The sequence below is a fragment of the Lentzea alba genome, assembly GCF_011067745.1.
Classification (GTDB): Bacteria; Actinomycetota; Actinomycetes; order Mycobacteriales; family Pseudonocardiaceae; genus Lentzea; species Lentzea alba.
In genome coordinates, this window is record NZ_JAAMPJ010000001.1 from 771,186 (window position 1) to 828,856 (window position 57,671).

Sequence of the window (57,671 nt, forward strand, 5' to 3'; positions counted from 1 at the left end):
GTCCTCGCTCTCCGGTCTGCGCCAGCACGACCTCGTGTCCCATGTCCTGGAGGTGGCGCGCCAGCAGACCGAGGATGTCCTGATCGTCCTCGATCACCAACACCTTCGAGACCACGGGACACCTCCGGTCACTCTGCTCACACCTGCCGGAACCGCCCGGGAATCCGATGCTGACACAGGGTTCGTGCGGCGGGGCCGCTCAATACCGCAAACTGGTGACCGTCCACTGTGGTCACGCGCTGCGCAGGCCGATCAGCCCGCGGTCCAGGGCCGTCATCAACGCCTGCGCGCGGCTGGAGGCACCGAGCTTCTCGTAGAGCCGCGCCACGTAGGTCTTGGCCGTCGACGTGCTCATGTGCAGCGCCCGAGCCACGCCTGGCACGGACAGCCCGTCCTGCAGCAGCCGCAACACCTCGGCCTCACGCGGGCTCAGCGGGGAACGCGCACGCGACTCCCGCAGCCGGGTGAACGCGTCGGCCAGTCCCGTGGCGGTGAAGGACGAGGCCGCGACAGCGGCGTGCCTGATCGCGCCGACGATCTCTACCAAGGTCGAGGTCTTCGGCACGAAAGCCGACACACCGGTTTCCATCGCGCGGAACAGCACGTCGTCCTCGCCGTTGGAGGTGAGCACGACGATGCCGAGCGACTGCCAGCGGTCCCGCAGCTCGCGGGCGAGCGTCAGCCCGTTGCCGTCGGGAAGCGTCACGTCGACGGTCACCACGTCCGGCTTCGTGGTGGCGATCAGACCGAGTGCCTCGGCCGCCGTGGTGGCCTCGCCGACGATCTCCACGTCCGTCTCACCCTCGATCAGCCGGGTGAGCCCGAACCGGGCGAGGGGCTGACCGTCCACGACCACGAGTCGAATCGACATGACGTCCTCTGCTTCCCGCTGACAACCGTGTGCCTCAATGAAGCGGCACTTCTGGTGTCACGCCGGGTGCCGGACGGTTGCCGTTCGGTTGCGGTCAACCGGCGACCAGACTGTCGTAGATCTCGATGCCCGCCGGTCCGACGATGATGATGAACAACGCCGGGAAGATGCACAGGAGCAGTGGAAACAGGATCTTCACCGGCACCTTCTGAGCCTTCTCCTCGGCCGCCTGACGACGCTTGACGCGGATCTCACCGGCTTGTTCGTGCAGCACCCGTGCGGTCGGGATGCCGAGTTCGGACGCCTGGATCAGCGACGAGGCGAACGTGTGCACCGCGTCGACGGTGGTGCGGCCGGACAGCGCCCGCAGCGCCTCCACCCTGGACTTGCCCAGTTGCATCTCCTGCAACACGCGGGAGAACTCCACCGACAGCGGGCCGGAGGTGTTGCGGGCGACCTGGGACACCGCCGCGTCGAAGCCCAGCCCGGCCTCGACGCACACCGTGAGCATGTCCAGCACGTCCGCGAGTTCCCTGCCGATGAGCGCCTGCCGCTTGGTCGCCGCGTTGTGCACCAGCAGGTCCGGCAGGAAGAAGCCGACCGCGGCACCCACCAGGGCGTAGGCGACGAGGGTCAGCGTGGACCCGAGCCCGTACAGGGCACCGATCGGCGCCAGCGCCAGCAGACCGATGCCCTTGAAGGCCATCACCCGTTCGGCGGTCCACCGGGACGGGTTGCCCGCCAGGTCGAGCCGGTGTTCCAGCGACGCGATGGTGGCGCCGGGTGAGAGCCGGGCGGCCAGCGCGCGCAACCGTTCCAGGGCGGGGGGCAGCACTCCCTCGTCCGAGGCGGCGGCGTCGGTGGCGCCCTGGCCGTAGGTGGCCTCGATCTGGGCGAGCCCGCGTGACACGCGCGCCGTGCTCGTGGCGGCCGCGGCGAGCTGGACACCCGCCAGCGCCAGCGCACCGGCGATGGCACCGACGCCGGTCAGGAGCAGGAGCGTTCCGTCCACCTCAGACCTCCACCTTGATCATCTTCTTCATCCAGAACCAGCCGACGCAGAGGCAGACAGCCGTCGCACCGAGCATCATCCAGCCAGCCGGGCGGGTGTAGAGCGGTTCGATGTAGTCCCGACGGCTGGTGAACAGCCACAGGCCGAGCCCGATCGGCAGCGAGATCAGCACGTACGCCGACATCCGGCCCTCGGCGGTGAGCGCCTTGATCTGCCTGCGCACGGTCGCCCGCTCCCGCATGGTGTTGACGGTGGTCAGCAGCAGCTCGGCGAGGTTTCCGCCGACCTCGCGCTGGATCCGGATCGCCATGACCACCCAGGAGAGGTCCTGGCACCGCATCCGGTCAGCGGCCTTGCCGAGCGCGTCCTCCACCGAGACGCCGAGCCTGGTGCGAGCCAGTGACCGGGCGATCTCGCCCGCAATGGGCTGGGTGCCCTCACGCACCATGCTGTCGAGTGCCTGCGCCAGCGAGAAACCGGACCGCAGGGCCCCCGCGACCAGCTGGAGCGTGTCCGGGAGCTGCTCTCCGAACAACGTGCGCCGCCTGCTGATCCGGAACTTCAGGAAGAAGCGTCCGCCGAACCATCCGAGCAGAACCGCGAGCGGTCCACAAACCATCGGGGCACCGATGACCGCCGTGAGGACCACCCCGAGCACGACGGCGATGCCGAACCGGACGAGCAACCACTCCGCGGGGCGCAGCCGGATGCCCGCCAGGTCGAGGTCGAACTCCATGCGCGCACGCAGGCCGCGGCCGTCGATGATCCGTTCACTGAGCGTCAGCAACAGGCGCATCGGCCGCGACGGCTCCTGCACGGCGCCTGTCTCCGGCTCCGCACCGTCGCGCACCCGGTAGCGCCGCACCTCGGCCAGCCGGCTGGGCCGCGCACGCCGGACGACGCGACGGCGGCCGAACCAGAGCCAGCCCATTCCGGAGAAGACGGTGAAGATCACGCCGAGCACCGCACCGAACATCCAGGCCGGTACGGCGGGCATGACGGCGCCGCGCCGGTCCGGCGCGTGCACGCCGGTCTGCGCGACGAGTTCCCCGACCCGGACCGTCAACCGCACCTGCCTGCCGGAGAACTCGTCGGGCACGACAGCGCTGACCTCGACCCGTTGGGGAGCGGCCGGGGTGAACAACGCCGCGCCCGCACGCGCGTCGCCGACCGCGACCAGGTGACCGCCGCTGCCCTGCGCGAGCCGGTCCCGACCTGCGGCCGCCCCCGCTGTCGCGAGGTCGAGCGTCACCACATCGGCGGTGACGCCTGTTTCGGACAGCACCTTCAACGTGGCGTCGAGCGACGCACCACCGTCGGCGTCCTCACCATCGGACAGCACGAGCACCCTGCGTGCGCCGGGCACTCCCGCCAGGCTGCGGGCGGCCAGCGTCACCGCGTCGTTGAGCGCGCTGGTCCCGCCCGCGCTCACCCCGGCGAGCGCGGCCGTCACCTGCCGCCGATCCGCGGTGAGCGGCACCGTCAGCGCGGACCGGTCCGAGAAGGTGACCAGTCCGGTGTGGACGTTCGCGGGCAACGCCGACAGGTAGTCGGAGATCACGCCGCGTGCCGTTGCCATCGGAACACCGTTCATCGTCCCGGTCGTGTCGAGCACGACGAACGCCGCCCGCGCCGGCTGCGGCTCGCCGAGCATCTTCGCGGTGGCGGGCACCGGCGTGCCGTCGACCTCGACCCGCACTCGGTCCAGGTCGAGCGGGGCGGGTACGTCGCGTGCGGTGAGCGTGACGTGTGCCTGCCCGTCCTCGACCGACACCTCGCCGAGCTCCACGACGGGGTCCGCGCTCGCCGGGAGGATCGACACTCCACAGAGGACCAAGGTGACCCAGATCAGCCTGATGGTCATCGGCCTCACCTGTCGAAGGAGAAGAGGCCGGCGGGCAGCGGGATACCGTGCTCCGCCAACCTGTCCGCGAAGGTCGGACGCAGACCTGTCGAACGCAGAGTGCCGCGGAACTTCCCGTTCTCGTCCACCCCCGCCGCGAAGTCGAACACGAAGAGGTCCTGGAGCGTGATCACGTCACCCTCCATGCCGACCACCTCGGTGATGTGCGTGATCCGCCGGGTGCCGTCCTTCAGCCTGGCCTGCTGGATGATCAGGTCGAGCGCGGAGTTGACCTGGTCGCGGATGGCGCGGCTGGGCAGGTCGACGCCCGCCATGAGCACCATCGTCTCCAGCCTCGACAGCGCGTCGCGCGGCGTGTTGGCGTGTGCCGTCGTCAGCGACCCGTCGTGCCCGGTGTTCATCGCCTGCAGCATGTCCAGCGCGGCGCCGTCACGGACCTCACCGACGACGATCCGGTCCGGCCGCATCCGCAGCGAGTTGCGGACGAGCTCGCGGATGCTCACCTGGCCGCGGTTCTCGACGTTCGCCGGGCGGGACTCCATGCGCAGCACGTGGTCCTGCCGCAGTTGCAGCTCGGCCGCGTCCTCGATGGTGACGATGCGCTCGTCTTCCGGGATGAACGACGACAGCACGTTGAGCGTCGTCGTCTTGCCCGAACCGGTGCCGCCACTGACCAGGATGTTCAGCCGCCCGCGCACGCACGCCGACAACAGCTCGGCGACCGCGGGGCTGATCGTGCCGAACCTGATCAGGTCCTCGACCTGGAGCGGGTCCGTGGCGAACTTGCGGATCGTCAGCGACGAGCCGTCCAGTGCGATGGGCGGCACGACGGCGTTGACCCGGCTGCCGTCCGGCAGCCTGGCGTCCACCATGGGGCTCGCCTCGTCCACCCGCCTGCCGACCCGCGACACGATCTTGTCGATGATCCGGCGCAGGTGGCTCTCGTCGGTGAAGGCGGCATCCACCAGTTGGAGCTTCCCCTTGCGCTCCACGTAGATGCGGTTCGGCCCGTTGACCATGACCTCGCTGACGTCCGGGTCCCGCAACAGCGGTTCCAGCGGACCGTGGCCGAGGATCTCGTCGGCGACCTCGGCGGCCATCCGGCCGCGGTCGGCCAGGGTCATCGGGGTCTCGTCCTGTTCGAGCACGGTCTGCAGCGAATTGCGGACCCGCAGTTCGAGCTCGTGCTCGTCGAGGCGCTCGTCGTAGAGCTTGGGTCCCAGGGTGTCCAGCAACGCCCCGTGCACCCGTTGTTTGACCGCGGCGAAGTGGTCGGGAGTGCGCTCCCTGCGCGTCTCGGGCACCGCGGTGGACGTCACCACCGGTTCGCCCTCGGTCCTGACAGGCGCGGTCAGCTGGACCAACCGGTCGCTCAACCTCACCCGGACCGCCTCCTCAACCCGAACAACCCGCGCCGGGCGGCGGCCGGCTCGTGCTTCGCGCCCGCGAGGATCCGCGTGGCGATCTCCCGGAACCCGGCGCTCACCGGGTGGTCGGGCCGCTCGACGGTGATCGGCACACCCCGGTTGATCGAAGCGGGCACCGCGAGGCTTGCCGGAACGCGCACGGCGACGCTGGTCTTCACGACACTCTCGACGTCGGACACGGTGAGCCCGACCCGCGAGTCCTCCCGGTTCAGCACGATCACGCGCCGGTCGCGCGGGTAGGACAGCATGTCGAGCATGTCGATGGTCAGTCGCAGGTTCTTGAGCGTCGGCACGTCGGGCGTGGTGAGCAGGACGTGGTGGTCCGCCTCGTCCAGCACTGCCAGCACGTGCTCGTTGAACTGCGGCGGCGTGTCGATGACGACGTAGTCGAACATGCGCCGCAGCAGCCGGAGCACATCCGTGATGAGAGAGGCGGGAATCTGCTCGGAGTCGCCCGGCTCCACCGGCGCCAGCACGCAGTCCAGACCCGGCCGGTAGCGCGTGAGCAGTCCGGACACGCCGGTCTCGTCCAGCTGACCGTCCATCGCCATCGCGTCCACCAGGGTGCGGAGCGGGGTGAGCTGCAGCGAGATCGCCACGTCACCGAAAGCCAGATCCAGGTCCACCAGGCAGACCCGATTGGCGCCGCCCGCGTGCAACGTGACGGCCAGGTTGGTGGCCGTGGTCGTCTTGCCGCACCCGCCCTTGGTGGCGAACACGACCGCGACCTTGCCCTCGGTCGACTGCTGAGCGGGAATCGTGACACCGACGGGGGTCACCCGCGACAGATCCCGCGAACGCAGGCAGGACTGGGCGACCAGATCGAGGTCGGATTCGGGCACCACCTCGCGGACCCCGGCGCGGATGGCGAGGGCCAGCACGGCCACCTCGAGCCGCTCGCGCAGCAGGACGACGCCCAGCACGGGCCGCGCGAGTCGTTGGGCGGCGGTGAATTCGAGCGCCTCCGCCAGGTCCACGTCGGACCCGATGACCACCAGCGTCTCGAGCGGGTCGGACGCGAGCAGACGTTCAGCCGCGGCGAGGTCGTCCACCTGGGACACCTCACCTCCCATCGCTCCCGCCAGCGGTGGTACCACCGCTTTCGTGTTGGTGCACAGGATTGCCATGGTCTTTCCACTCCTACGTGGCCGGGTCGAAGACGGACTTGCTGTTCGTGCCGTTGCCCTGGCTGATCTGGGAACTGTCGGTGAGCAGTGCGAAGTGCAAGGTGCCGAACTGGGCGCGCTGGATCAGGCGCTCGGCTTCGGCCTGGGTCGCCGCGACCGTGACCAGCACGCCTGTCTGGCCCGCGCCGTCACCCGACTTCGCGTTCGGGACCGGGGGCGCGCCGAGCGCGAGCACCTCGACCTTCGGCAGCAGCAACCGGGTGACCTGCGTGCTCTCGTGCTGCTTCTCCAGCCCGGCACCGGACGGTGTGCCCGACTTCTCGTCCATGACGGTGTACGTGTCGAACACCGCGATCTGCGAGCCGGCCTTGACGTAGCCGGCCACTCGTTGCGGCGCGCCCAGCTCGATGCTGACGGCGACCTTCCCCTCGGGGATGGGCAGGCCGGACGACGTGGGTTTGGCGGCCGCGAACATGGGCTTCAGCACGAGCTGGCCCGCTTGGACGTCGGCGGTGGCCACCAGCTTGGCCAGGTCCGCGCCGATTTCTCCCAGCGCGTTCTCCGGCACGGTCTCGGCAGGCATTTTCTCCAGCCGCAGCAAGCCGTTCCGCAGGGCGGCACCGGCACTCGTGCCCGCGGGCACGCGCTTCTCCGCGACGACCACGGGGACGGCGCGTTTGCCCGCCAGGGCCCGAGCGTCGGCGCTGCGCACGTAGAGCAGCACCGAGATGGTGCCCACCGCGGCGAGCAGCAGCGTGAGGCCGATGGTGAGCAGGCGTCGTTTCATGATCCCTCTCCGGTGTCAGCCGAGCATGTGGACGGTGGTCACGCCCATCTCCGGACCACCGAGCACGGCGTCGGCGGGCAACAAGGCGGTCGTGAAGTAGCCGTAGACGCACTTTTCGTCGCCCTTGCAGTGGGACTGGGAAGTCAGCCGCGATGCGATCTTCAGGCTCGGCAGGTTGTAGCCGGTGATCACGAAGGAGGCGAAGCCCTTCAGGTGGAAGTACCCTTCGTGCCCGGTTCCGCCCGCGCCGTCGTACACCGGCACCAGCAGGGTCGTGTTGCGAGTCCTGGCGTCGGCGAGTTCCTCCTTGCACGCGCTGGACGCGCTGACGCCGGTGTCGCCGCGGTAGACGCCGTCGAGGTCGACATAGGCCTGGCAGTCGCCCGTCGCGTCGGCCAGCCAGCCGAAGCCACCGGGCAGTACCCAGCCGGCCGGGTTGCCGGAACAGCTCGTGCCCGAGGTGGTGTGCAGCTTCAGCACGCGTTCGAAGCTCGCGGGGACCGTTCCGGACTCCGGCGCGAACGTCGTGCCACCGGCGGTCGCGGTCATCCACTCGCACAGCGAGATCGTCACGCCGAAGCCGTAGGTCGCCCTGGGACCGCCCCACGCCACGCGAGTGCAGGAGGCCACGCCCCTTCCTTCGTAGGCGGAGCCGAGCAGAACCTGCCCGAACGTCGCGGGCAGCAAGGTGGAACCGTCCGTCTGCCGGGTGCTCGTGCGGACCTCGACGAAATTCCCTTCCGCGGGCCGGTCGCCGAGACAGCCGGCCGCCTCTCCGTCGTCATCCCCCAGGCAGGGGTCGAGCAGTCCTCTCGCGTCGGCACCGCAGACCAGGTCCACTGTGGACGTTCCGTCGCCGGAGTTCGCGTTGGCGTAGTTCAGCGCGGTGCCGTCGGCACAACCCGTGCCCCCGGCACATGCCTGGGCGAGCGCCAGCGCCGCCGCGTCGGACGCGTTCTGCAACTGGGCGCGCTCGTTGTACAGCCGGCCGACGTCGATGACGAGCGCACCACAGCCCAGCAACAGCCCTCCACCCAGCAGTAGCGCTACCAGCACGGTGGCCGCACCGCGGTCGTCACGCCGCGGTCGTGACATCAGCCGAGACATCGCATGACTCCTCTCCCGGTGAGGGTGATCGGGCCGACATCGGCACCGAACGTGTCGGTCATGGCCCCGATCGGTGTGACGAAGATGAACTCGTGGGTGACCGTCACGACGGCGTCCGCCGGCGCGAGGTTCGCGGGGCAGGCCGTGACTTGGACGTCCACTCCGGACAGTGCTCCAGCGGCACCGAGGGTGCGGGTGACCACGTCCGGTTCACCCAGCGCCGCGAGCCGGGCACCCTCCCTGGCCGCCTGCGTCAGCACGACCTGTGCGTGCAGCGCCCGGCCGAAGTCGACGATGCCGCACATCAGCATCAGCAGGATCGGCAGCACGAGCGCGAATTCCACCGCCGCCGCACCACGATCGGGCTTCGCCCTGAGAGCCGATCCGTCGTGACCGGCTCCGAGCGGCGGCCTCATCGCGATCAGGCTCCAGCGGGCGCGGCAGGCAGCTGGTCGCTGACACCGTCGAACAGGCCTTCGAGCTGACCGCCGAGCGTCATGACGACACCGATGACAGCGACGGCGATCAAGCCGACCATCAGTCCGTACTCGACGGCGGTAGCACCACGCTCCCGCTCGTCGAACCGGGCGCTGATCCAGAGCTGCACGTAAGCGATCGCTGCGAACATCTTGTTCTCCTCTTGGGGTTTGGGCGATCCGTCACCGCCCGACGTGGACAACTGTGCGGCACGGGCAACCCCCGCGGACAGCGGGCGATTGGTCAGAAGAATTCGCGAAACACCCGATGGAGACGACGCCTTGTCGTGCGAATGGAGGACAAAACGCCGTCCCGTGTGGACGTTGACCTAACGTCTCGGGCGTGCATCTCACGACGGCCGTGGCCGGAACGGCGGCAGGTCTGCTGACCGGGCCGTGGATCCGCGCCGCGGTCTTCCGGCTCTCCGTACCACCGGACACACCCGACCGGACCGCGTGCCCGCGCTGCGGCCGCCGGCTGCGTCCCGCGAGCGCCGACCGCTGCCCGTCCTGCCACGAGCGCGTGGCTTTGCCTTGCGGCGTAACGGAAATCGCGTCCGCGACAATGCTCGGCACCATCGCGGGCGCGGTGGGGCCACGCCCCGAGCTGATCGCCTTTGCGTGGCTTGCCGTTCTGTGCGTCGCGCTCGCGACGATCGACCTGATCGTGTACCGGCTGCCGGACCGGCTCACTCTCCCCGCCTACCCGGCGCTCGCCGCTCTGCTGGCGGGCGCGGCGCTGCTGAACTCCGAGCCCGGCAAGTTCCTTCGCGCTGTGCTGGCGGGCGCGGTGCTCGCAGCCGGCTATCTGCTGCTGGCGCTGATCAGGCCGGGGGATCTGGGGCTGGGCGACGTCAAGCTGGCCGGACCGCTCGGCATGGTGCTGGGATGGGTTGGATGGCCGTCAGTACTGTTCGCGACTGCTCTTTCCTTCGTCCTGTGTGGACTCGTCGGCGTGGTCCTGCTGGCAGTGCGACGTGCGGACGCTCGCACGGCCCTGCCGCTCGGGCCGTTCATGGTCTATGCCACGTTCGTGGTCCTACTGGTCACACCAGGCCAATAATCCGCATTCCCTATCACTACGCCGGCCACTCGTTCGTGTGACAAATGCGCCACTCTGGAGGCCCACCACGCGAAATCGTCACCATGTGAACAGGGGTCAGTCACGGACGGGTGACGAGAAGGTGATCTTTCTGCTGCGCACATACGTTGATCGTGAGTGAAGCACCAGGAGGGACCATGCCACGTGTACTCGTAGTCGAGGACGATCCGGACATCGCCCGGATCGTGGCCCTGCTCCTGGCCAGGAACAACTATCAGGTGGACCGCGCGTCCGAGGGCAGGGCCGGGTTGCGGGCGGTGTACGACTCCAAGCCGGACCTCGTCGTCCTCGACATCGGACTGCCCGGCATGGACGGGCTGAGCGTGCTCGAACGCGTCCGTGATCTCAGTGATGTACCGGTCCTGCTGCTCAGCGCACGCGACCAGGAGTCGGACAAGATCCGCGGCCTACGCGCCGGCGCTGACGACTACCTGACCAAACCCTTCACCACCGGCGAACTGCTCGCCAGGGTCGAGGCGCTGTTGCGCAGGGCGCGCCCCGCGCAGTGGTCGGAGCGCGTCTACGACGACGGCTCACTGAAGATCGATCCTTTGTCCCGGCTCGTCCACGTGGACGACCGCGAGGTTTCCCTCACCCCGATCGAGTTCCGGTTGCTGAGCATGTTGACCCGCAACGCGGGCGCCACGCTGTCCACCGGCCAACTCCTCGCCGAGGCGTGGGAGGACCCGACCGGCATCGGGGCGGAGCGGGTGAAGTTCACCGTGCTCAGGCTCCGCCGCAAGCTCGGCTGGGACGACTCGGCGACCTCGCCGATCGAGTCGGTTCGCGGTGTCGGGTACCGCTACCGGCCTCCGCTGCGCACGCGTCCGCGTGTCGAGAGCGGGATCAGCGGCCGCCCCGGCCGTTGACCAACACGTTGAGCGCACAGGAGGTTGGGCATGGCCAGCATCAACGGGCAGACTTCGGCGACCGGCCTCGACAAGCGCCGCGCCAAGATCGTTCTGTCGGCGGTCTACGGGCTGTTGAGCGCCGTCAATCTGGTCATGATGATCACGGAACCCACCGCGTGGCAAGGAGTTTTCGCGGCGGTTCTGCTCGGCGTCGCACTGTGGATGTGGTTCAGCACGCACCCGAGCACGACACCATGAGCAATCGGGATTTCTGACCGACCTCGAGGCCCACCGGACCTCACCACGACCCGGTCCCGGTGCCGACAGACAGATCCGCGCCCCCTGTCGGCACCGGGGCCTGCCACGTCGTTGTGGAGACAGCGGTCCGGCACGCAGGACGACGGCGCCGGGGAACCCTCTCCACCGTCGGCCACGTCAATTCCCTGATGCAACCTTCGCCCAGTCGACCGATCCGATGCCGTCGACCTCAAGGGCAGCGCGCCGCGCCTCGACCACTTTTACGCAAAAGAGATCGGCGCGCAATTGCCGAAGCGAGCCGGATCCGGCACCCCGGCCGCAATGATCCCCAATTTTGGGTATTATGTTCATCACGCCGGCCGCCGATGACACATACTGCGTGGTGTGATCAATCCAAAAACGCCCGCCTCGCCAGAAGTGCCGCCCATCTGGGCGCCCGGCATCATCGGCGCTCCAACACCCAAACCCGCCCGAGTTCGCGACTACTGGTTGGGCGGCTCACATCACTCCGCAGCAGACCGGCGACTGGCGGAACAGTTCACCCTGTGCGCGCCCCAACTGCCGTACCTGGTGCGCACGCATCGAGATTTCCTGCGCCGCGTGGTCACCCGGCTCGTGCGTGACGGAGTTCGCCAGTTCGTCGATCTGGGCTCCGGAATGCCGACCGTCGGCAACGTGCACGAGGTGGTGCAGCGCCTCGCTCCCGAGTGTCGCGTGGTCTACACCGACGTCGACCCCGTCGTGGTGGCGGAGTCGCGTGAGCTGCTGGCGGGCGACGACCGCACCGTCTACCTCCACGCCGACCTGCTCCGGCCCGAGGAGATTCTGGACTCGCCGGACCTGCGCGGCCTGCTCGACCTCGACGAGCCCGTGGCTCTGCTCGCCATCGACGTGCTGCACCACGTTCCCGACTCCGCCGAGCCGGCGGAGCTGCTGACCACCTACGCGAACGTGCTGGGTCCGGCGTGCCAGGTCGCCCTCTCTCACACCTGCCGCGACGAGCAGTTGCTCGACGCCATCAGGCTCTACAGCGACATCTACCACGAGGCGCTGCCCGAATGCGCCTTCCGCAGCGCGGCGGAGGTCGGCGACCTCCTGAGGGGATTCGAGCTCACCGAGCCGGGCCTGGTGCCCATCCCGCTCTGGCTCCCGGACGCCGACACCGAACCTGACCAGAACCCCGAGTACTTCAGCGGCTGCGCCGCACTCACACGCAGGCGGTGAAGCTCCGCGCGGACAAGCCCCCGCCGTGACCTGAGGCCGGCACCCAGCACGGACGAAGCGGCGACGGAGAGCTGCGAGCACCACCCGTCACCGCCTGTCCGCGGACACGCAGCGCACCGAGGAACGCACGGCCGCGGCGATGTCCCGTCGATGCCGGCGCCGACCTGACCGTGAAACAGCCAGAGTGCGCCAGGACGCCATTCAAAAATGAAACCACCATTTTTCGCGAGATTTGTGACTCTGCGCGAATGGAATTTGGTTTTCACCACACGTCTGAGCGGCGAACGAACCGCGACGGACCCCGATGCACACCGGCACGCGTTATGGCTTCACCCTTTTTCGCGACACCACACCCCCCAGTGCGCGACGTAACCTTGACGAACAGACCCGCTCGAGTTCGGAGCTCCGATGTCAAGTGCACTGGAATCGGTTTACCCAACAGGCGTTCCGCTTTACGATCTCACGCTCGTCGGTATCTTCTTCCTCGCCTGCGGAACCGTTTTGAGGCTGGCTGCACGACCAAAGCCCCGGCCCATCACGCGAAAGCGGAAGCCGGCCGTGCCGGAGCACGTCGAAGTGCCGAGACAGCGCACGCGGACAGCGCTCACTCGGGTTTGGGAGGCGGTTCGAGGAGACCATCACACTGCTGCATGATGTCGTCCGGAGAACTTTCGTGCGCGGCCTTGAAAGCCGCGATCAGCGCATTCGGGACACGACCTCGGCCGCACACGCCGACGCCCTGTTCCTGTGCCCACGCACGAATGCGGGCCATGAGGTCGTCGTGGCTGGAGTAGTAGGAGGTACAGGCGCTCCACTCCACCCGGCGTGCTGCCGGGAGGTACGGCGCCAGTGCGGCGCGGAGCCGTTCCTGGTGAGCCGCGTTCAGGTCGATCTCGTAGTGAACCCCGTCCACGCCGAAGGAGACCGTGTCCACGTCTTCACTGCTGACCCCGTCCAGATCGTCCGTCTTGTTGATGATGATCCTCACCACCATTGCGTTCACCTCGCCGACGACATGTGGCAGCACCTGACACGGGTGCGGGGAGCATGAAGCCCACCGCACCCGCTCGACCGGCAACTCACGACCGGTGCCCAGGCGCAGATCAGACCGCGATGGCCGATCCGGTCGGGATGCCGGCGGCGTCCGCCGGGCAGGTGTTCGCAGCGTCCGCATCCGTGCCCGGCCACTCGCTCATGGCGTCGGCCGAGACATCCACATCCGCGACGGCGACCGCCTCGGCGTCGACTGCCACACCCAGGCCGAGGGCGAGGGCCAGGTCGACGTCGAGACCGACCTGAGCGGCCACGTCCAGCCCGATGCCCAACCCGACGCCCGCGGCGACGTCCACATCGGCGGCGGCGGCAACGCCGACGCCCACCGCGACATCGGCGTCCGCGTTCGCGACGACCACCACACCACCGTCCGCATCCGCGGACGCCGTGTCGGCATCCGCATCCGCGCCGGCGCTGGTGCCGTCGCAGTCGGCCTCCGCGACGTCGGCCGCGTCCACGTCGTCGCCAGCGCAGGCGGCATCCACGCCGGTGCTCGTGCTGGATGCGGCGTTCGCGTCGACACCGACGCCCACACCCACGCCCACGCCGGCGTCAACGCCCAGACCCAACCCGACACCGACACCGACACCGGCATCAACGCCCACTCCCACACCGACCCCCGCGGCCAGGGCGAGGTCGGCATCGACGGCGGCGGCGACCGCGAGGTCGACATCAGCGGCGGCGGCGACCGCGAGGTCGACATCAGCGGCAGCAGCGACGGCAACGTCGATGCCGGCGTCCGTGCCGGCCGCGTTCACGATCATGTCGTCGCAGACCGACTCCGCCTCCACCGTGCAGGTCGGCTCGTCATCAGGAGTCGAGGCGGTCGTCACGACATCGTCATCGGGGGTGTCTTCGGGAGTGCCCGTCATCGTCGCGTCAGGATTCTGCGGCGTCTCCGCGATCACCGGCGCTTCCTGCGGAGCGGGCGCCATGTGGTTTTCCTGCACCTGCGCGTTGGCAGTCCCGAACCCGTTCGCGAGAACCGCGGCACCTGCCGCGGCGACCGCGATGAGGCCCTTGTACAGCTTCTTCTGCATTCCGTTTCCCTTGTTTCACATTCTCGGAACGAGGTCGACAGCCTCGTGATTCGACGGAAGATGCGCGCAACGCCGCAGTGAAAAATTCACGTCAGAACCTCGGCAGCGGCGCGCAGGAGAACACTAGCCACGAAGAAAGGCGGAAACCAAGCCAGATCACCAATTATGGGGATGCGTGAGCCCGCTTTTGGGGATGCCCGACCCGAATCAGCCTGCTGACGGAAGGGGGTTCGCTACGCACGAAAAGAATCGACCAACCGCGGGTTCGGAATCTCGGGCACCGCGAGGGTCAACGGTGCCGACCGGCGCAGCTGCGTCAACAGCTCGGAGACCTCATGGGCCGCGCTGGTGCATCGGCTGCACGTGGCGATGTGCCGCTGGACGCGGACCCGCAGTCCCTGTCCGAGCCGGCCGCACAGCCACGCGGCGAGGTTGCTCGCGGACAGCTTGCACTCCGCCGCCCCCGTCGACTTGACGTGCATCTGCACGTAGGCGACCCGGAGCCCCTCACGTGCCCGGAAGGCGAGGGCCGCCAGCGCGTTCGGATGAATGCCGAGCACGCCTGCCACCGCCGAGGTCGGCTTCTTCTCGATCTCCAACTGGACCAGCACGGTCCGCCACCGGTCCGGCAGGCTTTCCAACGCCCGCAGCGCGAGGTCCGCGTCCAGCCTTTCGATCAGGAGATCCCGGTCGACGACCGGCATCACCTGCTCGGAGAGATCAGCCTGACGATCGACCAGGCGATCGACCGCGAGTTGCTTGTAGAAGGTGGTGCGCACCGTGGTCAGCAGGTAGGCGCGGAACAACGTGGCCGGCCCACCACCGGACACGATCCGGTTGAGCACCTTGGTGAAGGCCTCCGCGACGAGGTCGTCCGCTCCCTGCGACGTGCCCAGCAGCCGGCACGCGAAACTGTGCGCACAGGCGTGGTACCTGCGGTACAACTCACCGAAAGCATCCCGGTCGCCGGCCCGGACGGCGTGCAGGAGAGACGAGTCCGAACTGCAGGCGTTCTGCTCGTCGCGGCCGTCGAGGTCCTCGATCATCTCACCTGCCCCTTGTTCTGCGATCCTGACTGACAATGCGCAAGGCAAAACTACAACCAGACCCAACGGAACGCAGCACGCGAGCCTTCGCCTGGTGGCAAATTCCCCTCGGTCGGCGTGCCGCGGTAACGCAGCCGGACGAAGTAGGCAGACCTCTCATGAGCAACAGCCCCAATGGGATGATAATAGAAACTCAATGTTGTGCATTGACTTCACGATCGGGCACGGACTTTCATCTCTGGTCATTCATCACGAACATCGACGACGTCGGGCGGAGCAATCTCGGCGCCATCGGGTGATCGGGATCCGGCAACGCGAGCAGCTCGTCGATGGCGTCGCTCAACGTGCCGGTGTACTCCCAGAGGACACCAGGCACCGACGAGTACCGCGGCCCGCGGCAGTCGTCGTTCCGCAAGCGGGCCACTGTCACGTCGTCCATCGCGCGCACGGTGATCGTCTCAGTGACGGTCCGCCGCTCGCGAGTGCCGCCGATGCAGTGGACACCGGCGATGACCACCGGCAGGAAGGTCCAACCGGTACCCGTCCGCGCCATCATTGCCAGCTTCGCCAAGGCGGGGTGGAGGTCAACCGCTTCAAGGTACTCAGGACTGATCACTGCGACACCGCTTCCCTGTCATCGATGACTGTTGCCGTGGCCCCTGGACACCAGGTATCGGCCCCGCGACGTCCGGCCGGCCGACACCGAAACGCCGTGCAGCGTCTCGACCACGTAGGCAGCCAGGTGGCAGCGGCACCAGCCGGCCAAATGACCGGCGAGCCTCGCCGGCGTCGGATCACCCACCAGCAGATCGTTGAGGTGACGACCTTCCAGCTCGCTCACGACATAACGCCGCAGCGGCTCGAGGGCCGCGGTCTCGGCCGGCGCGTCGGTGGGCAGCAGACCGGCCGAGTGCAGGACGACCTCCACCGACCACTGATGCATGTGCACACCGTGGCAGGGATGAGTCGGACGCAGGCCTGAAATCTCGTGCGTGGCAACGAAGTTGTAGTGCTCGACGATCTCGTACATGTCCCACTTCACGAGCGTCGCGCGAACGGGTCCGCCGCGGCGTACAGCCGACTTCCATCGCCGGCCAACTGGGTGGCGGCATCCTTGAGCGCCGCACGCATGCGACCTACCTGCAGCGGTGACAGGTAGACGGGACCGAAGGACGCTCCCTCGACCGCGACGCAGCCGCGGCCGAGCCGGACCACCACGTTCGCCTGACGCCGCTCGTCGATCCCTGCCCTGGAGGTGGATGACACCGAACGTCGGCACCGACCCAGCCTCATCAACATCGACAACCGTGGCCACTTTCGAAAGTGGTGCCTCATCAACAGCTCCTCGTCGGTCCGACCGGGAACGCGCACAGAGGAGCCGTGGTGGCGAGGAAGGAGAGGAACTCGCCACCACGGCCCCGGGGGAGCGACGGTGTGACGACCGGTGAACCCCGAAGGGACCGGCCGCAACGGGGGCATCCGTCGCGTGAATGTGGACCTCGGGGCCACGACCTCATTACGGCCCCGCCAGCTGCGTCACCCGGAGGGGTTTTCGCTTCAGCGGGACAGCAAGGACATCTCGAAGGCCTTCGCGACGGCGTGTGCCCGGTCGCGTGCCTCGAGCTTGCGCAGCACGTGGTTCACGTGCGTCCGGACGGTCTCCGTGCCGATGCCGAGACAGTCGGCGATCTCCGCGGCGGTCCGTCCCTTCGCAACGTGGTGCAGCACTTCGAGCTCCCGACGCGACAACGGCTTGCCGCCCCACACGACCGCGGACAGTCGCACGGGAGCGAAACAGCCGCGCAGCTGCGGATCGACGAAGTCGCCGAGATCGACACCTAGCCTGATCGCTGTCACCAGGCGGTCGGAGTCCGCCTCGATCGGCACCAGCGACCGTGCACCGTGCAGACGTGCACGAGCCATCGCCTCGGCGCCTCTCGCCTCCGGACCGATGAGCACCACGACGATCATGCCGTTGAACAGACGCGTCAGCAGTTCGCAGAGCTTCCAACCGGGATCGCTGACGGACGTGATCAGGACCGCGTCCGGCGCTCCTCTGTCGCACATCTCGACAGCGGCCGGCGCGCCGCTCACCGCGCCGATCCAGGTGAGACTCGGGTTCGCGGCGACGACAGCCTGGACACCGCTGCGGAGCAACGGCACCGAGTCGACGAGTGCGACGCGGAGCGGTCTGTCCCGGTTCCGCTGGCAGGTGTCCAGCCTGGTCGCGGCCAATGACTGCGTCATCTTCACCCGCAACGCATCGATCGGCCGGGGCGGGATTCCTCGTCCCCGTCCCGATTCTCCCCTGAGCGTCCAGGTAGGACGTTCACCGACATGCTGGCAGCCGGCGGTTCCTTCGATGCGTGCGATCCAGTGTCACGTGCCGCGACGCAAGGCTCGGCAGGCAATGCCTCACTGATCGTCCGCTGCGGCGCGGCGACCGCTGTCTGTTCGGTGGACGAGGCTGTGACGGCCGGGTCCGGTGCGGCCGCTGCGGCCGGTGCGGACGAGGACCACTCCGGACGCGTCGGAATCGCCACCGTCGTCGTCACGATCACGGTGTGCGACTCGTCGGCGCCGACGCTCTCGATCACCTTGGCGACCGCGTCGGGCGCCTGGGTGACGGAGTCGAACAACGCCCCGGCCAGTATCGCGAGCGGCACGAGAAGAGCACCTACGAGCCCCCTCTTCGTACAGTCACCGCACCTGGAGCGCACCTCCTTCTTCGGTCGCACCAATCGATGTTTGCCCGCTGCCTTCCGGCGCGACATGCCGACTCCTTCACCACGTTGCTCACCGCGCGTTGATCGACGCACAACGTTTGATGACCTTGGTGAGCGAGCCCCTTACGCGGCCCGACCGGAGTTCACCGAAGCGGGCGAACTTCGGCGGACACGCATAAGCGAGTCGCAAAGCCGGTGTCTACCAACGTCGTTGCGGCGTGTGGCCGCGGCAGGAGGAGACCAGTCGTGATCAGTACCATCCCGGCTCGCGTGTTGCGCGTCGCCGTGATCAGCCCCGCGTCGTCGCTGGAGCGAGGCGTCGCCCCGATCATCCGGGAGAGCCGGGAGCTGATGTGGATCGGCTCGGCCTCCGACAGCGACGCCGCGATCCACCTGTGTCAGACGGACGAACCCGACGTGTTGCTGCTCGATTCGGCGAGCGACCCGCGCTGGGACCTGTCGCTGCTGCTGACCTCGATGTTCCCGGACGTGGTGATCGTGGCGCTGTTGCGCAGGAACACCCGCAACTCCGTGGCCGCGGCGTGGGCCCGGCTGCACGGTGTCCGCGGCCTCGTCGGGCTCAACGCGGACGGCCCGGCGCTGCTCACCACGATCCGCACGACTGTCGAGATCGGACGGTTCGTGCACCCGGACGCCATCCGCTCCAGCTGACGCACCGTGCGTCACTCGGTTTCGCGACGGCGAGCGGCGAACACCAGCAAGCTTCCCGCGAGGAGCAACGCGAAGCCGACACCGCAGATCGACCTGAGGTCCATGCCGGTCGCGGCGAGTTCGTCGACGGGAAGCGGCGCACAGGCCTCGGTGGTCAGCGCGGTCCCGTTGGCGGTCACCGTCGCCTCGTCCCACAGGCCACTGTCGTCCTCTCCCGGATCCGGTGCGCAGTTCGGTGCATCGCCGTCCACCTCATCGGGCACGACACGCGCGGTGACCACGTAGCTGTGGCCGAAGCCCGACGCGAGATGCACGCCGCGAGCGATCCAGAAGTCGGAGCGGCCGTTCCAGCTCGGGTTCGTGGGAGCCACGTCAGGACTCATCCGCACCACCAGGTCCGTCACCTCCGTCCCGTTCCTGAGATGGAGCCGGTCATCCAGGTCGTAGGTGATGTCGGCAGCGCCACCGTTCACCACGGTGATCCGGTAGTCCACGACGAGGTCACCATCGGGTCCGACCTTCGGCGAGCCGGGCAGCACCTCCTTGGTGATCGTCACTCCGGGGAACGGGGCGCACGCACTGGCCGACTTCACGACGCCGTCGACCACCACCGCCGCGGTGTTCAACGCACCGGTGCCCTCCTCGTCGGGGTCGAGCACGCAGTCGAACGACTCGGCACGAGCGTTCGAGGGAGGCGCCGCGACGACCTTCACGTCGTAAACATGCCGTTCTCCCGCCGTCAGCGGAACGTCGGTGCGCACGACGGGCTGGAGAGCGCCGTTCCACTCCGGCGCGCCGTCGATCACGGCGGAGCGGACCGCGGTGCCCACGCCGTACCTCAACGTGTCGTGGAGACTGTAGGTGGCCGATGCCGCGCCCTCGTTGGCGACGGTGATCCGGTAGCTGATCTCCTGGTAGCCGTCGCCGAGCGGAGTCGTGCGGACGACGTCCTCCGCCACCGAGACCCCGGCGATCGAACGACACCCGACCGCCTGCTCCGTGACGCCGTTGGTGAACATCGTCGCGACGTTGCGGAGACCGGTTGTGCTCTCCTCCGGATCCACGACGCAGTCCGCGGCCTTGCCCGTGGCCTCCGATGTGAGCGTGACCGTGACGCGGTACACATGGGTGTCACCGCCATCGATCCGCGCGCCTGAAACCAGCCAGCCGGCACCGCGCCACCCGCTGTCCGGGACCGGAGCGTCGTCGATCGCGCTCGCCGCGGCCTTGACGACTTCGATGCCGGATCCGAACCGAAGTTCGTCGGACAGGTCGTAGTGGCCCGATCCGGCACCGAGGTTGATCACGGCGATCTCGTACACCGCGGTGTGGGAACCGTTCTCGTGCGGAGTGAGCCCCACCATCGTGTGATTGATCGACAAGACGGGGGCCTCAGCGCACGCCAAAGCCTTGTGGGACATGCCGAGGCCCGTCGCGGTGGCGCGGCCGGCGAACCCGGATCCGGTCTCCCCGTCATCGATCAGGCAGTCTGTGGTGGTGCTCGTCGCGTACACGACGTTGACCACGTACACGACCGTCAGCAGGTAGGTGTCACGCTCCCCTGCGCCGATGGCGACGCCGTTCGCGATCTTCTGCTCATCGGCGCCGTTCCAGTCGGGATTCGCCTCCGTGGCCGCCGAGACGACCTCGATTCCCTTGCCGGGCAGGAGTTCTTCGGTCAGGTCGTAGGTCGTCGGCGCGGCGCCGGAGTTTCGCACGTCGATCTGGTAGGCGACGGTGAACGTGGCGTCGCCGTTCGCCTTCGGTGAACCGGGCAGCACCGTCTCCGTGATCGAGAGATGTGCCAAGGCGGCACACGCGGTGGCGCCCTTCACGACACCGTTGCTCGTCACCCTGGCGGTGTTCCGCGTGCCGGTTCCGCTTTCGCCCGAGTCCAGCGAGCAGTCCAGTGCGCCAGGAGCCGGGTCGTCCGGTGGCGCGGCGACCACGGTCATCGTGTAGGCGTGGCTCGAGTTGCCTTCAATGGTCACGTTCCTCGCGACAAGGGCGTCGTTCGTGCCGTCCCACCCCGTGCTCGGACCCGCGACGAGCGGGGTGGCGACATCCGCGCTGACCAGTTCCACGCCGGCGCCGTACTCCAGGGAGTCCGTCAGGTCGTAGTGGTCGGCACCCGCGCCGTTGTTCGTCACCACGATCTCGTACGCGATCGTGTAGGTGCCGTCGCCGTTCGGCACGGTGGCCGTCACACCCTTGGTGACCGAGATCGCTGATGGCGCGGTGCACGCGACTGCCTGCTGTGCCCGGCCGTTGTGCGACAGGGTGGCGATGGCTCGGAAGCCCGTGCCCGTCTCACCGGGATCGAGGTCGCAGTTCGCGGCCGCGCCGGTGGTGGCGTCCGGATCGGGAGTGACCACCACGGTGACGCGGTAGACGTGCGTGGTGCCGCCACTGATCGCGACCGCGCTCGCGAGCACGGCGTCCGCCCCTCCGTCCCACGAGGGGTTGACCGGCAGAGAACCCGGCGTGGTGTTCACCGCCGCGGCGGACTCGACGACGACCCCCTTGCCGAACCACAGCTGGTCGGCGAGACCGTAGACGGCCGGACCCGCACCGCGGTTGCCGACGGTGATGTCGTAGGTCTGCGTGAAGGTGCCGTCCTCGCCAGGGACGGGAGTCCCGACGGACTGCTTGCCGACGACGAGGTCCGGCGCCTCGACACACCCGTCCACCTGCTGAGCCTGGCCGTCGCGGACCAGCGTCGCGACGCCGGAGAAAGCGGTCCCGCTGTCGCCTGCCGCGACCGGGCAGTCCGTCGGCGCGCGTCCGGTCTCCGGTTCTACCGTCGCGTGCACGATGTGCAGAGCGCGCGGCGTCGTGTCCACATCAGACGCGAGGATCGTGGAGGTCGCTCCGTCCCGTGCGGGATCCGTGACCACGGAGTCCGGCGCGGTGGCCTGTGTGGACGTCGGCTCCACCGACAGGCCGGCGCCAGGGCGCAGCGCGCCGGAAAGGTCGTGGTCCCCCTCTGCCATCGGTGACTCCGGCCGCGCCGCCTTGCCGGAGGCGAGCTGTCGAATCGGCTCGCAGGCGCTGGCGCTGCGGACTCCGCCGACGCCGGTCACGGTGGCCGTGTTGTGGAAGGCCGTGCCGGTTTCTCCCGCGTCCAGCGAGCAGTCGGTCGCGGCGCCCGTTGCGGTCGCACCCGGTGTCGCGGTCACGGTCAGCCGGTAGGTGTGGCTCGCACCTGGAGCGATGCTCACACCGGTCACCACCGACGGCTCGCCGACGCCGTTCCAGCCGACGCTGACGGTGGACCCGCTCAGGTCGAGCGCGCTCGTCGCGTGCACCGTGACACCCGCGCCGAACCAGAGCGAGTCGCTGAGGTCGTAGGTGGACGGAGCCGTGCCACCGCCGCTGACCGTGACGTCGTAGACGAGAGTGACGGAACCGTCCGGGTTCGGTGTCGTGGCGAACACCTCATTGCTCACCGAAACGACGCTGGATGGCAACTCGACCTCGCACACGGTGCAGGTCAGCGCCACCCCGGGCATCCCGGTCGTGGTGTTGCGGAGAACCCCGTTTCCGGTGCCCGCAACGGCCACGGCAACCGGGTAGGTCATCGACGCGGTCTGGCCGACGCCCAGCGGACCGGTCCACGTCAGCACGGGCGAGGTGAAGTCGATGGCACCCGAGGACACCGTCACCTCGTCCGCGGAGAGCCTCGCGTCGTCGAGAACGTCGGTGAGGTCGTCGGAAAAGCTCGCCGGATCGCTTGCAGTGAAAGGAACCTGACCGTCGTTGGTCACCGTGACCGTGTAGAGGACGGTGTCTCCCGGTTCGAAATCGGCCCGGTCCGCGGTCTTGGTGATCTTCAGGCTCGGCACGTCCACGACGGTCGCGCAGGCCGGATTCACCGACGCCGCAGCGCAGTCGGTGCCATGGGTGTCGGACGTGACGGCGGTGACGAGCCTTCTGTCGCCGAGGTCCGGCTGGTTCACCCGCACCGAGTACGTGATCGTCGCCTTTTCCCCTGGCGCCAGCGGACCCGACCACGACACCACCGGCGACGCGAAGGACGCCGTGCCGGCGGTCGCCACCGGCAGGACCTCCACCTTCGCGTCGTCGAGCACACCGGAGAGGTCGTCGGTCAGCTCGACCGGATCGGTGACGGGGTGGACGTGGTCGCCCGTGTTCTCCACGTTGATCGTGTACGTGACGACGTCGTCCTGCCACGCGGTCGACCTGCTCGCGGTCTCGGTGATCCGGATGTCGCAGCCCGGCACCCGGACCGTGTGTGTGATCAGAACCGGGGCGTACGTCCACTCCTCGATCGCCCGCAGGTCACCCCACGCTCCGCGGACGCCGTCGTTCGCGTTGGCACCGGCAACGCTGCCACAGGTGCCCAGATCCCAGCGGTGCACGCCACCGGCGCTGCCGATGCCCGCGCGTTCGTCGGTGACCGGAGCGGTGCCGCACCGGTCGGGGTCGGGCTCGGGGAAGTCGGTGTCGTTCCAGTGCAAGGTGCTTCTGCCGAGGGGCGGACCGTTGAGCCGGAGCACTTCGATGCCGCCGGTGCGCAACTCGACGTCGGAGTTGATGAAGTGGATCTCGGCGACTCTGTCGACGACGATCTCGAACGAGAAGGACTGCCCTGCCGGAATGGGAGCTCCGCTGCCGTCGAGCCCGTCGAACGGCACCACGACGGCACCGGCGTCCGCGGTGACCGGAAACCTCCGGTCGACCGAGTCGATGTGATCACCGTCGTCGTTGACGTCGACGTGCACCGCGAGCGGACCGGTGTAGCCGCTCAGGTCGAAGGACAACGTGCCGGCGCTGCCATGCGGCGCCGAAGGCGTGAACGTGCCGCCGGTGATCACCGGAGTCACGGGTACCGGCGGCCTGATCCAGTCCGTCACGCCGTTCCAGCGCGTCGCGGCCGGCGGAAGGTCTGGCGCGGGAGCCTCGAAGAAGATCTTGAACGTGCCGCCGCACGCGCCGGCTGCGGGCCGCAGCACGGCGCTGCTCCGGTAAGCGGGCGTGCAGGTGCCGTTCTGCACGATGCCGAAGCTGTCGGCCTCGAAGGTGGAGTCGATGCCGTGGTAGCCGCGATAGGTGGCGCGGTAGGTGTACCCGAACTCGCTCTGATACCAGAACGAGATGTCCACCGGTGGTGCCGACGCGTCCTGGTTCATCGCGAACCGCTCGGACCACACACGCCCCGGCACGCTGGTGACGCCGCTCCGCACGGTGACGCCCCAGGTGTAACTGTCCCTCCCGCAGATCCCCGTGGACGGACAGGCCGACATGGCGACTTCCACCGCCCAGATACCGGCGTCCGGGGCGGCGAGACCGGACCACGCGCACGCGCTGCCCTCAGGATCCCCGTCGGGGATCGTGCAGACGACGTCGGCTCCCGAGGGTCGGCGCACTGTCACGACGAGGTCTTCCGCGAGGCTGCCGGCGAGATCGTCGTCCTTGACGAACAACACGTCGAGGTTCTCGCCAGGCTTGAGATAGGCGAAGAACGTCTGTGGCGATCGGAGGCGTGTGCCGGCGGGTCCGGCCGACCTGTCCGCTTGCTGAGCCGGGAGGGCGAGCGACGGGCTGAGTGCGGTGCCGAGAAGCAGGGCTACGGCACAGACTCCAGCCAGCCGCGTCCAACAGGACATCAGTACTTCCTCCAGTGATCACACTTCTGTTCTTCTGAATGCCAGACCCCCGAGAGGAAACGGATGACGCGTAAAAACGCGATCTCACGAATTCGTGTGAAAAAGGGCTGATGACCTGGTCCGATGAGGCGAGAATGCCCCATGTGATGGCGAACCCAGCGGAGTTGGCGGGCACGTTCGTGGTGGCGGTGGGTGAACGACAACGCACGCCTTTCCTGGTCTTCTACAGCGATGAACGCGACTACGAGCTGCGCCTCGACCTGAGCACGCACTGGCAGGTGCGGTTCGACGGCACGGAGGCGTGCGCCTTCCTCGGCGACGACTACCGATGGCGGCTCGGCTTGTCGGGCCGGGAGAAACGTGTCAGGCCGCACCACTTGGAAGTGCTGTCACGGCTCAACGGAATGACCGTGGACGAGGCACGCAGAGACAGCGACAACGCGTTGCGGATCGCCTTCGGTGACAACCACACGGGCAAGACCCACCTCACCGTCACCGACGAGCGGCGGTGGGCGGCGGACACGCCGTGGCACCTGGTCCGCTGCCTCGATTCGTCGGTGGAGATCGCGTGGCGGCTGTGCGCACTCGACACCGCCCTGCCCACAGGACGTCACGCCGCGCGATGACACGACTCGGTCAGCTGATGACGATGTCCGGCACCAGCGCCGCACAGCTCGCCTGCAATGCGGGCGCCGCGCTCGTCGCAACCCGTGTGCTCGGCCCGGACGAGCGCGGGATCATGGTGCTCGGCCTGACGATCGGCAGTCTGTGCGCGTTGGTCGGCGGATTCGGCACCGGATCGGCGTTCCGCCGGCAGTTCTGCCTCTCGGCCGGAGACCGGCCCGCACTGGCCTCCGCGTTCGCGCGATGTTCCGCGGCAGGAGCGGTGTCTGCGGCGCTGCTGGGTGTGGCGAGCACCGCCGCCTCCGCCCCGCTGATCGACACCGCGCTGGCCAGACCGCCGTTTCTCCTCGCAGTCGGGTGCTACACCGCTGGACAGGTGGTCGTCGGCCAGATCGTCGACGCGTGGTTCGCCGACGGCCGGTTCCATCGCGGAGGAGCGGCGGCGGCGGTGACGAGCGCGGGCGGACTCGCTGGGGTGCTGCTGGCCTCGGACGCCGGGAGCGCCGCGCCCCTCCTGCTCGCTCAGGCAGGCGGTGTCGCCGTGACGGTGGTGACCGAAACCGTGGCGTTGCGCCGTGGTGGGTTGCTGACCTGGACGCCGGTCTCCGGCAAGACCGTCATCGGGTTGCTGCGCCTCGGTGCGCCGACGCTCGGACTGTCCATAGGGCTCGTGGTCGTGCTGCGCGCGGACAGGTACGTCATCGGGCTCACGGCTGGCACAGCGGCGGTCGGCGTCTACTCGCTCGCGGCCACGCTCGGCGAGATCCCTCGGATGCTGTCGGCCGCACTCGGTCAAATGTGCCTGCGGGACATCTCCCTGGGACGGGGAGCGCCCAACCTGGTCAGGACGACCTTGCTCGCGGTGGCGGCGACCGCTGTCTCGGGCCTGCTCGTGGTGGTCGCGGCGTGGTTGCTCGTGGTTCCGCTCTTCGGGCACGCGTTCGGCGGCGCCCGTGAGTTGCTGGTGGTCCTCGTCGCCGCAGAGGTCTGCTTCGCCCCGTTCGTGGTCGCGAGCCGCGGACTGATCGGCGGCGGGTGGACCACTGCGGCAGGTGTCCTCGGCGCAACGGGCGCGGGCGGCGCAATCGGTGTCTACGGTGTCACCGGCTCGCTGAGCGGTGCCATCGGCGTCGCGGTGGGATCCGTTGTTCTGTACGCAGGACTGTCCATCGTGGCGTGGACGTTGCTGCGGCGGCGCGTCTCAGCGGCCGCCGTTGAGCAGCTGCGCGGCCGGTGACCCGACGACCACCGTTCCCGGCAGCACATCGCGAGTCACCACCGCCCCCGCGCCGACGTAGGCTCCCGCACCAACGGTGCGGCCCTGCAGCACGACCGCACCCGATCCCACCGTGACGCCGGTCTCGAGCCGCACGCTCCCCGCCACGTTGGCTCCTGGCAGCACGGTCACGTAGTCCTCCAGCTCGGTGTCGTGCCCCACGGTGGCGTTGTAGTGCACCTGGCAGTGATCGCCGATCTCGGCACTGCTGGAGATGGTCGTGTTGGCGTGCACGATGAGACCGTCTCCCGCGACCGTGCACGGACCGATCACGGCGCTCGGGTGGATCAGGTTGCCCGCCCGCAGGCAGAGCTCGTCGAGCAGCCTGGACACTTTCACGCGCGCGTCCGGATCCGCGATCGCGACGACGTACAGTCCCCTCGCATCCGTCTCCTCCGGCGGGCACACGAGGTGCCCTCGCACGAACCGACCGGCCAGGGCGTCGTCCACGAACGAGGTGACCTCCCGCCCAAGAGCGACGCAGATGTCCAGCGCCTCCCGGCCCGCACCACCGGCACCAGCGATGTAGAAGGACGTCATCCCTCCCCCTCCGCTCAGGGAAACCCGGCGTTGACCCCGCCGGCTCCCGTGATTCCGCACGGCCGCAGCACCTGGGCGATCGTGCGCAGGATGATCAACAAATCGAGCCGGGCGCTTCGGTTCTCCAGGTACCACAGGTCGAGTTCGATGCGTTCTGGCCAGCTCAAGGCGTTGCGCCCGGACACCTGGGCCCATCCGGTGAGGCCTGGCCGGACCGAGAGCCGCTCTCGCTGGCGCGGGCTGTAGTGACGGGTCTGTTCCGGCAGAGTCGGCCGAGGACCGATGATGCTCATCTCACCGCGCAGGACGTTCACCAGCTGCGGCAGTTCGTCCAGACTCGTGCGGCGCAGCACCGCGCCCAGCTCGGTCTCACGCTCCCGATCGGACTGCCCTGACCATTGCGGAGGCCGCATGGTGCGGAACTTGACGATGGAGAACTCCGCGCCGTGCAATCCACTGCGCCGTTGCCGGAACAACACCGGCGCGCCGAGTTGCCAGCGGACCAGCGCGGCCACCACCGCGAGCACCGGCGCGAGTACCGCGAGCCCGATCGCCGCGATCACGACGTCCACCATCCGCCGAGTCATGCCGTGGCCACCCGGAGGACCTTGGTGACCGCGGCGGCGGTGTCCTCCACGTCGGCCTTGGACAACGTCGGGTGGACGAGCAGCATCAGCGAGGTGCGGCCGAGACGCGCGGCGACGGGCAGTTCCTCGGGTGTGCCCGGCACCGCCGCGAACGCCCGTTCGCGGTAGATCTCACTGCATCCGCCGTGCAGACAAGGAACGCCTTCCGCGCGCACGGCGTCAACCACGAGGTCCCTGGTCCAGCCAGGCGCCAGTAGTTCGAGCCGCAGATGGACGACGAACTTGTAATACGCGTGTTCCACCCGAGCGGGCGGCAGGGAGATTTCGACGGCCGGCTCGGTGGCCAACGCGTCCAGCAGGATCGCGGCGTTGGCCCTGCGTTGAGACACCCAGCCGTCGAGGCGGCGGAGGTGGTTGCGTCCGACCGCCGCCTGCACCTCCGTCATGCGTGCGTTGGTGCCGAAACTGTCGTGCAGCCACCGGAAGCCGGGCGGGTGCGGGGAATGCACGGCTGCCCAGTTCTTGCCGTGATCCTTCATCTCCCAGCAACGCCGCCACAGCGACTCGTCGGACGTGGTGACCGCGCCGCCCTCACCCGCCGTGGTGAGGATCTTGTCCTGGCAGAAGGACCAGGCGGCGATGTCTCCGATGGCACCGACCGGCCGTCCGCTGTGGACAGCCCCGTGCGCCTGGGCGCAGTCCTCCACCACACGCAGGCCGTGCTTGCGCGCAAGTTCCAGCACGGGGTCGATGTCGGCGGGATGCCCGGCGAGGTGGACGACGATGACCGCCCTCGTGCGTCCCGTGATCGCCTCCGCGACGGTGTTCGCGGTGAGGCACCCGCTGGCCGGGTCCACGTCGACGATCACGGGACACGCCCCTACCGCGACCACCGCGCTGGCGGTGGCGATGAACGTGGCGGCGGGAACGATCACCTCGTCACCGCGACCGACACCGAGGGCCCGCAGGGCCAGTTCCAGCGCGACAGTGCCGTTCGAGACGGCGACCGCATAGCCGACGCCGACGGCGGCGGCGAACTCGGTCTCGAAAGCCCTGCCGTGAACGCCGGTCCAGTAGTTGACCCTGCCGGAGGCCAGCACCATCGCCGCCGTTTCCAGGTCCTCGTCGTCGAAGTACGGCCACGAGGGCATCGGGGTCGTGCGCACCGGCGGGCCCCCGTGGAGGGCCAGCTCGCTCATCTGGCACCCACCCTGGCGAGGGTGACGAGCAACAATCCGATCCCGATCTGCACGGGGACCGGCGCGAAGCTGTTGCGCACCTGGACCAGCAACGGCAACAGCACCACGCCGAGCACCGCGTCAGGCCACCGCTCCAGCCACACCAGCAGCGCACCGAGCACCGCCATGAACAGCACCACACCGAGCGTGCCGAAGTTGTGGAACGCCTCAGCCACGGGGGAACCTCCGATCTGTCCGGCCCGGTTCGCGATCTCGACGTTGAACAACCTGTCGTCGTAGGCAGGTGGGCCGCCGTGCCAGCCGAGGAACGACTCGAGGAATCGCACCGGCACGGCGACGAAGGTCGCCCCGAGCCGCATGGGCTCGTCCCAGCCGAGCACGACCACGACGGGACGCAGCGAGAAGCCCATCTCCGCGATGGCGTCCAGCGGTGCGGTCAGCCACCACGACGGCGACAGCGCCTGCAGGCCACCGATCCGGGTCTGCCGGACCACACCGGCGAGCAGCAGCACCGCGACAGCTCCCAGAACCGTCCACAAGGGACGAATGCGGTGCCGCCTCGCCTCGATCACCGCCATGGCCATCAGCGGGAAGAGCACCTCTCCCCGGGTACCGAGCGGAAGCGCAATCATCGCGTACAGCAGGAATCCGGCCCAACCGGCGACCCTCGCGCCACCGCCCGCCGACACGGCCAGCACCGCACCGGTCCCGGAACACAGGGTGCCGAACGCGAGCGCGGTGTCAGCTCCGTTCGCCTCCACGAAAGCGTTGTAACCACCCGAGAGGAGGTCGGTCCCACCGGCGCGCACCAGTGCGACGGCGAAGATCCCGATCCCGGCCAGCTGGACGGCCACCCCGAGCGCCCCGGCCACGAAGCCACCCCGGCGCCCGGCTGCCACTGGCTCGCGACGACCGGCCAGCCCGGCGGCCGCGGTGTACACCGCCATGCCGAGCACGGCGAGCGACACGGCCTGCGGCGTGTGCGCATCCTCGAGCCATCGCGCGTCCTCGGAAACCGAGTCACCACGCATCGCGACGCTCAGCAACAGCCCGCCGTGGAACAGGCCGAACAACACCAGGTAGGCCGCCGCGGGACGGTAGATGCCCTGCGGATGCCCGCGCACGAGCACGGCGAGGCACAGCGACCACGCGGCCCAGAAGATCGCGGCCGCCGACACCACGCCGCCGGACGGCACACACCACGCCACGACCGCCACCAGTGCCACCAAAGCGATGCGGCCCGGTTGCCCACCGGCGAGCGCACCGTTCCGCAGCACGGGCACATCACCTCGCTCCACTTCGGAGCGGCCACGGCGCCCGTGCATCGCTCCCACCTCATCAGCGAGCCGCCGACGCCGCGGCGCGGTGCCTCCTCTTCCGAGGAGACCGAGCGGCTTGTCACCGTCCGGCCTCCGTGAACCGCTCATCGCGACGCGGTCCACAACGTCCGCCACCACTGGACGTCCGATGACAAGGCGAACTCGGAGTCGCGAAGTCCTTCGGCGATCAGCGCCCGTTCGGATTCCGAGATACTCGCGAGAGCGAGCGCCGTGGACGCCCACAGGCCCGGCCCCACGTGCAACGGCAGCAGGTGCAGACCGGGCAACCGGTCCGCCAGTTCCTGGAGGCCGGGCAGCTCGGTCGCGAGGACCGGAACCCCCGAGGCGAGCGCCTCGAGCACCACGCCGGGCAGGCCCTCCCGATGCGATGGCAGAAGCAGCACGTCGATCGTGGCGAGCACGTCCTCGGGACGCTCGGTGTGCCCCAGCAGGTGAACGGTCGGATCCGCCGCGACGCGCGGAGCGACGGACGTGAGGTCCTCGACGCCACCTGCTCCGGCGATGGTCAGGCGTACGTCGGGACGCTGGCGACGAGCCGCGCTGTGCACCTCCATCAGGAACGCGCGGTTCTTCTCCGCGGAGGCACGACCGATGTGCCCCAGCACCGGCCAGGTACGCGGCTTCTGCACGCGGTGGACGAACCTGAAGCGGTTGACGTCGACCTGGTTGGGCACGACGCGGTACCGGCGGTCGTGCGGAGGCGGATCGGCGAACGCCAGTGCCGCCTTGGTCACGCCGATGACGTCGGTGGCGGAGTTGCAGATCATCTCCCGCAACAGAGCTCGCTGGAGCATGCGCACCGGGGTGTCGCGCCGTCCGTCGCCCTCGCTGCGCATGCGTGCGATCCGCACGGGCACGCCCGCTGCCGAAGCCGCGGCGAGCACGAGGCCGCTGACGAGGCTCACGTGCGACTCCACCACGTCTGGCCGCAGGGTGCACAGCAGGTTCCACAGCCGCACCGGAAAAGTCACCTTGGGGTCGAGAGGGCAACGGCGGACGTCGGCTCCGGCAGCGCGGAACTGCGAGGCGAGCAGACCCTCGTGCGGTCCAAGAGTCACGAAGGTCTGCTTGACGCAGGAAGCCGGAATCGTGCGGCAGTTTCTCAACGCGATGGTCTCCACGCCGCCGCGGTCGAGCGTCCCGAGGACGTGCACCACCTTCACGGGATCCTGCGTCATGTGATCCTCCTGTCGGGCAACGCGGCGGGAATGTGCGACAACCAAACCGAGAACCGTTCGTCGAGCAACGTCTTCTCGTACGTGCGAGCGAGTTCGAGGTTGCGACGTGCCTGTTGCTCCCACTCGCGCGGGTCGGTGAGCAGCCGGCCGATGACGCGAGCGAGTGCCCCGTCGTCGTCAGCGTCGACCAGGCAATCGCGTTCCAGCAGTTCTGGGATACCACCCACCGACGTGCCCACAGCGGGCAGCGATCGAGCCATCGCCTCGATCAGCGCACGTGGCAACCCTTCCGCACGGGACGGCATCGCGAACAGGTCCGCGGAATCCAGCAACACGGTCATCAGCCGGCGGTCGTGCACCGGTCCGATGAAGGAGACCCGGTCGGCGATCCCGAGTGATTCGGCCACGGCCACAAGCTCGTCATGTCGCCTGCCACCACCCACGAGCACGGCGTGCACGTCGAACCGCGACTCCACGAGCCTGTGCAGCGCTCGCAACAGGACGTCATGGCCCTTGTAGAGCTGCTCGTGGGTGCCGACGGCGATGACGCAGAACGGCCCCGGCTGCCACTTGCGCGGTTTGTCGAGCAGCATCCCCTCGGGCATGCGCACGTTCGACAGGGCGATGGTGAACCGTCCGGGTGTAGCGGGATAGCGGCGCTGCAGCACGAAATTGGTCACGTACAGCACTGCCGACGCGCCACCCACGACCCACCCCGTCAGCCGGGCCGCCGCGTTCGCCACCACTCTGCCCATCGGTCCGAACGTTCCCGCGGCGAGCACGTCGAACGCGTCACCGATGACTTCGACGGAATACTTGCGGCGCAACACTCTGCACACGACGGCGGCGACAAACCCGATCGCGCCGGGCTGTTGCAGCACGATCACCTCGGCCCTCGCAACCGCACGAGCGATCGCCGGGACGAGCCGGGGCAGTGCGCGCAGCAACCCCGCCGGGCCGCGGTAGTCCGGCAACGGTCGCAGCGCCTCCCCCTCGCCGGCGTCCGGTTCAGTCGTCCTGGCGACCAGGCACAACCGGTCACCCAGGTCCAGGTACCGGGTGAAGCCGCCCGGTGCGGCCGTTCCGCATCCGAACCTCATCTCGGTGAACAGGCTGATGAGCCGGTCACCGGGCGCACGGGCCACAGGGAAGTCCGCGGCGTCCTCGACGACATCGGCCACCACGGCCGCCGCCCGCGAGCTGTCGAAGAAACGCACGATCCGATCGCGCACCGCGTCCGACCGTTCCGTCAACCGGCCGGCCTGGTGCTCGGCGTAGGCCTCACTCAGCGCGGCGGCCAGCGCGGCGGGATCGTCCTTCGGCACGATCCAGCACGCGTCGCGGTCGACGGCCTCCGGCAGCGCACCGGCGTCGCTCACCACGCTGGGCACGCCCATGGAGCCGGCCTCCAGCGCCGCGCCGTGGTTGTCGGACAAGGACGGCGATACGCTGAGATCCGCGGCCGCGTAGTGCGGCCGCACGTCGTCGACACTGTCCAGCCAGGTCACCGACGGGTCCTCGGCGATCCGGAACCTGGCGGCCAGCTCCCGGTGGTACTCGGCACCCGCCTCGTCGAACCCGCCGCCGACCAGGAGGAGGTGGCTGTCCGGGTGATCGGCGTGAAACCTCTGCCAGGCCTTGAGAAGCACGTCGTGCCCCTTGACACCTCGTCCTTTGTGGATGAACCGTTTCGGCGCGTACACCAGTGCGACCATGATGACGACGAAAGCCCCACTCGCGCCGGCCCGCGCACGCGCTTCCACGCGCTCGGCAGGACTCGGCGGCCGGAACAGGCGGGTGTCGACACCGTAGGGAACGACGGGTGTCCGTGCGGGCGGGCGCCCGAGCTCGCGGTAGCGCCGTGCGGTGAACCGGCTTCCGCAGATGGTCACGGTGTCGAGGCGTGCGGTGATCCGCTCCAGCAGCCGGATCAGCCGTGACTCCAGATAGAGGGGACCGGGAACCATGTGCACCCGCGCGGCCCTGGTCGCGAGGCCGGTGAGCCGGACCGCGAGCGCCGAGGCGAGCAGATGGTAGTGCAACACGTCCGGGTCCAGTCGTCGCAGCACGTCGCGCAGCTTCAGCAGGCTGGCGAGCGTATGGATCGACAGGCGGAACCGGAAGTCGAACGGGCTGTCCACAACGGACACTCCCCGGTCGATGAGCTCGCGGCGCAGCCGGCCCCCACCAGGCGGCAGCACGGCGACGACCTCGTGCCCGCGCGCGAGCAACGCGTCGACGTGCGGTGTCGTCCACATGCATCCGCGGTTGGTCTTCAGCACGAGCACCACCCGCAACCGACGGTCGGGTGCATCTTCCTTCGTGGTCACAGATACTCCACATGCGCCGCGGTGAGCCGGTGCCGGGTGTCGAGCACACAATCCGCCGCCCGCTCGACGAGCGGGTAGTCGACGTCGTCGTGGTCGGCGAGCAGGACGACGATGTCCGCGAGCCGCAGCGCGTCCTCGGACAGCTCGATCGGTTTCACGCCGGGCGGACAACGATGGGACTCCACGTGGGAATCCACCACCTCGATCCGCGCACCGAGCGTCACGAGCATTTCGATGATGCGCAGCGCGGGTGATCCGCGGAGGTCGCCGGTGTTGGCCTTGTACGCGAGCCCCAGCAGCATGACCACGCTGTCCGCCAAGCCCTTACCACGCCGGGAGAGTGTCGCGACGATCCTTTTCACGACGTGATGCGGCATCGTGTCGTTGATCTCGTTGGCCAGCTCGACGAAGCGGAACGGTCGGCGCAGTTCGCGATTCACCCGCCAGGACAGATAGGTGGGGTCGACCGGCAGACAGTGGCCGCCGACCCCCGGTCCCGGCGTGAAACGCATGTACCCGAACGGCTTCGTCGACGCGGCGTCGATCACCTTCCACACGTCGACGCCCAGCTGACGCGCGAAGAGGGTGATCTCGTTGATCAGTGCGATGTTGACGTGCCGGAAGGTGTTCTCCAGCAGTTTGGTGAACTCGGCTTCCTTCGTCGACGACACCGCCACGGTCGTGTTGACCAGTCGTGAGTACAGTGCGTCGACGGCGTGCAGCGAGGACCGGTTGACACCGGAGATCACCTTGGGCGTGTTGGCCAAAGTCCACGTGGGGTTGCCGGGGTCGATGCGTTCCGGGCTGTAACCGACCGCGAAGTCGGCGCCGGCGACGAGCTCGCTGCCCTGCTCCAGCAGTGGAACCAGCAGCTCCTCGGTGGTACCCGGATACGTGGTGGACTCCAGGACCACGAGCGAGCCGTGGCGGATGTGCGGTGCGATGGCGACAGCGGCCGACTCGACGAAGCTGAGGTCAGGCGTTCCGCGGATCAACGGTGTGGGCACCGCGATGATCGCGGCGGTGAAACCAGCAGCGTCCACATAGGACTGGGATGGACGATAACATCCGCTCTCCAGCGCCATGGCGAGCTCACCGTCTGAAACGTCGTCCACGTAGGACCGCGCTTCCCGCAACGACGAGACACGGCTGGCGTCGAGATCGATCCCGACGACCGAGAAGCCGGTCGTGACGGCCCGCATCGCGATCGGCAAGCCCACGTATCCCTGCCCGATGATCACGAGCTTGTCCTTGCCGCACGTAGCGATCATGCGGTCGACCTCGAGATCTCCGAGGTGACCAGACGCTCCATCCACTCGACGGTTTTGCGCAGGGCGACCTCCAGCGAAACTGGTTGCACTGACGGGAAAAGCCCACGCAACGTGGTCCCGGACGCTTGTGAGTGCCGTACGTCACCGTTGCGCGCAGAACGGTGCAGGACGTCGAGTTCGCGACCCAGCAACGCCGACAGCTTGCCGATCAGGTCGTTGAGGCTGGTCCGCGTGCCGAAAGCGAGGTTGACCGGGCCTGCACAGCTGACGGTGCGCATGACGCAGTCGGCCAGCACGTCCACGACCGATCCGACGAACGTGAAATCCCGGCTCTGCTTCCCGTCACCGAACACCACGAGCGGTTCTCGTCGCAGTGCCGCCCAGACGAACGACGGCACGACAGCGGCGTACGGATGCGCGGGACGCTGAAGCGGTCCGAACACGTTGAAGAAGCGGAACACCGCGCACGGCAGGTCGAAGCAGTGCTGGAACGACAGGGCGTACGACTCCGCGGCGAGCTTGCCGGAGCCGTACGGGCTGATCGGCCAGCACGGCATCTCCTCGGACTTCGGCAACACCGGGTTGCGCCCGTACACGGAGCTGGACGAGGCGATGACGACGTGCGCACCGGCGGTCCTGGCCGCCTCCAGGACCTCCAGCGTTCCCGTCACGTTGACGTCGTGACTGCGCCGGGGATCCAGCAACGAACGCGACACGGATGGAACGGCTGCGAGGTGCACCACCGAGTCGGCACCCTTGCACGCGTCCTTCAGCGCGTCGCGGTCGAGCACGGAGCGCACGCACAACTCGACGTCAACCCCGTCGAGATTGCTCCGCTTGCCGGTGCTGAGGTCGTCCAGCACGACCACGTCGACCTCCCTGTGCACGAGCTCGCGGCAGAGATTGGCGCCGATGAACCCCGCACCACCGGTGACGACGACCTTCACAACGTCACGCTCTCGTCGCTGTGGGCGGTGCGCTGCACCGGAACGGTTCCGGTCGCGCACTCCGTCATCGCTTCGATCTCGCCGTAGTCCACGGCGAGCGACAGCAGATAGGCCGGATCGAGCGGCGGCACGGAGACCTGCGAGATGGACGGATGCGATGGGCGTTGGTCGAGCTCTCCTGCTCCGAACAGTTCCTCGTGCAGCTTCTCGCCCTCGCGCAGTCCGGTGTAGACGATCGGCGCGGATCTGCCGGAGATCTCCATCAGCTGGCGGGCGACGTCGGCGATCCGCAGCTGCTCGCCCATGTCGAGCAGCAGGGCCTCTCCGGAGCGGCCGATCGACGTTGCCTGCAGTACGAGCTGCACCGCTTCCGGGATGGTCATGAAGAAGCGACTCGCCTCGGGGTGCGTCACGGTGATCGGACGCCCCTGCGCGAGCTGCTCGGTGAAGGTGTTGAGCACCGAACCCCGGCTGCCGAAGACGTTGCCGAACCGCACGGACAGGAACTTGCCGTCGGAACGCGTCGCAGCGTTGGCCGTGAGCCGCTCAGCGACGCGCTTGGAGCTGCCGAGCACGCTCTTCGGGTTCGCCGCCTTGTCCGTGGAGATGTTGACGAACGTGCTCACGCCCGCCGCCAGGGAGGCCTCGAGCACGTAGTACGTCCCCATCACGTTCGTCTTCCACGCTTCGAGCGGGTACTGCTCGAGGGCGGTGAGGTGCTTGAGCGCCGCGGCGTGGAAGACCACGTCCGGTTGGCAGTGCGCGATGACGGCCCGTACGGCCTCGGAGTCTCGGATGTCGGCCAGCACGATGTCCGGCGAGTCGAGCATCGCCTCGCCGTAGATCGACAACTGCACGGCGTGCAACGCCGACTCGTCACGATCGAGCATGAACAGCTGGGCGGGACCGAACTGGTGAATCTGACGGCACAGTTCCGATCCGACGGACCCGCCGGCGCCGGTGACCAGGACTCGCTTGCCTGCGAGGTGCTCAACCGCCATGTCGGGGCAGGTGTGGACCTGTTGCCTGCCGAGCAGCTCGGCGAGGTCGAGTTCGCGGAGATCCGCGACACCGACCTGGGAGCCGAGCACCTCGCTCAGCGACGGCAGCACCTGCAAGCCAAGACCCGCCTGATGCGCGATCTCGGACATCTCGTGCAGCACAACGGGATCAGGTTCGCGCAGCGCGACGACGATCAGCGTCGCGCTCGTGCGCGAGGCAACCGCCACCACGTCCTTGCTGGCGCCGCTCACCGGAACCCCGCGGATGCGCAGCGACTGCTTCGCCGGGTCGTCGTCGACGAGCGCGACGGGGAGGTAGCCGCTCGCCGGGTCGCTCAGCATCGACCGGATCAGTTGTTCCCCGGTGACACCCGCGCCCAGGACGACCACCCGCCGGGCGGAGGCCCGTTCCGTTGTCGCCCAACGTTCATGACTCCACCGGAGCGTGCAGCGCCCGGCCCAAGTCAGGAACAACGCCACGAACGCGGACGTCAGAGGCACGGACCGGGGCACGGGCGGAGCCGCCCAGCACAGGTCGACGAGCACGGCGAGCACACCGGTGATGACGGCGACCCATGCCAGCCGCACCGCCTCCTCGAGACTGCCCACGGGATAACGCCCGCTGTAAAGGCGCGCCGCCAGCGCGACCACGGCAGCAACGACGAGAACGATCAGTGCGAACTGAGCAAACCGCGTGCCCTCGACGCCAGTTGCTTCCAACGCGTATCGGAACCAAGTCACCGCCGCCATTGCGACGAACCACGCGGTGGAATCGATTCCCCACAGCAGAAGCCGATATCCCCGACCAGTCGAGGGCACTGGATAACACCTCATTCCAACCTTCGCGCACCAACACTCGATCTGGCCAGACCGCCGAGCAAGTGATCCATTACTCCCGACTACCCAAAAGTGTTGCTCACTTGCACGACCCGAAACTCTTGGCACAATTCAGCACTCGCCCCCGGCAAATACTGATCCAACGTTGAAGGGAACCCGTGTCTCTGCGCGGCTATCTCCAGCTGGTCCGCGAACGCTGGCGGATCGTCACAGCGGGCCTCGCACTCGGCGCCGGCGCCGCGGCGGCGGCCACCTGGACCGTCACCCCTGACTACGAGGCGGAGGTGACGCTGTTCGTCTCGGCGCAGGACGTGAACGGCGACGCGGCCCAGGCTTACCAGGGCAGCCTCATGTCACAGCAGAAGGTGAAGTCGTACACGCGGCTGGTCACCAGCGGTCGCATCCGTCAGGACGTCGAACGTCGAGGGCTCGTGCCGGGACCGGACTCGATCCGAGCCGACGTCCAGCCGGGCACGGTGCTGCTGACGATCACCGCCACCGATCCGTCGCCGAGCCGGGCACAGCACCTGGCCGACGCGGCGGCCGAGGCGTTCAGCGGGCTCGTCGCTGAGCTGGAAAAGCCGACCGGCGGTGGTCAGCCCCCTGTCGCGGTGAAGGTGGTCGAACCCGCGAGGCTGCCGACCACGCCCGTGTCTCCCCGTCCGGTGAGCAACGGCGTCCTCGGTGTGCTGCTCGGGCTCGCCGCCGGTGTCGGTGCGGCGGTCGCGCGCAACGCGCTCGACACGTCGGTCCGGTCGGTGGAGATGCTCCAGGGCCTGCTGGCCGCACCGTCGCTGGGCACCGTCGCCTTCGATCCCGGCGCGGCAGCCCGTCCGGTGATCACGTATCCGCACGCCTCGTCGGCACGCGCGGAGTCGCTGCGGCGGATCCGGACCAATCTCCAGTTCGTCGATGTCGACCACCCCGCTCGCACGGTCGTCATCACGAGTTCCATGCCCGGCGAGGGCAAGTCGACGCTGACCTGCGATCTCGCCGTCACCCTCGCCGAAGCCGGGAAGACGGTGGCGGTGGTCGACGCCGACTTCCGCGCGTCCCGCATCGGCGACTACCTGGGCCTGGAGTCCGCCGTCGGCCTGACCAGCGTGCTGATCGGGCACGCGTCGCTCGAGGAAGCACTGCAGCCGTGCGGCCGCCGGGGCATGACCGTGCTCGCGAGCGGCCAGACCCCGCCGAATCCCAGCGAGCTGCTCGCCTCGCGGTACGTCGTGGACCTGCTCGAGCTGCTGGCGTCCCGCTTCGACGTCGTGCTCGTGGACACGCCGCCCCTCCTGCCCGTGACCGACGCCGCGATCCTGGCGAGCCGATGCGACGGAGCGGTCCTGGCCGTGCGGCACGGCAGGACGACGAAGCAACAGGTCGAGGAATCCGTGAAGGCCCTCGAAGCCGTGTCGGCACGACTGCTCGGCACGGTCATGACGATGACACCGAGGACTCGTCTCTGCGAGGCCTACCAGTACCGCCGCGCTGACGAGCCGGAAACCGCGCCTCTGCCGCGAACCCATGCCCACCGGGAGTACCGACCATGACCGTCTCCGAGCCGGCGCACCGGACGAGAAACACCCGACTTGCCGTGGTATCGGCGTTCGCGCTGTGCCTGACAGTCAGCGGACTGTGCCCGGTCGTCAGTCACGAAGGGCGAAAGATGCACCAGCTGCCATCGGTCTTCGCTTCACTCGACGAAGTGCGGCGTCCACCCAAGTGGACGGACGGCATCACGTTTCTGCTGGCGAGCAACGATCCCGCTCCGCACTCCGACCGCAGCCAAGTGATCATGCTCGTGCGGCTGTCGTCAGACAACAAAGCGGCGACCGTCGTGTCGATCCCACCTGACAGCTGGGTCCCGGTTCCGGGACACGGCGTGGCCAAGATGAGCTCGGTGTCCGCGTTCGGCGGACCCTCGCTGATGGTTCACACCGTGGAGACGCTCACCGGGATTCGGGTGGACCACTTCGCGACGACCGATCTCACCGGCTTCAGGGCGATGGCGCAGGTGGTGGGCGGAATCGACCGGGTCGATCCCAGCGTCGCCGATCCTGCCGAACGGCAACAGGAGGCGCTGCGAGCACTGATCTCCACGATCGTTTCGAGCGGGGTGCTGAGCAGCCCCAGCCGCGCACACGACTTCGCCGGCACGGTGAGCAGGTATGTCCAGTTCGACGACATCCTCACCATGAGTGCGCTGCAGTCCCTCGCCTTCAGGCTGAGGGAGTTGGACCCCTCCGCCGTCACGTTCGTGACGGCGCCGATCTCGGACGGCGCACGTGCCGGCCAGCTGTGGGAGGCGTTGCGACAGAACCAGATCACGCGCTACCTCGAAAGCACGCCGCAATGAGGAAGAGTTTCCGCATCTTGTTCGTGTGCACCGGCAACGTCTGCCGCTCACCCTTCGCCGAGTTGCTGACCCGGCACCTGCTCGCACAGCGGCTGCCGAGCGATCAGGTCACGCGCTTCGTCGTCACGAGCGCGGGAACTCAAGCCATGACCGGAGCGACGATGCACTCGCTGACCCGCGACCAGCTGCCCAGATGGGGCATGGAGCGGCTGGCCGGCGAGACGCACATCGCTCGCAATCTCGACCGGATCACCCTGGCCGCGGCCGATCTGGTGCTGACGGCGGATCGCGAACACCGCGCGGAGGTCGTCTCCACGCACCCGCCGCTGCTGCACTCGACTTTCTGCCTGAGAGAGTTCGCCCGCCTGCTGGCACCCGTGTCGCTCCGCCGCACCGGTGACGACCCCGTGCTCCGCGCACGAGCGGCGGTCTCGACCGCCGCACTGCGCCGAGGCCATGTCTCGTGGGTCAACAAGACCGACGACACCGTGCCCGATCCGTACGGCCGGGCACGCGGGGCGCATCACCAGAGCACGGACATGATCGGCGCCGCGCTGAGTGAGGTGCTCACCGCGATGTTCGACGCGTGAACAATCCGCCCGAACGGCGGCAGTTCTCGCGTTGCGCGAGCCGCCTCGCCGACGATACGCAATTACTGATCACCAGCAGGCGGCGCGCCGTCTTTTCCGAGGAGCACATGTGGCCACCGTGGTACCACTGTCACTGACCTTGGAGGTGGGCGGTCGCCAGTGCGTGACGCAGGTGTGGGCGCTGCAGACCGGGCAGGTGGCCGATGGCACGGAGCGGTGGCTGCTCGACGCCTCGGCCGTGCGGTGGCTGCTCGACCGGGTCGCCGACGGCGAGATCAGCCCCGAGCGTGCCGCTGAACTGGTGCAGCAGGTGTCCAGGTGGAACAGCGGCTGCTGCTATTGGTGCGACCTCGCCGCCCCCGCTTACCAGGAGGCGCTCCGCCGCCACCGGGACGCGCACGAGCAATGGCTGCTGCATCAACGGAGCATCACGCCGGGAACGCACCCGTACCTGCTCGAAGCCGGCACGGTGCACAGGTGGGACTGCGCGGCCGCGCCACCGGCTCGAGGCCCCGGCCATCCCGGGGCGGATCTGCACGCCTACGCGGCGTGGCACGGCCCGCTGGACGGAGACCTGGATCGGATCATGGCCGAACTGTGGGAGGAGACACGGGTGAGCAGGCGGATCACCGAGGCGGAACTCGACCAGTGGTTGCGGCTGCGCAACCACCACGCCGGCTCTCCTTGGTGCCCGCGGTGCTCGCCGGAGCTGACAGGCGAACAAGCGCCCGGTTAGCTCATGACTCCAGCACGCAACAGCTCCCCCGCACGACCGCCGGGAGACCGTCGGGCGCGCACGCCATCCGGCCGACGACCCGGATCCGGTGGCCACCGTGCTCCGGGGCCAGTCGCACCTCGACGTCCATCGGCTCTCCGCGCCGCAGCAGCGCGTGCCACTCGCCCGCCCCCGCTACCGCCGACTCGAGACCGGACTGAACGTCCGACCCCTCACCGAAGATCCGGTGCAGCCCGCTCGACACGATCAGCCTGCCGCTCATGAGATTGAGAGAGAACACCCCGAACCCGGCATCCGCCACGGCATCGACGGCGTCCGCGAACTCGAGCCGGTCCGCTGACGAACAACCGTCGCCAGTGACCGGTCGGCGCTCGCCCGCACCGGCGTCGGTCAGCCAACCCGGCAACCAGGTGCACAACACGGACTCGTCCACATGTGTGATGCGGACGGACACGCTGTGGGTCCGCGCAAGATCTGTGAGCGGATCAGGCGCTGCCGCAACGTGCTCGACGGGTTCGCCGGACCGGGACGCCTGCGCGAACAGCCTGCGCAGCAGCACTGCGGTGTCTTCCGGCACCAGTTGCCCGAGCGTCAGACCGACGACCTGATCGACCCCCAGAACGTCGATCGCGGGCTTGTTGCTCATTTTCACGCGATAATCCACAACATCGGGCAGATCGCCCTCGCGCTGAATCGGCGCCCAAACCAATGCAGCTTCCTGCATGAGATCGACGACCTCCTGCAAGCGCAGCCCATTAACCAAGATGTGTCTCGCCCCCTACCTGAGTAACCGCCGTGGAGCCACGCAAAGACTACGGTCCGCAGCGGTTGCCCACCTCAGCAGGAGGAAACTATGCATCAAAGCGTAACATTGGACCCACTAGGTCAAACTGCGGTGACAGATCGTCAATGAATTTCTGGTCGGATCCCGCGAGAACGCACTTCGACACTGATGTGCGTTAACCCGTTCGAGCGACAGTCGGGCACACCGCGCGATATGTCGAATGCTCGGCCTCTGCGGAACTCTTGAAGATCAGGCCACCAGCCGGTCGTCCGGAGGCACCGTGCGGCCGAGCTGGGCCAGTAGATCGGTGACCTCGCGCGCGGCGCCCGTGCAGTTGTCGCAGAGCGCCAGATGGTCGCGCACCCGCTGCCGCACGCCTCGACTCTTGTGCCCGGACAACAGCGCGGCCAGGTTGTCAACCGCCTCACGACAGGTTTCCTCGGCAGCGGCCTTCACATGCATCTGCACGTAGGCGAGCCGAAGCCCTTCACGGGCACGGAAAGCCAACGCGGCCACCGCGTTCGGACGCATGCCGAGCACGTCCGCCGCCGCCGACGTGCTGAGCCGCTCCAGCTCGAGCAGCACCAGCACGGTCCGCCACCGCACGGGCAGGCTGTCGAGAGCCTTGCTCGCGAGCTGGGCGTCCAGCCCTTCAGCGACGGGATCGCTCTCCTCGGTCGGCAGCAGGAGCTCGGTGACCTCCACGCGCCGGTCGACCATCCGGTCGCGCGCCAACTGCTTGTAGAACGTGGTGCGAACCGTGGTCAGCAGGTAAGCGCGGAACATCTCCGTCGGACCGCCGCCGGCGACAATCCGGTTGAACACCTTGACAAATGCGTCGGAAACGAGATCGTCGGCACCTTGTGAGGTGCCGAGGAGTTTGCACGCGAGTCCGTACGCATCCGCGAAATTCCTGCGGTAGAGCTGGACGAAAACCTCCCGGTCCCCGCCACGAGCTGCCTGCACGAGACCGGAGTCGATGTCGTCGACTTCGTCAGTCATTTCACCTGCCTCAGGTTTCCGATTCCCTCTCCGTCACCCCACCTGTGAGTGGCAAAGCTACAGCGAGCAGTTCACTCACGGAAGGCAACTCTCCGGAACGGCGAACTTCTCGCCCGACAGGTGATCACGAGGCGCCCTTGACATTGCCGTGCATCCCCAAAATTGCGTAGTGCCCTCACCCGTTCGAGTGGTCAGCTCCACGAGGGAGCCCGCTCGAACGCTGCACGGGAATCGTGTGAGCCGGACTTGCACACATGTTGTTGCCGTCCAACGTGCCCAGACTGATGACCGCGGCGCGTAGCGCCACCCGCAAACGGTCCACCTGAGCTGCGGACAGACGGATCGTCTCGCGGTCTGCGTTCTCCACGACCACGAACTGCTCGGTCAGCGCTACCACCGTAGTGGCGTTCCTGCCGCGCTCGTCGCGGCAGCGGACAGTCCACGAACGACGGCCGCCCGCCCGCAGGAAGAATCGAACCAACATTGACGACACCCATCCTTCGCGATGAAGACGAAACATCCACGACCTCCTCGAGACGCGACTCCAGAGATCACTTCGGCAAGAACGACAGCTCGTAGGCCCGCGCCACGGCGTGCGCGCGGTCCCTGGCGTCGAGCTTTCGCAGGATGTGACTGACGTGTGTACGTGCGGTCTCGGCGGTGATCTGGAGTCTCAGCGCGATCTGCACCGCCGTCCGCCCTTCAGCGATGAGTTGCAGCACCTCGAACTCCCTGCGCGACAACGACCTTCCGTCTGCCGTTCGCGCACCTTCCACCGAGGTGGCGAAGACCGCGAGTGCGGAGTCGATGTGGTGACCGACTGTCGCCGCCGCCGTGATGGCCTTCACCAACCGGTCGGGATCGGCGTCCAGCGGCACCAGTGCTCGAGCACCGTTGATGCGCGCCATGGCGATGCTGTCGGCGGTGCGAGCCTCCCGTCCGAGCAGCGCGACCACGGTGAGATCCCGGAACAGGCGGGTCAGCATCTGGCAGCGGTTCCAGCCGGGATCGATGGCGGAAGTGACGAGAACGACGTCGGGGTGCGCCGACTCGCACAGTTCGATGGTGTCACGGGTGCTGCTCACCGCATCGACCCACTCCAGAGCTGGGTGCGCCGAGACGACCGTCTGCACACCGTGTCGCAGCAGCGGCAGCGACTCGACCAGCGCGACTCGAAGCGGGCGCGGGCAGCTGCCTCCGGCCAACGGTATCTCTTTCGGACCTGCACCCATTTGTTCAACCCTTGATCGATGGTCTGTTCGAAACACCAAGCGACCGGACGCTGTGCACGACTGTGGCGTTGCTTCACCCACGCAACGCCATCGCGTGTGCACTCGTCCGAGTGACTGCGGAAACGTGCGATCACATATTCCGCTCAGCGCTTGCAGGCCCGGCACAGTGATCGTGCGGGTGACACTCACCGGCAGCATTTCCACCTGCCGGCCTCTCGAAGGCCGCCCTGTTATCGCTCACATCCGATCGGCAACATTGCCACACACCTGGCCACGTTGTAGTCGTGCGCGCCATTGTCGCTGTCCACGTCGGCGCGTCCGGCGAGCACAGGAGTGATGGTTCCGTTGAGACGCGTCACCTCGATGTCATCCGCTCGACCGGCCCGGGCGCTCCCAGATCAACGGCGACGCCTGCCCGCTTGTGAGCCCGAGGGCGACCGCCGCCGATCACGACGACTCATGCCGATCGCGTGGCTCATCCCCTCGCCTGAACGGCCGGAACGCCGCGAACACAACGAGCAGCACGACCGGCAGCACACCTGGCGCGGCCAGCAGAAAGTGCCACCACATCGTCAACGTGGTCAACCAGGAGGCGTCGCTCTCGGCCTTCACCACGGTCATCCCGCGGTTCACGTCGGCCCCGCAGGCCACCGACAGGTCCACAGCCGAGGCACAGGCGATCACCGTGATCTCCCCGCCCGCGGAGACCGTTCCCACCGCAGCATCCAGCTCGACCTGTGCCGTCGAGCCCGCGGCGACGTCGACGCGCCACTTCGTCTGGACAGACCCCTGCGTCTGACCGCTGCCTGTCCCTCCCAGCACGAGCGACGACGGCGTCGTGAGCGTCACCTCCAGCTGGTCGAGCCGCTGATCGGTGTTGTTGCGGACCTTGACCTGATAGGTGGTCGACAGCCTGTCGGTGACCGTCTCGATCCCGTCGTCCACGGTCAGGACCACGTCGTCATCCGACCCGCGGAGCGCGGCCAACGTGATCGTCAGAGCTGCGGCGAAGGCCATCGCGGATGCCACCCAACGACGGCCAATCCTCACGGGGATGGAACGTGAATCAGTCATCGAGCGGGCCTCCACCCGTTGCACGGCGAACTCTCCTCCCCCAGACCGCTCCGGGCACCCCCGATTGCGGACCCTCAGTCGTCCTCACCTGATCGTGCGATCGCCTGCATGTCCACAGTGGATCGACTTCCCTCAAGAGAGTGATCATTTCGAGATCCGATAACGCCCTGAGAGCCCTCAGCGATCGATGTCACAGGCGGCAAAGAAAGTCCCATGGTCCCTTTTGGAGTGATCTTGATCCAGCTACCCGACCACCCCCCGGCTCCTCTGCGCATGTGGTGGAGCCTCCCGAACTGGTGTCGCCTGCTGCCCGTGCTCGGTGGCACGCTGCTCGCGCCGATGGCGCTGGTGTCCGTGTCCACACCACCGATGTCGAACCTGACACCGGACATCGCGTTCACTCCGATGTCACCGGTGGGACCGGAAAGTCCCGTGAGCACGGCGAACCCGACGACTCCGCTCGCCCCGGCCCATCCGGTGACGCTCGCCGGCCAGGGCGCTCCGATCACACCGAGCGCCACGACCTCCGCGGTTCCCGCTTCGCACGCCTCCGCCGAACCGAGTCCTTCCGCTGCAGCAGCCACCGGATCACCGGTGCCGACCGGCACCGTCGCGACCGGCAGCACGACCACGACGTCCCCGGTCCCGGTGGCGGCACCCACCGCCAGCCCCCAGCCACTCCCGAACGACACCTCCACCACATCGATCCAAAGTGGACTACCGGTTCTGGACGCGCGGAAGGACAGCGTGCTCCTCGCCGACGAGCTCGTCAGAAGCGCGGCAATCAACGAGGCCTCATTCGGCGGGAGGAACGGATGAGCGGCGAGGACAACCGGATGGACAGCGCCGACACCCGAGCACTGCACAGGTTCCAGCGCGGCCCGTCCGCCCACCGCTGTCCGGCCGGGCACGGTGCCTTGCGGGTGTGGCCGGACGCGGACGCACCGTCCGGCGTGTGCCTGATCTGCACGGCATGCGGACACCGCGTGACGGTGGACGACACATCGCGCCCCGGGACCGCCGATGACGAACCGGCCGCACAGACTGAGACGGCTCCGGACGTGCGCCTGTCCGACGGCATCGCGCCACGCGGCCTCCGCCCCGACGGCACGGTGCGCACGACCGGCTGGGCGCAGTTCGGGAACATGCCGATCCCCACCGGTTTCCTGGCGGCGCTGGCCGCGTTCTCCGCCGCCGTGCCGCTGGCACCGGCGGCACCTCTGGTACCGGTCGTCGCTCCACCGATCGGGTATCTGGCTTGGAAGCTCGGCAGGAGGTGGCGGCCGGCCTCGCAGGCCATCAACACGCGCCGCGTCCCGATCGCGGCGCTCACCACGGGACAACAGATCCGCCTTTACGGCACAGCCGGTCCAGTCGGCGAGGTGAGCTCTGTCACCGCTTGTGCGACAGGACATCTCAAGGTGCGAATGGTCGGCGGCCTGGAGATTCTGCGGCGCCCCGAACAGCAGATCTGGCAGGTCGATCTGAGGAACTGACCCGTCGGCTCGGGTCACCGACGACTTCCGGCGGCGAGGACGGGCTTGCCCGGTGCACCAAGACGGCGTGCGCCGGGCAGCCGTCGTGCTCGCCACCCTTGATCCACAACGGGTTCGCGACCCACCGGCCTGCACGAAGAGTTCACCTGTTGCGGTGACTCCCCCGGCCGTAATCCGCTGATCATTCCCAGGTCTGTCACGTATGGACGAGTCCACACGACCGCCGGGTCGGCGGGACCGGAGGCATGACATGCGCACAAGGGAGCTCCGGACGACTCGATCCCTGTCGCGTGTGCTCGTCGCCTTTGTCCTGGGTACGGCATCGGCGACGGCAGTGACCGGCTCCGCCACAGCCGATGTCATCACCCCGTTCACCCAGGTGTACGACCAGGTCGTCTACGGCGACTTCAACATCATCGGCAACTCGGTGACGAAGTGCCCGGCCACGCCGTCGCCGCTCACCTTCGCCATGTGCGCGGACGGCGCCGGACGGACGGATCCGAACGCCGTCAACGACGAGTACCAGATGGCGTGGGCTGACGCCGACACCAGCTCAGCGACGTTCAACTCCAGTTCAGCGAGCCTGACCATTCCGCCTGGTGCGACGGTTGACCACGTCCGCCTCTACTGGGCAGGCAACACCGGCCTCTACACCGATGAGTACGGCGTGGTCATCTCGCCACTGTGCAGCGGCAACGCCCTCGTCGCCGGCCAGCTCGCGGTCACTCCTCCCGGGACGCCGCAGACACAACCGGTGAGCGTCCGGGTGGGTACCGGCACCGCCGTCTCCGTGGCCGCCCAGACGTTCGTCAACGAGCAGGCCGCCGAACCGACGGAGGCTCAGTACTACAGCGCGTCCGCCAACATCACGTCTCTGTTCTCCGCTGCCCCCACGGGATCCCCGCTCACCGTGACGGTTGGCAACGTCTGGACGCCACAGGGGTACAACTGCTTCGGCGGCTGGTCACTGACCCTCGTCTACAAGTATCCCCAACCAGAGCCGACCTATGCGCCGGTGCCGCGCGAGGTCTTCATCTACGACGGACACGTCCGTCAGGACAGCCTGCAACCCCCGACCACGGTGCCGATCAGTGGTTTCCGGTACCCCGGCGGCCCGTTGCGCGCCGGTGTCACCGCCTACGAGGGCGACTGGGGCATCGCCGGTGATCAGTTTCTGGTCAACGGGACCGCGGTCGGCGAGCCTTCCGGTACCGGAACAGGGAACTTCTTCGTCGACACCGCGGAGGGACAGGTCAATCCCAACGCACCCAACAACTTCTCCGTCGACGCCAAGGACTTCACGCTGCCGCCGGGCACGCTGCCCGTCGGAGCGACCAGCCTCGCCCTCCAGTTGAGCACCACCGGCGACTCGTATCTCGCCCAGCAGGTCGCGTTCTCCGTTCCGCTGCCCGCCCTGAACATCGCCAAGGAAGTGTGCGCTTCGAGCACGCCGGCGAACTGCGGCCCCGGCGGCACCGGTCCGTGGGCGGAGAACACCCTCATGCCAGCGGCGAGCACCGCGTACTGGCGCATCCGGGTGAGCAACCCGACCACTGTGGACATTCCAGGTGCGACGCTGAACGACCCGGCGGCACCGGCGTGCGCCACTGCGGCGGGGACGTTCGCGGTGCTCGCGGGCCAGACGGTGACCTTCCACTGCAACTCACCAGGCCTGACAACAGCGCTCGTGAACAGCGTGACGGCTCGCTTCGTGCCCCCCGGCTCACCTGTGGGCACGACACCGATCGACACCGCACCGGACACGGCCCGCGCCGACGTGCACGCGCTCACGATCGCCAAGCAGGTCTGCTCCTCGCTCGTCGCGGCGGACTGCGGAGCGGGCGGGGCAGGGCCGTGGGCAGAACTGGCGACGATCCCGGCGGGCACCACGGCCCGCTGGAAGATCACGGTGACCAACACCGGCAGCGTCGACCTCACCGGTGCCACGATCACCGACGTGGCCGAGCCCGGTTGCGCCACCGCGGCGGGAACGTTCTCCCTGGCCGCCGGTGCGTCCACCTCGTTCTACTGCTCGACCACGAACGTGGCCGCAGGGAACACGAACACCGTCACCGCGCAGTACGTTCCGCCGGGCTCCCCGGCGGGTGCAGCAGCCGTCGTGACCTCGCCGGACGACGCGCGCGTGCGGGTGTCCCGCCTGACCGTCGCCAAGGAGGTGTGCGGGTCGGTCCAGCCCGCCGACTGCGCCGCCGGCGGAACCGGGCCGTGGCAGGAGAACAGGACCGCGCCGACCGGCTCAGCGGTCCACTGGCGAATCACGGTGAACAACACCGGCGAAGCCGACCTGGCCGCGATCACGCTGAACGACAGCGGTGAGGTGACCTGCGTGACCGCCGCGGGATCGTTCGACCTGGCTGCGGGTGCCACCAAGGCGTTCTACTGCTCGACCACGAACGTCGTGGCGAACAAGACGAACACCGTGACCGCCCAGTACGTGCCTCCCGGCGCGGCGCCCGGCACCCTGCCGGTGCTGACCGCTCCGGACAGCGCAACCGTGAGCGTCTACGGGCTGTCCCTGGCGAAGGAGGTCTGCGCCTCGCTGAGCGCGGCGGACTGTTCCTCGGGCGGCCCCTGGGTCGAGACGGCGAACCTGCCCAGCGGGTCGACCGCGCACTGGCGGATCACGGCGACCAACACCGGCGATGTCGACCTGACCGGCATCACGCTGAACGATCCCGCGGAAGCATCTTGTTCCACGGCAGCGTTCAACCTGGCCGCGGGTGCGTCGGCGTCCTTCTCCTGCTCCACCGCCGACGTGACCGAGGGACGGACGAACACGGCGATCGCGTCGTTCACCCCACCAGGCGAAACCGCCGTGACCACGGCATCCGACTCCGCGAGCGTGAAGGTGACGAACCTGGTCGTGGTCAAGGAGGTCTGCGCCGGCACGGACTGCGGCGCCGGTGGCGCCGGTCCGTGGAAGGACACCTCGACGACACCGACCGGCTCCACCGCGTACTGGCGGATCACGGTGACCAACACCGGTGAGGCCGATCTGACCGGCATCACGCTGAACGACCCCACTGAGACGTCCTGTTCCACCGCACCGTTCACTCTCACCGTCAAAGCGTCGAAGACGATCCACTGCTCCACCACGAACGTCACGAAGAACACCACCAACACAGCGACCGCGCAGTACGTGCCACCAGGCGCGCCGCCGAGCACCGCGCCGATCGTGAGCGCTCCGGGCAGCGCGACCGCGAACGTGTACGGTCTCGTGCTGGCCAAGGAAGTCTGTTCTTCGCTCACCCCAGCGGACTGCGACTCAGGTGGTCCGTGGGTGGAAACGGCCAATCTCCCGCACGGTTCCACCGCGCACTGGCGGATCACGGTGACCAACACCGGCGGCGTCGACCTGAGCGGCGTCGTGCTGAACGACGCCGCCGAGCCGGGCTGCGCGGCGGCCTCGGGATCGTTCGACGTCAGCGCGGGCGGGTCGAAGACGTTCTACTGCTCGACGACGGACGTGACCGACAGCGTCACCAACACGGTGACGGCCACCTTCACGCCACCGGGCGGAAGTCCGCTGACCACGGCCCCGGATTCAGCGGCGGTGAACGTGACGAACCTGATCGTGACGAAGACGGTCTGCTCCTCACTGTCCGCAGTGGACTGCTCGGGCACTGCCGGGCCGTGGGCCGAGACGGCGAACCTGCCCAGCGGGTCGACCGCGCACTGGCGGATCACCGTGACCAACAACGGTGACGTCGACCTCGCCGACATCACTTTGACCGACAAGGGCGAACCAACCTGCGAACAAGCCTCGTTCGACTTGGCCGTGGGTGCGTCGAAGACGTTCTACTGCTCGACGGCCAACGTGACGACGGGTCGGACGAACACCGTCACCGCGCAGTACGTGCCACCCGGCTCCGGGGATTCGACGACGACCGAACCCGACTCCGCGACAGTCGTCGTGACGAACCTTGCTGTCAGCAAAGATGTCTGCACCGAAACCGACTGCGACGACGGCCCGTGGGGTGACACGGCGAGCCTGCTGACGGGTTCGACCGCGCACTGGCGGATCACGGTGACCAACACCGGTGAGGCCGACCTCACCGCCATCACGCTGAACGACCCCACCGAGACGTCCTGCTCCACCGCGCCGTTCGACCTCGCAGCCAAAGCGTCGAAGGCGATCCGCTGCTCCACCGAGAACCTCACGAAGAACACCACCAACACAGCGACCGCGCAGTACGTGCCACCAGGCACACCGCCGGACACCGAACCGGTGGTGACAAAGCCGGACGGCGCGACCGCGAACGTCTACGGCCTCAAGCTGGTGAAGGAAGTCTGCGCGGCGTTCAGCGAGACCCACTGCGGCCCAGGAGGTCCAGGACCGTGGGGGCTCGCCGCGAACATTCCGAGCGGCTCGTCGGTGTACTGGCGGATCACCGCCACCAACACCGGTGACATCGACCTCACCGGCATCACCCTGACCGACGCGAAGGAGCCGGGTTGCGACGCGGAGTTCGATCTGGCCGCGGGCGCGTCGACCTCGTACTACTGTTCGACCGCCAACGTGACCGGAAGCCTGAAGAACGAGGCCACGGCGTCGTTCGAGATGATGGGCTGGCCGGAGGAAGCGACCACGGACGCCGTCGCGGAGGTGAGCATCGCGGATCTCCACGTGGAGAAGGAGATCTGTGCCGCACTGACCGCGACGGAGTGCGCTACGGGCCCGTGGGTGTACTCGGCGACCGTGCCGAGGGGTGCCACGGCGCACTGGCGCATCACCGTCACCAACACCGGCGACGTCGACCTCACCGGCATCGTGGTGGACGATCCCAACGAGGCGTCGTGTGCCTCAGCGCCGTTCGACCTCGCCAAGAACACGTCGAAGACGTTGCACTGCTCGACAACGAACCTCACGAAGAAGACGACCAACGCGGTGACCGCGACGTACGTGCCGCCGGGGTCGCCACCGGACACCGCGCCGGTCACCACCGCTCCGGCCGACGCGACCGCGATGGTGTCCGACCTCCTGGTGCGCAAGGACATCTGCCAGTCATCGGCGCCGGAGGCGTGCGCGGAGACGGGCAGTGGGCCGTGGGCCGACGACCACGTCGTCGAGCGAGGCGGCACGGCACACTGGCGGATCACGGTGACGAACACCGGCGAAGTCGACCTCACCGGGATCGCGCTCCAGGACGCTGCCGAGCCGTCGTGCTCGACCAGCGGTATCGACCTGGCGACCGGCGCGTCGGTGTCGTTCACCTGCTCGACGACCAACGTCACCGCAGGCCTGACGAACGCGGTGGTCGGACGGTACGTGCCACCCGGCGCGCCCGCCGCCACTTCCCCGGTCGCCACTCCACCCGACGATGCTTCGGTGCGGGTGGCCGACCTGGCCACGCGCAAAGAGGTCTGCCTGACCGGCGACGCGACCACCTGTGACAGCTGGGGTGAGACAGCGACCGTCCACAGTGGTGAGACGGTCCGTTGGCGCGTCACCGTCGTCAACACGGGCGAGGTCGATCTCGCGGAGGTGACCCTGCAAGACCCGATCGAGCCCAGCTGCTCCGCGAGCGCCTTCGCACTTGCCGCGGGTGCGGAGAAGGCCGTGCACTGCACGACCACGGGACTGACGGCGGGAGTCGTCAACACGGCCACCGCCACCTACCTGCTACCCGGAGGAGGCTCTCCCATCGTGACCCTCCCGGACTCGGCGAGTGCCGACGTGTCACCAGCGTCCGCACCACACACCACCCCACCGCTCGCGGTGACCGGCGATGACGTCTGGCACCTGATCGCCATCGGCCTGCTCCTGGCTGGGTTGGGCGTGGCCCTGCGGCTGCTCGCTCGGAGGCGGACTTGATGACAGGAGGCGGCCAGGTTCGTGGTGGTCGGCGTGCCGGCGGAACGGTGACCGGCCCGGCGCAGCACAGCGATCCGGCTCCGGAGGTGAATTCGCCGCAACCGTTGTGCAACCGGGAGTGACCGGGTCGCGCTACTGGAGGCCTCGAACCTTGTGACATCGAAGCGGTCGATGTTGACAAGGGAGTCTCAGTGATCACAACGCGTGTGGTGGCGGCAGCGGCGACGTTCGGTATCGCGGTTCTCGGTGTGCTCGGTACGGCCGGCGTGGCGGGCGCGTCGGCCGCCGAGGGCGAGATCCGGCCGGTGCCGGGCGCCACGGTCGTGGGCGACCGCTACATCGCGGTGTTCAAGGACGGCCACGGCGGCGCCGCAGGCGAGCTGGCGGGCCGGTTCGGTGGCAAGGTCCGCACCACCTGGACCTCCGCCTTGCACGGTTTCTCCGTGGAGATGACCGAGGCCCAGGCCCGGCGGCTGGCCGCGGACCCCCGCATCGCCTACGTGCAGCCCGTCACCGAAGTCCACATGAGCGACACCCAGACCAGCGCGACCTGGGGCCTGGACCGCACCGACCAGCGCACCCTGCCCCTGGACGGCAAGTACAGCTATGGCGCCACCGCCAGCAACGTGACCGCCTACATCCTCGACACCGGTATCCGCACCGGCCACGCCGAGTTCGGTGGGCGGGCGCGGGTCGGGTTCGACGCGATCGGCGACGGCTACAACGGGCAGGACTGCCAGGGCCACGGCACCCACGTCGCGGGCACCGTCGGCGGCACCACCTACGGCATGGCCAAACAGGTCAAACTCGTCGCCGTGCGGGTCCTGAACTGCCAGGGCTCCGGGACCAGTGAGCAGATCGTGAACGGCATCAACTGGGTCACCCAGAACGCCGTCAAGCCCGCCGTGGTCAACCTCAGCCTCGGTGGTGGCGCGAACTCCGCGATCGACCAGGCCGTCCGCACCTCCATCGCCTCCGGCCTCACCTACACCGTCGCCGCCGGCAACGGCAACGCGCAGGGCGTGCAGCAGGACGCCTGCACCGTGTCCCCCGCCCGTGTCAGTGAGGCCATCACGGTCGGTGCGGTGGACAAGACCGACACCAAGGCCTCCTTCTCCAACTACGGCACCTGCGTCGACCTGTTCGCCCCCGGCGTCTCCATCACCTCCGCCACCTACACCAGCAACACCTCCACCGGTGCCATGAGCGGCACCTCCATGGCCACCCCGCACGTCGCCGGCGCCGCCGCCCTGCACCTCGCCACCAACCCCACCGCCACCCCCGCCCAGGTCCGCACCGCCCTGGTCAGCACCGCCACCACCGGCCTCGTCCGCAACGCCGCCACCGGCTCCCCCAACACCCTGCTCTACACCGGCACCACCCAGACCACCCCCGCCCCGGCCCCGGCCCCGGCTCCCGCTCCGGCTCCGGCTCCGGCTCCGGTGGTGTTCGCCAACACCACCAACGCCGCCATCCCCGGCACCGGCACGCTGACCAGCCCGATCACCGTCACCGGCCGCACCGGCAACGCCCCCACCACCCTCAAAATCACCGTCGACATCAAGCACACCGCCCGCGGCGACCTGCAACTCGACCTCATCGCCCCCGACGGCACCACCTACCGACTGCGCAACGCCACCCTCACCGACACCACCGACAACCTCACCGTCACCTACACCCTCAACGCCTCCACCGAACCCGCCAACGGCACCTGGAAACTCCGCATCCAAGACCACTACCGCACCACCGACACCGGCTACCTCGACGCCTGGCAACTCAACTTCTGACACCCACCCCACCACCGCCTCGACCACCCCGCCCGGCTACCAACACTGGTAGCCGGGCGGGGGCTTTTCCGTGCCAGTCCGCACGATGGATGAGCACGCGTGCGACGGACCAGGACCTCACGAACTCGACATGTGCTCGCGTGCGCCGGCCTCGTCTGAGGCCCCTGCTCCGGTCAACGACCTCCGGAGTCGGGCCAACGCGCGGTGCTGCGCGACCCGGACCGCACCTGGTGTCGATCCGACTGCCTCGGCGGTCTCCTCGGCCGACAGCCCCATGATCACCCGCATCACGACGATCTCGCGGTGCTTCTCCGGGAGGACGCGCAGGAGCTGAGCCATTTGTTCGGACAGCTCGCCCTGCAAAGCCCGCTGCTCCGGATCGGCCACGATCTCAGGGGTGTCAGGAACGTCAGGGACGAGCTCGGAGCGGTTCCTGGCGGCGGCCCGATGCACATCGGCAACCTTGTGCGCCGCGATGCCGTACACGAACGCCAGGAACGGTCGTCCCTCGTGGCGAAACCTGGGCAACGCCGTGAGCACCGCGATGCACACCTCCTGGGCCACGTCCTCCGCCGAAGCGACGGATCGCTCCTGCCTGCCCACTCGGGCCCGGCAGTACCGCACCACCAGGGGAAGAATGCTCGCCAGCAGGCGCTCGATGGCCTGACGGTCACCTTCGACGGCCGCAGCCACTTCGACCTGCACGCCTTCCCGGGCCACCGCGTAGCCCGCACGCTGGTGCTCGGTCTGCGTGCGCGGGGCTGGGGGATGTACCTCGACTTGCGTTGCCGCTTCGACGGCGCGGCGGTCGAGCCAGCTGCCGGCTCCGCGTTCCCCGTCGGTCGTAGGAGGTGCCTCCTCCGAGGGCTGCCGCCGCGATGTGGAACCCGAACCGGGCGAAACCGCTCCTCGACCGAACATCCCGACCTCCACAACCCGTGGCGGAAATCGGACCTCAACCGGGACGCGGTCCGCCATGCCGCTATGTCCAACAGCGGCCCGACGGACGCGAATCTGACCCAAATGTGAAAACCTTTCCGCTCCGTGGTCGGTTGAACACTCACGGATACCGGATGAGGCGCTTTGACGGCGCGATCGCTGACCGCGCTACCAACGCGTCGGACCCCAACGCCGATGGCTGGTGTGCGGCGTGGAACCAGGCGACCCGAGATCGGTCTGTTCGGTGCGCGCGGGCCAGGTGACGGAACCTGTCCCGCGCGGCCGTCGTCTGCCGCGCCTGGCCTGACCTGAGGCTCAGCGCGACCCGGCGCCTGTCATCAGCGCAGTTGGTACACCACGGCGACGTCGATCTCCTCCTTGATCTCACCCGGCGCCATTGGCACCGAAGCGTCCGCGGCCTGCGCCGTCAAGATCGGAATCGGCGACGCGCCACTGGAAGCGGCTTCGTTCACGGACACCAGGTCACCGAGCCTTCGACCGCTGAGCTGGGCGTATTGGGCAGCCTTGGCGCGCGCGTCCTTGAATGCGGCAGCGCGGGCCCGGTGGCGCAGCGGCGCACGGTCTTCGATGTCGAAGGCCACCCCGTTGATCCGCCCGGCGTCCCCGACCGCGTCCACGGCGGCGCGAAGGACCTTCCCGGTCTTCGTCACGTCTCGCACCTTCACGGAGAAGGCCTGACCGGCCTGGAAGCCCGCCAGGAACGAGTTGTCGGACTGGTCGTACTCGTAGACCGGGTTGAGCCACATGCTCTCGGTTCGGATGTCGCGATCGGCCACACCCTCGGCGTGCACTGCGTCCAGCAGTGCACGCGCGGCAACGGCATGTGCTTCCAGGGCTTCCGCGGCAGTGGATCTCCTGACCTCCACGCCGACGCTGATGACAGCCAGATCCGGTACTGCCGATGCTTCGCCGTGTCCACCGACAGCGACCGTGCCCGACTCGGTCGCCTGTGCGGGAATGGACATGGCGATCAGGCATGCCACAGTGAGTACACCTGCCCAGAGGAAGCGTCTGAGCGCCGGGGTGTGAGAGCTGCTGCCTTGGTCGAGGGAAATCACGACAACCGAGTCCTCTCCGAGAGTGCCGTACGGAATGTTCGAATAGCCAGCATCAACCACGACCAGGCTCTGGATAAACATCGATTGGCGCCCCAGAACTGAATGAGTGAAAGATCGCCACGATTGAGTGAGCCTATCTGGAAGTGAGGGGACCGGCCTTGATGCAGCACTCAGGAGCCCATCGAATCAGCCCACGCCACCAGGAACGCACAATGCACCCGTCAGGCCCGACTGCTCCACCGGAGTGAATTGGGCAGGACCGAAACCTGCTGCCCCGCAGCCTGGCGCTAGGGGATGGATGGAGGCTGCGCCCTCCGGCAGAGACTCCATTGGGTCTGCGACCTGCGGGAACACGATCTCTCGGGCAGCCAGCAGCCAGCCACTTCCCCCCTGGCAAGGAGATACCTGGTGTCACTTACAAGATGAGCTCTCAGTCCGCAGCCATATTCCGAGAGAGAGAGCTCACCTGCCCGCGATATGCCGACGAAGAGAGTGAATATGATTCACGCTGAGGCGATGACCACGTTTTGGCGATTACAGAGACTGTCCGCGAGTTCACCTTTCGCCACAGCTCGCCAGGGGCACAACTCGTCAGCCCACCAGGATCGGATCAAAGGTCTCCGGTTGTCTGGACGCATCGGCACCGAGTTCAGGCGTCTGGTGCGCCTGAACCTCCGCTCGAACGATCTTGACGAGCCGACGAGCAGACGCGGAGCCGATTGTCAGCCGGGCGCGGAGCACTTCGGCGGAGATCTCGCGTTCGTCCCTGACGACCTCAACGAGCGCCTCGGGACCTACACGACTACTGGCTGGACCCCTCAAGATCCTTTCGTCAGTAGCTGTGGACCTACACCGAGGGCGACGAGGACCGTGCCCGAACCCTGATCACGGTCCTCGGTGCCTCGAAGGTCGAGGCAATCCTCAAGTACCTGGCCGCCGGCTATTGGGAGCGCTACCTCGGCTGGCCGATCTGCTCACCTGGAAGCAGGAAGGCCCGATCGCCACCGAGCCGATGTTGATCGAGGTGAAGTCGAGGGGTGATCGTCTCAGCGACGACCAGCGGACGTGGATCACGCTGAACCACCAAACGCTCCATCTCCCGTTTCGCATCGTCAAGGTGCACCGAACCGAGCGGCTGACTTTCAACTCTGACAGCCACACCCGATCACCATCGTCGCCTCCACCGCAGTGACGTTCCAGCCGGTGATTCTTCGCCCGACGTGCAACAGGCGGTGACACCGCAACACGTACCTGCCTCCTGCGCCAGGCAACTCAAGGTGAGATCTCGACGCCGAGAGGCTCGACCGCATGGACGATCGCGGACCGCATGCCGTCAGCGGCTCCGAAGATCAGCATGATT

At 68.2% G+C, this 57,671-nt stretch carries 50 protein-coding genes and 1 pseudogene (1 of these 51 only partly in view); 16 read left to right on the forward strand and 35 right to left on the reverse strand.

All coding sequences use genetic code 11. The features are described 5' to 3' along the window. The 10 genes from G7043_RS03665 to G7043_RS03710 all read right to left on the reverse strand — a co-directional run. Positions 1-115: the 5' portion of a response regulator gene (locus G7043_RS03665; protein ID WP_166043816.1), read on the reverse strand. 236 nt of this gene lie to the left of the window's left edge; only the first 115 of its 351 coding nucleotides appear in the window; it begins with the start codon at positions 113-115; the stop codon falls past the left edge of the window. Positions 116-232: 117 nt separating this feature from the next. Continuing rightward, the gene (locus G7043_RS03670; protein WP_166043818.1) at positions 233-871 is read right to left on the reverse strand and encodes a response regulator transcription factor; all 639 of its coding nucleotides are present in this window, start codon (positions 869-871) and stop codon (positions 233-235) included. A gap of 94 nt (positions 872-965) precedes the next feature. Further along, complete coding sequence (locus tag G7043_RS49760) at positions 966-1,883, reverse strand: type II secretion system F family protein (protein WP_166043820.1); 918 nt, start codon at positions 1,881-1,883, stop codon at positions 966-968. Position 1,884: 1 nt separating this feature from the next. Continuing rightward, entirely contained in the window at positions 1,885-3,747 is a 1,863-nt protein-coding gene (locus tag G7043_RS03680; protein WP_166043822.1) for a type II secretion system F family protein, read from the reverse strand. A gap of 5 nt (positions 3,748-3,752) precedes the next feature. Then, complete coding sequence (locus tag G7043_RS03685) at positions 3,753-5,129, reverse strand: CpaF family protein (protein ID WP_166043824.1); 1,377 nt, start codon at positions 5,127-5,129, stop codon at positions 3,753-3,755. Further along, the gene (locus G7043_RS03690) at positions 5,126-6,301 is read right to left on the reverse strand and encodes an AAA family ATPase (protein ID WP_166043826.1); all 1,176 of its coding nucleotides are present in this window, start codon (positions 6,299-6,301) and stop codon (positions 5,126-5,128) included. The genes G7043_RS03685 and G7043_RS03690 overlap by 4 nt, the downstream gene beginning before the upstream one ends. A 13-nt stretch (positions 6,302-6,314) precedes the next feature. Next, positions 6,315-7,088, reverse strand: a complete 774-nt coding sequence (cpaB, locus tag G7043_RS03695; protein ID WP_166043828.1) for a Flp pilus assembly protein CpaB — start codon at positions 7,086-7,088, stop codon at positions 6,315-6,317. A gap of 15 nt (positions 7,089-7,103) precedes the next feature. Next, positions 7,104-8,195, reverse strand: coding sequence for a pilus assembly protein TadG-related protein (locus tag G7043_RS03700; RefSeq protein WP_166043830.1), 1,092 nt, complete (start codon positions 8,193-8,195; stop codon positions 7,104-7,106). Next, entirely contained in the window at positions 8,183-8,611 is a 429-nt protein-coding gene (locus tag G7043_RS03705) for a TadE/TadG family type IV pilus assembly protein (protein ID WP_166043832.1), read from the reverse strand. The genes G7043_RS03700 and G7043_RS03705 overlap by 13 nt, the downstream gene beginning before the upstream one ends. A 5-nt stretch (positions 8,612-8,616) precedes the next feature. Beyond that, positions 8,617-8,823, reverse strand: a complete 207-nt coding sequence (locus G7043_RS03710; RefSeq protein WP_166043834.1) for a Flp family type IVb pilin — start codon at positions 8,821-8,823, stop codon at positions 8,617-8,619. Between the two features lie 191 nt (positions 8,824-9,014). Between G7043_RS03710 and G7043_RS03715 the strand changes: the two genes are divergently transcribed. The 4 genes from G7043_RS03715 to G7043_RS03730 all read left to right on the forward strand — a co-directional run bounded on the left by G7043_RS03715 (position 9,015) and on the right by G7043_RS03730 (position 12,106). Beyond that, a complete protein-coding gene (locus G7043_RS03715; RefSeq protein ID WP_166043836.1) occupies positions 9,015-9,734 on the forward strand; it encodes a prepilin peptidase in 720 nt (239 codons plus the stop codon). A 176-nt stretch (positions 9,735-9,910) separates the two neighbouring features. Continuing rightward, a complete protein-coding gene (locus G7043_RS03720) occupies positions 9,911-10,642 on the forward strand; it encodes a response regulator transcription factor (RefSeq protein ID WP_166043837.1) in 732 nt (243 codons plus the stop codon). A gap of 30 nt (positions 10,643-10,672) precedes the next feature. Then, positions 10,673-10,882: a hypothetical protein gene (locus G7043_RS03725; protein WP_166043839.1), complete on the forward strand. Its 210-nt coding sequence runs from the start codon at positions 10,673-10,675 to the stop codon at positions 10,880-10,882. Between the two features lie 384 nt (positions 10,883-11,266). After that, positions 11,267-12,106 carry an SAM-dependent methyltransferase gene (locus tag G7043_RS03730; protein WP_166043841.1) on the forward strand — a complete coding sequence of 280 codons (840 nt, stop codon included), beginning with the start codon at positions 11,267-11,269 and terminating at the stop codon, positions 12,104-12,106. 604 nt (positions 12,107-12,710) lie between these two features. Here G7043_RS03730 and G7043_RS03735 read toward each other — a convergent pair. The 8 genes from G7043_RS03735 to G7043_RS03770 form a co-directional block, all read right to left on the reverse strand. Next, positions 12,711-13,100: a histone-like nucleoid-structuring protein Lsr2 gene (locus G7043_RS03735; RefSeq protein ID WP_166043843.1), complete on the reverse strand. Its 390-nt coding sequence runs from the start codon at positions 13,098-13,100 to the stop codon at positions 12,711-12,713. 109 nt (positions 13,101-13,209) lie between these two features. Further along, a complete protein-coding gene (locus tag G7043_RS03740; protein ID WP_166043845.1) occupies positions 13,210-14,199 on the reverse strand; it encodes a hypothetical protein in 990 nt (329 codons plus the stop codon). A gap of 233 nt (positions 14,200-14,432) precedes the next feature. Continuing rightward, entirely contained in the window at positions 14,433-15,245 is an 813-nt protein-coding gene (locus G7043_RS03745) for a sigma-70 family RNA polymerase sigma factor (RefSeq protein ID WP_166043847.1), read from the reverse strand. 232 nt (positions 15,246-15,477) lie between these two features. Beyond that, positions 15,478-15,798, reverse strand: a complete 321-nt coding sequence (locus G7043_RS03750) for a hypothetical protein (protein ID WP_166043849.1) — start codon at positions 15,796-15,798, stop codon at positions 15,478-15,480. An 81-nt stretch (positions 15,799-15,879) separates the two neighbouring features. Beyond that, positions 15,880-16,275, reverse strand: a complete 396-nt coding sequence (locus G7043_RS03755; RefSeq protein WP_166043851.1) for a 6-carboxytetrahydropterin synthase — start codon at positions 16,273-16,275, stop codon at positions 15,880-15,882. Positions 16,276-16,283: 8 nt separating this feature from the next. Beyond that, complete coding sequence (locus G7043_RS03760) at positions 16,284-16,511, reverse strand: hypothetical protein (protein WP_166043853.1); 228 nt, start codon at positions 16,509-16,511, stop codon at positions 16,284-16,286. A 291-nt stretch (positions 16,512-16,802) separates the two neighbouring features. Then, on the reverse strand, positions 16,803-17,492 hold the full coding sequence (locus tag G7043_RS03765) for a response regulator transcription factor (RefSeq protein WP_166043855.1): 690 nt from the start codon (positions 17,490-17,492) through the stop codon (positions 16,803-16,805). A 2-nt stretch (positions 17,493-17,494) separates the two neighbouring features. Further along, positions 17,495-17,911, reverse strand: coding sequence for a hypothetical protein (locus G7043_RS03770; protein WP_166043857.1), 417 nt, complete (start codon positions 17,909-17,911; stop codon positions 17,495-17,497). A gap of 306 nt (positions 17,912-18,217) precedes the next feature. Between G7043_RS03770 and G7043_RS03775 the strand changes: the two genes are divergently transcribed. Further along, positions 18,218-18,643, forward strand: a complete 426-nt coding sequence (locus tag G7043_RS03775) for a response regulator transcription factor (RefSeq protein ID WP_166043859.1) — start codon at positions 18,218-18,220, stop codon at positions 18,641-18,643. A gap of 11 nt (positions 18,644-18,654) precedes the next feature. Here the strand turns inward: G7043_RS03775 and G7043_RS03780 are convergent, their stop codons facing one another. Then, positions 18,655-24,273: a DUF7927 domain-containing protein gene (locus G7043_RS03780; protein WP_166043861.1), complete on the reverse strand. Its 5,619-nt coding sequence runs from the start codon at positions 24,271-24,273 to the stop codon at positions 18,655-18,657. A gap of 146 nt (positions 24,274-24,419) precedes the next feature. Here G7043_RS03780 and G7043_RS03785 point away from each other — a divergent pair, with 146 nt between their 5' ends. Then, the gene (locus tag G7043_RS03785; protein ID WP_207310547.1) at positions 24,420-24,899 is read left to right on the forward strand and encodes a hypothetical protein; all 480 of its coding nucleotides are present in this window, start codon (positions 24,420-24,422) and stop codon (positions 24,897-24,899) included. Continuing rightward, the gene (locus tag G7043_RS03790) at positions 24,896-26,134 is read left to right on the forward strand and encodes a lipopolysaccharide biosynthesis protein (RefSeq protein WP_166043863.1); all 1,239 of its coding nucleotides are present in this window, start codon (positions 24,896-24,898) and stop codon (positions 26,132-26,134) included. Before G7043_RS03785 ends, G7043_RS03790 begins: the two co-directional genes overlap by 4 nt. Here the strand turns inward: G7043_RS03790 and G7043_RS03795 are convergent. The 9 genes from G7043_RS03795 to G7043_RS03835 form a co-directional block, all read right to left on the reverse strand. Further along, entirely contained in the window at positions 26,099-26,713 is a 615-nt protein-coding gene (locus G7043_RS03795; RefSeq protein WP_166043865.1) for a NeuD/PglB/VioB family sugar acetyltransferase, read from the reverse strand. The genes G7043_RS03790 and G7043_RS03795 overlap by 36 nt on opposite strands. Positions 26,714-26,727: 14 nt before the next feature. Beyond that, complete coding sequence (locus tag G7043_RS03800; protein ID WP_166043867.1) at positions 26,728-27,300, reverse strand: sugar transferase; 573 nt, start codon at positions 27,298-27,300, stop codon at positions 26,728-26,730. Next, entirely contained in the window at positions 27,297-28,499 is a 1,203-nt protein-coding gene (locus tag G7043_RS03805) for a DegT/DnrJ/EryC1/StrS family aminotransferase (protein WP_166043869.1), read from the reverse strand. Before G7043_RS03805 ends, G7043_RS03800 begins: the two co-directional genes overlap by 4 nt. Continuing rightward, complete coding sequence (gene wzy, locus G7043_RS03810) at positions 28,496-29,824, reverse strand: O-antigen polysaccharide polymerase Wzy (protein ID WP_166043871.1); 1,329 nt, start codon at positions 29,822-29,824, stop codon at positions 28,496-28,498. Before wzy ends, G7043_RS03805 begins: the two co-directional genes overlap by 4 nt. A gap of 98 nt (positions 29,825-29,922) precedes the next feature. After that, on the reverse strand, positions 29,923-31,017 hold the full coding sequence (locus G7043_RS03815; RefSeq protein ID WP_166043873.1) for a glycosyltransferase: 1,095 nt from the start codon (positions 31,015-31,017) through the stop codon (positions 29,923-29,925). Beyond that, the gene (locus G7043_RS03820) at positions 31,014-33,347 is read right to left on the reverse strand and encodes a glycosyltransferase family 4 protein (RefSeq protein WP_166043875.1); all 2,334 of its coding nucleotides are present in this window, start codon (positions 33,345-33,347) and stop codon (positions 31,014-31,016) included. The genes G7043_RS03815 and G7043_RS03820 overlap by 4 nt, the downstream gene beginning before the upstream one ends. Further along, complete coding sequence (locus G7043_RS03825; protein ID WP_166043877.1) at positions 33,344-34,618, reverse strand: nucleotide sugar dehydrogenase; 1,275 nt, start codon at positions 34,616-34,618, stop codon at positions 33,344-33,346. The genes G7043_RS03820 and G7043_RS03825 overlap by 4 nt, the downstream gene beginning before the upstream one ends. After that, the gene (locus G7043_RS03830) at positions 34,615-35,565 is read right to left on the reverse strand and encodes an NAD-dependent epimerase/dehydratase family protein (RefSeq protein WP_166043879.1); all 951 of its coding nucleotides are present in this window, start codon (positions 35,563-35,565) and stop codon (positions 34,615-34,617) included. The genes G7043_RS03825 and G7043_RS03830 overlap by 4 nt, the downstream gene beginning before the upstream one ends. Continuing rightward, entirely contained in the window at positions 35,562-37,307 is a 1,746-nt protein-coding gene (locus tag G7043_RS03835) for a nucleoside-diphosphate sugar epimerase/dehydratase (RefSeq protein ID WP_166043881.1), read from the reverse strand. The genes G7043_RS03830 and G7043_RS03835 overlap by 4 nt, the downstream gene beginning before the upstream one ends. A gap of 254 nt (positions 37,308-37,561) precedes the next feature. Here G7043_RS03835 and G7043_RS03840 point away from each other — a divergent pair, with 254 nt between their 5' ends. The 4 genes from G7043_RS03840 (at position 37,562) to G7043_RS03855 (ending at position 41,082) form a co-directional block, all read left to right on the forward strand. Beyond that, positions 37,562-38,950: a polysaccharide biosynthesis tyrosine autokinase gene (locus G7043_RS03840; RefSeq protein WP_166043883.1), complete on the forward strand. Its 1,389-nt coding sequence runs from the start codon at positions 37,562-37,564 to the stop codon at positions 38,948-38,950. 155 nt (positions 38,951-39,105) lie between these two features. Beyond that, positions 39,106-39,756 (forward strand): LCP family protein, encoded by a 651-nt coding sequence (locus tag G7043_RS03845; RefSeq protein ID WP_166043885.1) that lies wholly within the window; start codon positions 39,106-39,108, stop codon positions 39,754-39,756. Next, on the forward strand, positions 39,753-40,346 hold the full coding sequence (locus G7043_RS03850) for an arsenate reductase/protein-tyrosine-phosphatase family protein (protein WP_166043887.1): 594 nt from the start codon (positions 39,753-39,755) through the stop codon (positions 40,344-40,346). Before G7043_RS03845 ends, G7043_RS03850 begins: the two co-directional genes overlap by 4 nt. A 109-nt stretch (positions 40,347-40,455) precedes the next feature. After that, on the forward strand, positions 40,456-41,082 hold the full coding sequence (locus G7043_RS03855; protein WP_166043888.1) for a hypothetical protein: 627 nt from the start codon (positions 40,456-40,458) through the stop codon (positions 41,080-41,082). 1 nt (position 41,083) lies between these two features. On the opposite strand, the gene G7043_RS03860 is transcribed toward G7043_RS03855, so the two are convergent. From G7043_RS03860 to G7043_RS03880, 5 genes are all read right to left on the reverse strand, one after another. After that, positions 41,084-41,728, reverse strand: coding sequence for a hypothetical protein (locus G7043_RS03860; protein WP_166043890.1), 645 nt, complete (start codon positions 41,726-41,728; stop codon positions 41,084-41,086). Between the two features lie 387 nt (positions 41,729-42,115). Further along, on the reverse strand, positions 42,116-42,868 hold the full coding sequence (locus G7043_RS03865; protein WP_166043892.1) for an RNA polymerase sigma factor: 753 nt from the start codon (positions 42,866-42,868) through the stop codon (positions 42,116-42,118). Positions 42,869-43,043: 175 nt separating this feature from the next. Then, the gene (locus G7043_RS03870) at positions 43,044-43,352 is read right to left on the reverse strand and encodes a hypothetical protein (RefSeq protein WP_166043895.1); all 309 of its coding nucleotides are present in this window, start codon (positions 43,350-43,352) and stop codon (positions 43,044-43,046) included. A gap of 67 nt (positions 43,353-43,419) precedes the next feature. After that, positions 43,420-44,073, reverse strand: a complete 654-nt coding sequence (locus G7043_RS03875) for a response regulator transcription factor (RefSeq protein ID WP_166043897.1) — start codon at positions 44,071-44,073, stop codon at positions 43,420-43,422. A 474-nt stretch (positions 44,074-44,547) separates the two neighbouring features. Continuing rightward, positions 44,548-45,117, reverse strand: coding sequence for a hypothetical protein (locus G7043_RS03880; protein ID WP_166043899.1), 570 nt, complete (start codon positions 45,115-45,117; stop codon positions 44,548-44,550). A gap of 330 nt (positions 45,118-45,447) precedes the next feature. Between G7043_RS03880 and G7043_RS03885 the strand changes: the two genes are divergently transcribed. The 4 genes from G7043_RS03885 (at position 45,448) to G7043_RS03900 (ending at position 54,293) form a co-directional block, all read left to right on the forward strand. Next, on the forward strand, positions 45,448-45,993 hold the full coding sequence (locus G7043_RS03885) for a hypothetical protein (protein WP_166043901.1): 546 nt from the start codon (positions 45,448-45,450) through the stop codon (positions 45,991-45,993). After that, positions 45,990-46,670 carry a hypothetical protein gene (locus G7043_RS03890; protein ID WP_166043904.1) on the forward strand — a complete coding sequence of 227 codons (681 nt, stop codon included), beginning with the start codon at positions 45,990-45,992 and terminating at the stop codon, positions 46,668-46,670. Before G7043_RS03885 ends, G7043_RS03890 begins: the two co-directional genes overlap by 4 nt. Positions 46,671-46,920: 250 nt before the next feature. Next, entirely contained in the window at positions 46,921-52,506 is a 5,586-nt protein-coding gene (locus tag G7043_RS03895) for a DUF7617 domain-containing protein (RefSeq protein WP_207310548.1), read from the forward strand. A gap of 191 nt (positions 52,507-52,697) precedes the next feature. After that, a complete protein-coding gene (locus tag G7043_RS03900) occupies positions 52,698-54,293 on the forward strand; it encodes a S8 family peptidase (protein WP_313887685.1) in 1,596 nt (531 codons plus the stop codon). 117 nt (positions 54,294-54,410) lie between these two features. Here G7043_RS03900 and shbA read toward each other — a convergent pair. Then, positions 54,411-55,055, reverse strand: a pseudogene (shbA, locus tag G7043_RS03905) (RNA polymerase sigma factor ShbA); the annotation flags it as partial. Between the two features lie 515 nt (positions 55,056-55,570). After that, a complete protein-coding gene (locus G7043_RS03910; protein WP_207310549.1) occupies positions 55,571-56,236 on the reverse strand; it encodes an SIMPL domain-containing protein in 666 nt (221 codons plus the stop codon). Between the two features lie 916 nt (positions 56,237-57,152). On the opposite strand from G7043_RS03910, the gene G7043_RS50325 reads away from it, so the two are divergent. After that, complete coding sequence (locus tag G7043_RS50325) at positions 57,153-57,503, forward strand: VRR-NUC domain-containing protein (protein WP_390827094.1); 351 nt, start codon at positions 57,153-57,155, stop codon at positions 57,501-57,503. Positions 57,504-57,671: the final 168 nt, after the last annotated feature.

What these genes read in the sequence shown, in the direction of transcription:
- G7043_RS03670 (WP_166043818.1), bottom strand. Translation starts at nt 871, where the DNA reads ATGTCGATTCGACTCGTGGTCGTGGACGGTCAGCCCCTCGCCCGGTTC.
- G7043_RS03680 (WP_166043822.1), bottom strand. Translation starts at nt 3,747, where the DNA reads ATGACCATCAGGCTGATCTGGGTCACCTTGGTCCTCTGTGGAGTGTCG.
- G7043_RS03690 (WP_166043826.1), bottom strand. Translation starts at nt 6,301, where the DNA reads ATGGCAATCCTGTGCACCAACACGAAAGCGGTGGTACCACCGCTGGCG.
- cpaB (WP_166043828.1), bottom strand. Translation starts at nt 7,088, where the DNA reads ATGAAACGACGCCTGCTCACCATCGGCCTCACGCTGCTGCTCGCCGCG.
- G7043_RS03700 (WP_166043830.1), bottom strand. Translation starts at nt 8,195, where the DNA reads ATGTCTCGGCTGATGTCACGACCGCGGCGTGACGACCGCGGTGCGGCC.
- G7043_RS03705 (WP_166043832.1), bottom strand. Translation starts at nt 8,611, where the DNA reads ATGAGGCCGCCGCTCGGAGCCGGTCACGACGGATCGGCTCTCAGGGCG.
- G7043_RS03710 (WP_166043834.1), bottom strand. Translation starts at nt 8,823, where the DNA reads ATGTTCGCAGCGATCGCTTACGTGCAGCTCTGGATCAGCGCCCGGTTC.
- G7043_RS03720 (WP_166043837.1), top strand. Translation starts at nt 9,911, where the DNA reads ATGCCACGTGTACTCGTAGTCGAGGACGATCCGGACATCGCCCGGATC.
- G7043_RS03725 (WP_166043839.1), top strand. Translation starts at nt 10,673, where the DNA reads ATGGCCAGCATCAACGGGCAGACTTCGGCGACCGGCCTCGACAAGCGC.
- G7043_RS03735 (WP_166043843.1), bottom strand. Translation starts at nt 13,100, where the DNA reads ATGGTGGTGAGGATCATCATCAACAAGACGGACGATCTGGACGGGGTC.
- G7043_RS03740 (WP_166043845.1), bottom strand. Translation starts at nt 14,199, where the DNA reads ATGCAGAAGAAGCTGTACAAGGGCCTCATCGCGGTCGCCGCGGCAGGT.
- G7043_RS03745 (WP_166043847.1), bottom strand. Translation starts at nt 15,245, where the DNA reads ATGATCGAGGACCTCGACGGCCGCGACGAGCAGAACGCCTGCAGTTCG.
- G7043_RS03750 (WP_166043849.1), bottom strand. Translation starts at nt 15,798, where the DNA reads ATGGCGCGGACGGGTACCGGTTGGACCTTCCTGCCGGTGGTCATCGCC.
- G7043_RS03755 (WP_166043851.1), bottom strand. Translation starts at nt 16,275, where the DNA reads ATGTACGAGATCGTCGAGCACTACAACTTCGTTGCCACGCACGAGATT.
- G7043_RS03765 (WP_166043855.1), bottom strand. Translation starts at nt 17,492, where the DNA reads ATGACGCAGTCATTGGCCGCGACCAGGCTGGACACCTGCCAGCGGAAC.
- G7043_RS03780 (WP_166043861.1), bottom strand. Translation starts at nt 24,273, where the DNA reads ATGTCCTGTTGGACGCGGCTGGCTGGAGTCTGTGCCGTAGCCCTGCTT.
- G7043_RS03785 (WP_207310547.1), top strand. Translation starts at nt 24,420, where the DNA reads ATGGCGAACCCAGCGGAGTTGGCGGGCACGTTCGTGGTGGCGGTGGGT.
- G7043_RS03790 (WP_166043863.1), top strand. Translation starts at nt 24,896, where the DNA reads ATGACACGACTCGGTCAGCTGATGACGATGTCCGGCACCAGCGCCGCA.
- G7043_RS03795 (WP_166043865.1), bottom strand. Translation starts at nt 26,713, where the DNA reads ATGACGTCCTTCTACATCGCTGGTGCCGGTGGTGCGGGCCGGGAGGCG.
- G7043_RS03800 (WP_166043867.1), bottom strand. Translation starts at nt 27,300, where the DNA reads ATGACTCGGCGGATGGTGGACGTCGTGATCGCGGCGATCGGGCTCGCG.
- G7043_RS03805 (WP_166043869.1), bottom strand. Translation starts at nt 28,499, where the DNA reads ATGAGCGAGCTGGCCCTCCACGGGGGCCCGCCGGTGCGCACGACCCCG.
- wzy (WP_166043871.1), bottom strand. Translation starts at nt 29,824, where the DNA reads ATGCACGGGCGCCGTGGCCGCTCCGAAGTGGAGCGAGGTGATGTGCCC.
- G7043_RS03815 (WP_166043873.1), bottom strand. Translation starts at nt 31,017, where the DNA reads ATGACGCAGGATCCCGTGAAGGTGGTGCACGTCCTCGGGACGCTCGAC.
- G7043_RS03825 (WP_166043877.1), bottom strand. Translation starts at nt 34,618, where the DNA reads ATGATCGCTACGTGCGGCAAGGACAAGCTCGTGATCATCGGGCAGGGA.
- G7043_RS03850 (WP_166043887.1), top strand. Translation starts at nt 39,753, where the DNA reads ATGAGGAAGAGTTTCCGCATCTTGTTCGTGTGCACCGGCAACGTCTGC.
- G7043_RS03860 (WP_166043890.1), bottom strand. Translation starts at nt 41,728, where the DNA reads ATGAGCAACAAGCCCGCGATCGACGTTCTGGGGGTCGATCAGGTCGTC.
- G7043_RS03865 (WP_166043892.1), bottom strand. Translation starts at nt 42,868, where the DNA reads ATGACTGACGAAGTCGACGACATCGACTCCGGTCTCGTGCAGGCAGCT.
- G7043_RS03870 (WP_166043895.1), bottom strand. Translation starts at nt 43,352, where the DNA reads ATGTTGGTTCGATTCTTCCTGCGGGCGGGCGGCCGTCGTTCGTGGACT.
- G7043_RS03880 (WP_166043899.1), bottom strand. Translation starts at nt 45,117, where the DNA reads ATGGCCTTCGCCGCAGCTCTGACGATCACGTTGGCCGCGCTCCGCGGG.
- G7043_RS03885 (WP_166043901.1), top strand. Translation starts at nt 45,448, where the DNA reads ATGTGGTGGAGCCTCCCGAACTGGTGTCGCCTGCTGCCCGTGCTCGGT.
- G7043_RS03890 (WP_166043904.1), top strand. Translation starts at nt 45,990, where the DNA reads ATGAGCGGCGAGGACAACCGGATGGACAGCGCCGACACCCGAGCACTG.
- G7043_RS03895 (WP_207310548.1), top strand. Translation starts at nt 46,921, where the DNA reads ATGCGCACAAGGGAGCTCCGGACGACTCGATCCCTGTCGCGTGTGCTC.